Origin of the sequence: Citrobacter sp. wls619 (assembly GCF_005281345.1) — a bacterium.
In the GTDB taxonomy this organism is placed as follows: domain Bacteria; phylum Pseudomonadota; class Gammaproteobacteria; order Enterobacterales; family Enterobacteriaceae; genus Citrobacter.
Map to the genome: position 1 here is coordinate 1 of NZ_SZXJ01000078.1, position 56,818 is coordinate 56,818.

At 50.5% G+C, this 56,818-nt stretch carries 60 protein-coding genes, 2 tRNA genes and 1 pseudogene (1 of these 63 cut by a window edge); 27 read left to right on the plus strand and 36 right to left on the minus strand.

Features of this window, described 5'->3' with window-relative positions; genetic code table 11:
* Positions 1–172: 172 nt before the first annotated feature.
* The gene (locus tag FDX19_RS14640) at positions 173–625 is read right to left on the minus strand and encodes an Lrp/AsnC family transcriptional regulator (RefSeq protein ID WP_137383262.1); all 453 of its coding nucleotides are present in this window, start codon (positions 623–625) and stop codon (positions 173–175) included.
* A 180-nt stretch (positions 626–805) separates the two neighbouring features.
* Here FDX19_RS14640 and FDX19_RS14645 point away from each other — a divergent pair, with 180 nt between their 5' ends.
* The 4 genes from FDX19_RS14645 to panB all read left to right on the plus strand — a co-directional run bounded on the left by FDX19_RS14645 (position 806) and on the right by panB (position 3,975).
* Positions 806–1,420, plus strand: coding sequence for a LysE family translocator (locus FDX19_RS14645; RefSeq protein WP_137383263.1), 615 nt, complete (start codon positions 806–808; stop codon positions 1,418–1,420).
* A 48-nt stretch (positions 1,421–1,468) separates the two neighbouring features.
* Positions 1,469–2,779: a branched-chain amino acid transport system II carrier protein gene (gene brnQ / locus FDX19_RS14650; protein ID WP_137383264.1), complete on the plus strand. Its 1,311-nt coding sequence runs from the start codon at positions 1,469–1,471 to the stop codon at positions 2,777–2,779.
* Positions 2,780–2,826: 47 nt separating this feature from the next.
* Entirely contained in the window at positions 2,827–3,105 is a 279-nt protein-coding gene (locus tag FDX19_RS14655; RefSeq protein WP_137383265.1) for a hypothetical protein, read from the plus strand.
* Positions 3,106–3,174: 69 nt separating this feature from the next.
* The gene (panB, locus tag FDX19_RS14660; RefSeq protein ID WP_137383266.1) at positions 3,175–3,975 is read left to right on the plus strand and encodes a 3-methyl-2-oxobutanoate hydroxymethyltransferase; all 801 of its coding nucleotides are present in this window, start codon (positions 3,175–3,177) and stop codon (positions 3,973–3,975) included.
* 288 nt (positions 3,976–4,263) lie between these two features.
* On the opposite strand, the gene FDX19_RS14665 is transcribed toward panB, so the two are convergent.
* On the minus strand, positions 4,264–5,133 hold the full coding sequence (locus FDX19_RS14665) for a LysR family transcriptional regulator (RefSeq protein ID WP_137383267.1): 870 nt from the start codon (positions 5,131–5,133) through the stop codon (positions 4,264–4,266).
* A gap of 174 nt (positions 5,134–5,307) precedes the next feature.
* Between FDX19_RS14665 and FDX19_RS14670 the strand changes: the two genes are divergently transcribed.
* Positions 5,308–5,997: an aspartate/glutamate racemase family protein gene (locus FDX19_RS14670; protein WP_137383268.1), complete on the plus strand. Its 690-nt coding sequence runs from the start codon at positions 5,308–5,310 to the stop codon at positions 5,995–5,997.
* A gap of 330 nt (positions 5,998–6,327) precedes the next feature.
* Here FDX19_RS14670 and FDX19_RS14675 read toward each other — a convergent pair whose 3' ends face one another.
* The 7 genes from FDX19_RS14675 to FDX19_RS14705 form a co-directional block, all read right to left on the minus strand.
* Entirely contained in the window at positions 6,328–6,954 is a 627-nt protein-coding gene (locus FDX19_RS14675; protein ID WP_249357557.1) for a GNAT family N-acetyltransferase, read from the minus strand.
* A gap of 288 nt (positions 6,955–7,242) precedes the next feature.
* Positions 7,243–7,839 (minus strand): hypothetical protein, encoded by a 597-nt coding sequence (locus FDX19_RS14680; RefSeq protein ID WP_137383269.1) that lies wholly within the window; start codon positions 7,837–7,839, stop codon positions 7,243–7,245.
* Between the two features lie 53 nt (positions 7,840–7,892).
* Positions 7,893–9,047, minus strand: a complete 1,155-nt coding sequence (locus FDX19_RS14685; protein WP_137383270.1) for a cytochrome P450 — start codon at positions 9,045–9,047, stop codon at positions 7,893–7,895.
* Positions 9,048–9,084: 37 nt separating this feature from the next.
* Positions 9,085–10,029 carry a cupin domain-containing protein gene (locus FDX19_RS14690; protein WP_137383271.1) on the minus strand — a complete coding sequence of 315 codons (945 nt, stop codon included), beginning with the start codon at positions 10,027–10,029 and terminating at the stop codon, positions 9,085–9,087.
* A 117-nt stretch (positions 10,030–10,146) separates the two neighbouring features.
* The gene (locus FDX19_RS14695) at positions 10,147–10,392 is read right to left on the minus strand and encodes a hypothetical protein (RefSeq protein ID WP_137383272.1); all 246 of its coding nucleotides are present in this window, start codon (positions 10,390–10,392) and stop codon (positions 10,147–10,149) included.
* A gap of 86 nt (positions 10,393–10,478) precedes the next feature.
* Positions 10,479–11,243, minus strand: coding sequence for a hypothetical protein (locus FDX19_RS14700; RefSeq protein ID WP_137383273.1), 765 nt, complete (start codon positions 11,241–11,243; stop codon positions 10,479–10,481).
* Positions 11,244–11,968: 725 nt separating this feature from the next.
* Positions 11,969–12,451 carry a GNAT family N-acetyltransferase gene (locus tag FDX19_RS14705; protein ID WP_137383274.1) on the minus strand — a complete coding sequence of 161 codons (483 nt, stop codon included), beginning with the start codon at positions 12,449–12,451 and terminating at the stop codon, positions 11,969–11,971.
* A 199-nt stretch (positions 12,452–12,650) separates the two neighbouring features.
* Between FDX19_RS14705 and FDX19_RS14710 the strand changes: the two genes are divergently transcribed.
* Together FDX19_RS14710 and FDX19_RS14715 are read left to right on the plus strand one after the other, a co-directional pair.
* Positions 12,651–12,995, plus strand: a complete 345-nt coding sequence (locus tag FDX19_RS14710) for a DUF1294 domain-containing protein (RefSeq protein WP_137383275.1) — start codon at positions 12,651–12,653, stop codon at positions 12,993–12,995.
* A gap of 133 nt (positions 12,996–13,128) precedes the next feature.
* Complete coding sequence (locus FDX19_RS14715) at positions 13,129–13,983, plus strand: DMT family transporter (RefSeq protein WP_137383276.1); 855 nt, start codon at positions 13,129–13,131, stop codon at positions 13,981–13,983.
* A gap of 630 nt (positions 13,984–14,613) precedes the next feature.
* On the opposite strand, the gene dsbG is transcribed toward FDX19_RS14715, so the two are convergent.
* The 9 genes from dsbG to FDX19_RS14760 all read right to left on the minus strand — a co-directional run bounded on the left by dsbG (position 14,614) and on the right by FDX19_RS14760 (position 23,219).
* Positions 14,614–15,372: a thiol:disulfide interchange protein DsbG gene (gene dsbG, locus FDX19_RS14720; protein ID WP_137383449.1), complete on the minus strand. Its 759-nt coding sequence runs from the start codon at positions 15,370–15,372 to the stop codon at positions 14,614–14,616.
* A 44-nt stretch (positions 15,373–15,416) separates the two neighbouring features.
* Complete coding sequence (locus tag FDX19_RS14725) at positions 15,417–16,139, minus strand: DsbA family protein (RefSeq protein ID WP_137383277.1); 723 nt, start codon at positions 16,137–16,139, stop codon at positions 15,417–15,419.
* A gap of 5 nt (positions 16,140–16,144) precedes the next feature.
* The gene (locus FDX19_RS14730; protein WP_137383278.1) at positions 16,145–18,196 is read right to left on the minus strand and encodes a protein-disulfide reductase DsbD; all 2,052 of its coding nucleotides are present in this window, start codon (positions 18,194–18,196) and stop codon (positions 16,145–16,147) included.
* A 46-nt stretch (positions 18,197–18,242) separates the two neighbouring features.
* Positions 18,243–18,623, minus strand: a complete 381-nt coding sequence (locus tag FDX19_RS25490; RefSeq protein ID WP_137383279.1) for a hypothetical protein — start codon at positions 18,621–18,623, stop codon at positions 18,243–18,245.
* Positions 18,624–19,104: 481 nt separating this feature from the next.
* Positions 19,105–20,304, minus strand: a complete 1,200-nt coding sequence (locus FDX19_RS14740; RefSeq protein ID WP_137383280.1) for an MFS transporter — start codon at positions 20,302–20,304, stop codon at positions 19,105–19,107.
* A gap of 4 nt (positions 20,305–20,308) precedes the next feature.
* Positions 20,309–21,337, minus strand: coding sequence for an alcohol dehydrogenase catalytic domain-containing protein (locus tag FDX19_RS14745; RefSeq protein ID WP_137383281.1), 1,029 nt, complete (start codon positions 21,335–21,337; stop codon positions 20,309–20,311).
* A 22-nt stretch (positions 21,338–21,359) separates the two neighbouring features.
* On the minus strand, positions 21,360–21,878 hold the full coding sequence (locus tag FDX19_RS14750) for a carboxymuconolactone decarboxylase family protein (protein ID WP_137383282.1): 519 nt from the start codon (positions 21,876–21,878) through the stop codon (positions 21,360–21,362).
* A gap of 36 nt (positions 21,879–21,914) precedes the next feature.
* On the minus strand, positions 21,915–22,346 hold the full coding sequence (locus FDX19_RS14755) for an OsmC family protein (protein WP_249357558.1): 432 nt from the start codon (positions 22,344–22,346) through the stop codon (positions 21,915–21,917).
* Positions 22,347–22,442: 96 nt separating this feature from the next.
* Positions 22,443–23,219 carry an SDR family NAD(P)-dependent oxidoreductase gene (locus tag FDX19_RS14760; protein WP_137383284.1) on the minus strand — a complete coding sequence of 259 codons (777 nt, stop codon included), beginning with the start codon at positions 23,217–23,219 and terminating at the stop codon, positions 22,443–22,445.
* Positions 23,220–23,393: 174 nt separating this feature from the next.
* On the opposite strand from FDX19_RS14760, the gene FDX19_RS14765 reads away from it, so the two are divergent.
* The 11 genes and pseudogenes from FDX19_RS14765 to FDX19_RS14815 all read left to right on the plus strand — a co-directional run bounded on the left by FDX19_RS14765 (position 23,394) and on the right by FDX19_RS14815 (position 29,178).
* Complete coding sequence (locus FDX19_RS14765; protein ID WP_137383285.1) at positions 23,394–24,308, plus strand: LysR substrate-binding domain-containing protein; 915 nt, start codon at positions 23,394–23,396, stop codon at positions 24,306–24,308.
* Between the two features lie 206 nt (positions 24,309–24,514).
* Complete coding sequence (locus FDX19_RS14770; RefSeq protein WP_137383286.1) at positions 24,515–24,796, plus strand: hypothetical protein; 282 nt, start codon at positions 24,515–24,517, stop codon at positions 24,794–24,796.
* Positions 24,797–24,840: 44 nt separating this feature from the next.
* Positions 24,841–25,185 carry a carboxymuconolactone decarboxylase family protein gene (locus FDX19_RS14775; protein ID WP_137383287.1) on the plus strand — a complete coding sequence of 115 codons (345 nt, stop codon included), beginning with the start codon at positions 24,841–24,843 and terminating at the stop codon, positions 25,183–25,185.
* Between the two features lie 44 nt (positions 25,186–25,229).
* Entirely contained in the window at positions 25,230–25,910 is a 681-nt protein-coding gene (locus tag FDX19_RS14780) for a cupin domain-containing protein (RefSeq protein ID WP_137383288.1), read from the plus strand.
* Complete coding sequence (locus FDX19_RS14785; RefSeq protein WP_137383289.1) at positions 25,907–26,992, plus strand: FAD-dependent oxidoreductase; 1,086 nt, start codon at positions 25,907–25,909, stop codon at positions 26,990–26,992. Before FDX19_RS14780 ends, FDX19_RS14785 begins: the two co-directional genes overlap by 4 nt.
* A 245-nt stretch (positions 26,993–27,237) precedes the next feature.
* Entirely contained in the window at positions 27,238–27,405 is a 168-nt protein-coding gene (locus FDX19_RS14790; protein ID WP_137383450.1) for a GNAT family N-acetyltransferase, read from the plus strand.
* Between the two features lie 256 nt (positions 27,406–27,661).
* Complete coding sequence (locus FDX19_RS14795; RefSeq protein ID WP_063941528.1) at positions 27,662–27,994, plus strand: EmrE family multidrug efflux SMR transporter; 333 nt, start codon at positions 27,662–27,664, stop codon at positions 27,992–27,994.
* Between the two features lie 33 nt (positions 27,995–28,027).
* Entirely contained in the window at positions 28,028–28,582 is a 555-nt protein-coding gene (locus FDX19_RS14800) for a GNAT family N-acetyltransferase (RefSeq protein ID WP_137383290.1), read from the plus strand.
* Positions 28,579–28,822 (plus strand): annotated as a pseudogene (locus tag FDX19_RS14805) (glutathione peroxidase); the annotation flags it as partial. The gene FDX19_RS14800 and the pseudogene FDX19_RS14805, both read left to right, overlap by 4 nt.
* Positions 28,823–29,021: 199 nt before the next feature.
* A tRNA-Val gene (locus FDX19_RS14810) sits at positions 29,022–29,098 on the plus strand.
* A 3-nt stretch (positions 29,099–29,101) separates the two neighbouring features.
* Positions 29,102–29,178, plus strand: a tRNA-Val gene (locus FDX19_RS14815).
* 67 nt (positions 29,179–29,245) lie between these two features.
* Here FDX19_RS14815 and FDX19_RS14820 read toward each other — a convergent pair.
* Positions 29,246–30,043 carry an MBL fold metallo-hydrolase gene (locus FDX19_RS14820; protein ID WP_137383291.1) on the minus strand — a complete coding sequence of 266 codons (798 nt, stop codon included), beginning with the start codon at positions 30,041–30,043 and terminating at the stop codon, positions 29,246–29,248.
* Between the two features lie 247 nt (positions 30,044–30,290).
* Between FDX19_RS14820 and FDX19_RS14825 the strand changes: the two genes are divergently transcribed.
* Positions 30,291–31,031 carry a substrate-binding domain-containing protein gene (locus tag FDX19_RS14825; protein WP_137383292.1) on the plus strand — a complete coding sequence of 247 codons (741 nt, stop codon included), beginning with the start codon at positions 30,291–30,293 and terminating at the stop codon, positions 31,029–31,031.
* Here FDX19_RS14825 and FDX19_RS14830 read toward each other — a convergent pair.
* The 6 genes from FDX19_RS14830 to puuE form a co-directional block, all read right to left on the minus strand.
* The gene (locus FDX19_RS14830; RefSeq protein WP_137383293.1) at positions 31,000–31,752 is read right to left on the minus strand and encodes an ABC transporter ATP-binding protein; all 753 of its coding nucleotides are present in this window, start codon (positions 31,750–31,752) and stop codon (positions 31,000–31,002) included. The two genes, FDX19_RS14825 and FDX19_RS14830, sit on opposite strands and share 32 nt — an antisense overlap.
* Complete coding sequence (locus FDX19_RS14835; RefSeq protein WP_137383294.1) at positions 31,749–32,753, minus strand: iron ABC transporter permease; 1,005 nt, start codon at positions 32,751–32,753, stop codon at positions 31,749–31,751. Before FDX19_RS14835 ends, FDX19_RS14830 begins: the two co-directional genes overlap by 4 nt.
* Complete coding sequence (locus tag FDX19_RS14840; RefSeq protein ID WP_137383295.1) at positions 32,740–33,795, minus strand: ABC transporter substrate-binding protein; 1,056 nt, start codon at positions 33,793–33,795, stop codon at positions 32,740–32,742. Before FDX19_RS14840 ends, FDX19_RS14835 begins: the two co-directional genes overlap by 14 nt.
* A 164-nt stretch (positions 33,796–33,959) precedes the next feature.
* A complete protein-coding gene (locus FDX19_RS14845; protein WP_137383296.1) occupies positions 33,960–34,970 on the minus strand; it encodes an ABC transporter substrate-binding protein in 1,011 nt (336 codons plus the stop codon).
* A gap of 9 nt (positions 34,971–34,979) precedes the next feature.
* The gene (locus FDX19_RS14850) at positions 34,980–37,112 is read right to left on the minus strand and encodes a TonB-dependent siderophore receptor (protein WP_137383297.1); all 2,133 of its coding nucleotides are present in this window, start codon (positions 37,110–37,112) and stop codon (positions 34,980–34,982) included.
* A gap of 215 nt (positions 37,113–37,327) precedes the next feature.
* A complete protein-coding gene (gene puuE / locus FDX19_RS14855; protein ID WP_137383298.1) occupies positions 37,328–38,590 on the minus strand; it encodes a 4-aminobutyrate transaminase in 1,263 nt (420 codons plus the stop codon).
* Between the two features lie 105 nt (positions 38,591–38,695).
* Here puuE and FDX19_RS14860 point away from each other — a divergent pair, with 105 nt between their 5' ends.
* Complete coding sequence (locus tag FDX19_RS14860; RefSeq protein WP_137383299.1) at positions 38,696–40,174, plus strand: PLP-dependent aminotransferase family protein; 1,479 nt, start codon at positions 38,696–38,698, stop codon at positions 40,172–40,174.
* Positions 40,175–40,272: 98 nt separating this feature from the next.
* On the opposite strand, the gene FDX19_RS14865 is transcribed toward FDX19_RS14860, so the two are convergent.
* From FDX19_RS14865 to FDX19_RS14880, 4 genes are all read right to left on the minus strand, one after another.
* A complete protein-coding gene (locus FDX19_RS14865; protein ID WP_137383300.1) occupies positions 40,273–41,481 on the minus strand; it encodes a cytochrome c in 1,209 nt (402 codons plus the stop codon).
* 3 nt (positions 41,482–41,484) lie between these two features.
* Complete coding sequence (locus FDX19_RS14870; protein WP_137383301.1) at positions 41,485–43,377, minus strand: FAD/NAD(P)-binding protein; 1,893 nt, start codon at positions 43,375–43,377, stop codon at positions 41,485–41,487.
* Positions 43,378–43,466: 89 nt separating this feature from the next.
* Positions 43,467–43,940 (minus strand): ester cyclase, encoded by a 474-nt coding sequence (locus FDX19_RS14875; protein ID WP_137383302.1) that lies wholly within the window; start codon positions 43,938–43,940, stop codon positions 43,467–43,469.
* 11 nt (positions 43,941–43,951) lie between these two features.
* Positions 43,952–45,379 (minus strand): aminobutyraldehyde dehydrogenase, encoded by a 1,428-nt coding sequence (locus FDX19_RS14880; protein ID WP_137383303.1) that lies wholly within the window; start codon positions 45,377–45,379, stop codon positions 43,952–43,954.
* Between the two features lie 304 nt (positions 45,380–45,683).
* Between FDX19_RS14880 and FDX19_RS14885 the strand changes: the two genes are divergently transcribed.
* Both FDX19_RS14885 and FDX19_RS14890 read left to right on the plus strand, forming a co-directional pair.
* Entirely contained in the window at positions 45,684–46,409 is a 726-nt protein-coding gene (locus FDX19_RS14885) for a FadR/GntR family transcriptional regulator (RefSeq protein ID WP_040233767.1), read from the plus strand.
* 24 nt (positions 46,410–46,433) lie between these two features.
* Positions 46,434–47,135, plus strand: a complete 702-nt coding sequence (locus tag FDX19_RS14890) for a cache domain-containing protein (RefSeq protein ID WP_137383304.1) — start codon at positions 46,434–46,436, stop codon at positions 47,133–47,135.
* 77 nt (positions 47,136–47,212) lie between these two features.
* Here the strand turns inward: FDX19_RS14890 and FDX19_RS14895 are convergent, their stop codons facing one another.
* On the minus strand, positions 47,213–48,694 hold the full coding sequence (locus FDX19_RS14895) for an APC family permease (RefSeq protein ID WP_137383305.1): 1,482 nt from the start codon (positions 48,692–48,694) through the stop codon (positions 47,213–47,215).
* Positions 48,695–49,111: 417 nt separating this feature from the next.
* Here FDX19_RS14895 and FDX19_RS14905 point away from each other — a divergent pair, with 417 nt between their 5' ends.
* Positions 49,112–49,252, plus strand: a complete 141-nt coding sequence (locus FDX19_RS14905; protein ID WP_003832695.1) for a hypothetical protein — start codon at positions 49,112–49,114, stop codon at positions 49,250–49,252.
* A 47-nt stretch (positions 49,253–49,299) separates the two neighbouring features.
* On the opposite strand, the gene FDX19_RS14910 is transcribed toward FDX19_RS14905, so the two are convergent.
* Both FDX19_RS14910 and FDX19_RS14915 read right to left on the minus strand, forming a co-directional pair.
* A complete protein-coding gene (locus tag FDX19_RS14910; RefSeq protein ID WP_137383306.1) occupies positions 49,300–50,193 on the minus strand; it encodes a LysR family transcriptional regulator in 894 nt (297 codons plus the stop codon).
* Between the two features lie 117 nt (positions 50,194–50,310).
* Positions 50,311–50,490: a hypothetical protein gene (locus tag FDX19_RS14915; protein WP_137383307.1), complete on the minus strand. Its 180-nt coding sequence runs from the start codon at positions 50,488–50,490 to the stop codon at positions 50,311–50,313.
* Positions 50,491–50,738: 248 nt separating this feature from the next.
* On the opposite strand from FDX19_RS14915, the gene FDX19_RS14920 reads away from it, so the two are divergent.
* The 4 genes from FDX19_RS14920 to FDX19_RS14935 are packed head-to-tail and all read left to right on the plus strand — an operon-like array spanning position 50,739 to position 53,844.
* Entirely contained in the window at positions 50,739–51,572 is an 834-nt protein-coding gene (locus FDX19_RS14920) for an ABC transporter substrate-binding protein (protein ID WP_137383308.1), read from the plus strand.
* A gap of 1 nt (position 51,573) precedes the next feature.
* On the plus strand, positions 51,574–52,392 hold the full coding sequence (locus FDX19_RS14925) for an amino acid ABC transporter ATP-binding protein (RefSeq protein WP_137383309.1): 819 nt from the start codon (positions 51,574–51,576) through the stop codon (positions 52,390–52,392).
* A complete protein-coding gene (locus tag FDX19_RS14930; RefSeq protein ID WP_137383310.1) occupies positions 52,392–53,177 on the plus strand; it encodes an amino acid ABC transporter permease in 786 nt (261 codons plus the stop codon). The genes FDX19_RS14925 and FDX19_RS14930 overlap by 1 nt, the downstream gene beginning before the upstream one ends.
* A complete protein-coding gene (locus FDX19_RS14935; RefSeq protein WP_137383311.1) occupies positions 53,167–53,844 on the plus strand; it encodes an ABC transporter permease subunit in 678 nt (225 codons plus the stop codon). Before FDX19_RS14930 ends, FDX19_RS14935 begins: the two co-directional genes overlap by 11 nt.
* Positions 53,845–53,853: 9 nt before the next feature.
* Here the strand turns inward: FDX19_RS14935 and ydhT are convergent, their stop codons facing one another.
* The 4 genes from ydhT to FDX19_RS14955 form a co-directional block, all read right to left on the minus strand.
* The gene (ydhT, locus tag FDX19_RS14940) at positions 53,854–54,666 is read right to left on the minus strand and encodes a protein YdhT (protein ID WP_137383312.1); all 813 of its coding nucleotides are present in this window, start codon (positions 54,664–54,666) and stop codon (positions 53,854–53,856) included.
* 3 nt (positions 54,667–54,669) lie between these two features.
* A complete protein-coding gene (phsC, locus tag FDX19_RS14945) occupies positions 54,670–55,455 on the minus strand; it encodes a thiosulfate reductase cytochrome B subunit (RefSeq protein WP_137383313.1) in 786 nt (261 codons plus the stop codon).
* On the minus strand, positions 55,452–56,120 hold the full coding sequence (locus FDX19_RS14950) for a 4Fe-4S dicluster domain-containing protein (RefSeq protein ID WP_137383451.1): 669 nt from the start codon (positions 56,118–56,120) through the stop codon (positions 55,452–55,454). The genes phsC and FDX19_RS14950 overlap by 4 nt, the downstream gene beginning before the upstream one ends.
* A 64-nt stretch (positions 56,121–56,184) precedes the next feature.
* A protein-coding gene (locus tag FDX19_RS14955) for a YdhW family putative oxidoreductase system protein (RefSeq protein ID WP_137383314.1) crosses the window boundary here: on the minus strand, positions 56,185–56,818 show its 3' portion. The gene runs 35 nt beyond the window's last position; 634 of the gene's 669 nt are visible here — the last part of the coding sequence; its start codon lies beyond the right edge, outside the window; the stop codon is at positions 56,185–56,187.

The window sequence follows — 56,818 nt, forward strand, 5'->3', positions numbered from 1 at the left end:
GTTGCGTCCATCAGTTGAACTCACAGCCAAAAGCAGACCTTCAGGTCAGTCAGCAATGTCCGCTGCGTGCCAGAAGCGGAAGTTCGTCCGTTGTACTGAATCTCAGTACAACGTTTTCTTCTCCTCCAAAATAATTTTGAAAATAGTTAATGTCTGAGGCCCTGCAGAGGCCTCAGACAGGCAGCGCGCGATCTTTCACAACCGTTTTCATCACCAGGGTTGAGGTAAGCCGCTGCACCCCTGACAAACCGGAGAGTTTTTCATCATAAAGCTTCTGAAAAGCCGGTAGGTCCTGGGCAATAACGTGAAGCATATAATCCGGGTCCCCAAACAGTCGCTGCGCCTGGATAATTTGCGGTATATCTTTGACTTCCTCCTCAAAGGTGTAGACCGACTGCCGGTCACCCTCGCGCAGAGTGACGAAGACGATAGCTGAAAAGTTCAGCCCGAATCTGGCCGGGTCAATATACGCCCGGTAGCCGCTGATAATACCTTCCTGTTCCAGAGACCTGACCCGTCGCTGGCAGGATGACAGGCTAATCCCCACCCGTTCTGCAAGGTCAGTCAGTGAAATTCGACCGTCCCGCTGAAGCTCTGCAAGAATATTGCAATCTGTGTCGTCCATTTTCAAAAATCTCCCGGAAATTGTATTTTTTAATCCTTTAAATGAAAGCACATTTCGCATTCAATGCGATATCCTTTCTTCAACTTTAAATGTATTGATCAGATCAAGGTTTAAACGCATGCAGTTTTCAGCGGCAGATAAATGGCCGAGATGCAATGATTCTCATGAGGATTATCCCGTATGTCACTGAGTATGTTTGCTTCATTTTGGGCAGTGTCCATGCTTTTAATTATCACGCCAGGGGCCGACTGGGCTTACGCTATTTCAGCCGGAATCCGGGGACGTCGTGTTATACCTGCTGTTGCCGGCATGCTGAGTGGGCATATTGTAGCTGCAATTGTAGTGACCGCGGGCGTCGGTTCGCTTATTGCGGGTGCGCCTGGGGTGCTCTCCAGTCTGACCGTTGCCGGAGCTGGCTATCTTCTCTGGCTCGGCATTGGTGTTCTCCGTCACCCTCCAGTGCCAGTAGCCGGTCAGGATGAAAACGCCGGTTCGCGACTGAAGTGGATGCTTAAGGGGTTCTGCGTCAGCGGGCTTAATCCAAAGCTTTTCCTGCTGTTTTTAGCTCTGTTGCCTCAGTTTACCGATGTCCACGCCGCATGGCCACTTCCACTGCAAATGGCCGCGCTAGGGATGATACATGTGGTTAGCTGCGCTACGGTCTATCTGCTCGTGGGATACGGTGCAGGAATAGCGCTTCGGTCTCGCCCGCGCGCGGCGCTGAATGTCAGCCGCATTTCGGGCGGCCTGATGATCATTATCGCGATCCTACTGCTGGCAGAGCAGTTTCTCTGATTCGCGGCCATTCAGGCTAATAACGACACACTATTCAGCAGGTACACTATGAATACACTCAGCGTCAGGGAAACATTCTCCCTGGGCTTTATGGCGTTTGCGCTGTTTCTGGGTGCAGGCAACATCATTTTCCCACCCTTTATCGGACTTCAGGCTGGTAGCCACGTCTGGACTGCAGCAGCAGGGTTCCTGGTAACCGGCGTAGGGCTACCAGTGCTCTCTGTCATCGCGCTGGCAAAAGCGGGCGGTGAAATGAGCAACATCATCAGCCCTGTAGGAAAAATCGCCGGCAACGTACTGATTGTGGCCTGCTACCTATTTATCGGCCCACTGTTTGCCTCACCGCGCACGGCAACCGTTTCATATGAGCTTGGCATGGCAGCATATATTAACAATGGGGGAAATGCGCTGTATTACTACAGCTTCGTTTATTTTGCGCTTGCGGCGCTGGTTTCTCTATTTCCGGGGAGGCTACTTGAGTCTGTCGGACAGGTCCTTGCGCCACTGAAAATCGTCTCACTTATCGTGCTGGGTGGTGCAGTCCTGCTGCTTCCGGCCGTTTCAGTGCAGGAACCAGTGGCGGATTACATTGCTGCACCGCTTTCCAGCGGCATTGTTAATGGATACCTGACGATGGATACGCTGGCCGGGCTGGCCTTCGGTCTGGTTGTGGTAAACGCAGTTCGCGCCAGAGGTATAACATCTCAGGCACACGTTACGCGCTATACCATTAGAGCGGGCATCATTGCCGGTGTGGGTCTGACACTGGTATACCTGAGTCTGTTCATGCTGGGCATGAAAAGCACCGCGCTTGCGCCTGACGCCACAAACGGAGCTGATGTGCTGCGCGCGTTCGTACAGCATGCCTTTGGCGCCAGAGGCTCGTTGTTTCTCGGCGTGCTGATCACGCTGGCGTGTCTGGTCACAGCAATCGGTCTGACCTGCTCTTGCGCCGCCTACTTTAGCACCGTCACACCTTTCGGCTACAGGCCGCTGGTGCTGTTTTTCGCCGCGCTTGCCTTTTCCATTTCCTGCGCCGGGCTGGACACGCTTATCCGGATTTCCATCCCCGTGCTGATTGCGGTTTATCCGCCCTTTATCATGCTTATCGTGATGAGCTTTGTGCATCACCGACTGAGTCAGCCCGTGCGCGTTATTGCTCCCGCCACGGCGGTGGCTTTTCTCTGCGGCCTGTTTGACGGGCTCGACGCGGCGGGACTGAAGCAGTTTGTGCCAGCGGTCTACACCTCGCTCCCCCTGCACGGCCAGCAGATGGCCTGGCTGCTTCCTGGCGGTGTTGTGCTGCTGTTGAGCTTCTGCGCATCCCGGTTCAGCCGCGCGGTGCAGGCGGCATCATGAGCCGCCTTTCATCAGATATGGCATCGCCATGTGCGCTGAGGTAAAAATTGGTAAAGGTCGTTCTGCTCCCCTGCATTGCGTGCGCGCAGCTCATTATATTCGTGAGCGCGGAAAACCTGCTCTGGCGCACTACCGACTATTATCCTGAGGTGTTCACCCGCGTGAGGTACGTCAGCGACACGTCGCTCCTGACGCCTGCCGCCGTCAGGGAAATATGCCATACACCGCTGACGAAGCCGGAACTCCGGAAAAAAAGCGGTTCGCTTTATCTGCGATGCGGGACGCCGGGGCTCGAAGGCGTCTGGCGGATCGAAAAATACAATTAAGGGTTGCGAAAACTGGCATTCTCGCCCCCCAACATCCTTTATCAACGCAATGAGTTAGCAGGGAACACCATGCCATCAGTCACTCTGACATACCTGAAAAACCTCAAGCAGAGCGGTGAAAAGATCACCATGCTCACCTGCTACGACGCAACATTTGCACATGCACTGAGCACGGCGGGCGTTGAGATGCTCCTCATCGGCGATACGCTGGGGATGATCCTGCAGGGCCATGACAGCACCCTGCCGGTCAGGCTGGAAGATATGGTTTATCACACTACCTGCGTAAAGCGCGGAAACAACGGCGCCTTTATCATCGCCGATCTTTCGTTCATGACCTGCTCCTCCCCTGAGCAGGCCCTGCACAGCGCGGCGCAGCTGATGCAGGCGGGTGCGCAGATGGTCAAGATTGAGGGCGGGGAATGGTTGTGTGATACGGTGCGCCAGCTGACGCGCAATGGTATACCGGTCTGCGCCCACATAGGACTCACCCCCCAGTCGGTTAACGTCTTTGGTGGCTTTAAGGTACAGGGGCGTGACAGCCAGCAGGCGGCCGTCCTGATCGACACCGCGACAAAGCTTGAAGTAGCCGGCGCGGCAATGGTACTGGTTGAAGCCGTCCCCGCCGCGCTGGGAAGTGCGCTGAGCAGGGCCGTATCCGTACCGGTCATCGGTATCGGCGCCGGCCCGGACACTGACGGGCAGGTGCTGGTGCTGCATGACATGCTTGGCCTGAGCGTCACCGGCAGGACTCCAAAATTTGTCAAAAACTTCATGAAAGGGCAGGACGACATTCAGGATGCGGTAAAAAGCTACATTACCGCCGTGAAAAACGGCAATTTCCCCGCGGCGGAGCACTGCTACTCAGATTAAGTTACAAATATAAGCCACTTATGTCAGCCGCCCTGTCTGTAATCTGACTAAAACTATTAATTGCTGATGTCCGCTTTTCGCTCACAGCGGACCTCCAGCTCAATTACCTGGTCCGCTTAGTGCCAGAAGCGGATGTTGATAGTTTTAGCTTAACAAACGGGGAGCGGATTAAAGCCGGGCATTGGCGTATGGCAGGGTGGAAAAAGTTAGTAGTATCATTTCACTCAGTAGGGATCTCAACTTTGCAGACACTGTCAGGCGGTCATAATCCAAAACTAGTTGCAGTTGTCAGGCAATTCCAATGTTTGAAGACAAGATATCAATCAGGGCACAGGTATTAGCCGTGAGCCCTCCCTTACGCCATATCAGTTCCGTTGTTATTTGGCTGTTTTCACTTTCAAAGGGATGGATTGTGATGAGTTCCTGTGTCGGAAACGTATCGAGGATTGGTGTTGGTATCACGCCCGCCCCCATTCCTGCACTGACACCACCCAGAATGGCATGGTAGGAAGACATTTCTGCCAGCCTGTAAGGTCTGATCCCTGCATCTCTGAACCAGGTTGTTAGCCGGTCGCGATAGGAGCAGCCGTCACTGAATACCAGCAACGTTGTGTGAGTTAAATCGGCAGCAGAACGTATTGGCGGGAAATTTGCTGCGGCGATAATAACCAGTTCTTCCTTGTAAACAGCCATACGTTCCAGTCTGTCATCAACCGGTGCGTCAGCAATGAAGGCTGCATCAAGTTCGTGACTAAGCACGGCATCGAGCAGTGTGCGGCTTATCCCGGTAACCAGCTCCACCTTTACTGATTGATGTTGCTGGTAGAGGCGCGCCAGCGGCTCAGGCAACCTTGTTGCGGCCATACTATCGAGCGCACCCAGTCGGAACCGACCGCCAGGCACCGGCTTTACCATCTGCTGTTCTGCTAAGGTAACCAGCTCGATAATCTTCAGTGCATTGTCATAAAGCACTTGGCCTTCATTTGTCGGAAGAAACCTACGGCCAGATTTTACAAACAGTGTTGTTCCGAGCTGGCTCTCCAGGTTCTGAACTCGAGTGGTTATTGCGGAGGGGACTCGGCAGAGCAAATTTGCTGCTGCAGTAATAGTACCTGTTTCTACCAGTGCTATGATGGTTCGGAAGTCAGCTATATCCATATTTTCACCATAATTGAAAATTGGATTCTATTTTATTCAATTGAAATGAATCTACATGTTTTTTAATTTATTTACTCTATTTAAACAGCTACCAGCCTCCCAGCTAGTCTCAAGCGCTTGTTGATCATCGCAAAATGGTCACGTTTGATTAATACGGGAGCTATTGAGGGTAAAATGAAAAAACTTGGATTAATCGGCGGCACCGGACCAGAATCAACATTGCTCTACTATCGCAAATTTGTTTATGAAGCTAACAAAAGAATTGGCGATACATTCTTCCCGTCTCTAACTATTGAAAGTATCAATGTATATGACGTCCTGACCATGTGTGGACGGAAAGATTATGAAGCGCTGACGAAGTACCTGGCCAAGGCTGTCGGGAATCTGGTGGCCGCCGGGGCTGAAGTCGTCGCCTTGACCGGTAACACACCACACATCGTCTTCAATGAACTCCAGTCGTGTACAAAAGTTCCTCTTGTCAGCATTATCGAGTCCACTTGTGCAGAAGTTCAGACTCTGGGCCTGAAAAAAGTAGGTCTCGTGGGAACACGATTTACAATGGAGGGTGACTTCTTCAAACGGCCTTTCACTGAAGTAGGCATCCAGGTGGTCATCCCGCATGCTGACGAGGTTGATTACATTGCAGAAAAAATCCACGATGAACTCGAAAGAGGCATTATTAAGTCACAGACGCGAGACACGTTTACCGCGATCATTGGGCGGATGTATCAGGATGAAGGCATTGAAGCCATCATTCTGGGATGCACAGAGCTTCCCCTTTTGTTTGCGGGTACAGAGTTACCTGTTAAAGCACTGGACACGGTTGATATTCATATTGAGACGTTGTTTAAAGCTCTTCAATAGTATTTTACATCAATTTGCGGAAAGAACCGGGGGCGAACTGCCCCCTTTGTTTAACATGCTACGATTTAAGTAATGCCTTCATAAAACTTCGAACTTCCGCTGTTCGCTCACAGCGGACCCGACAACCGACTGGTTGGCCCGCTTCACACCATGAGCAGGCGTTAGTAACGCCCGCCCTACATCAATTGGAAGAGCGCAGATCAATCTCTTCCCGCCAGCAAAAGAGTGACCGTGGTGTTCCGTTTGAGGCCTGGCGTTCAAAGGCGTCGATTGAGAGGTAAAACAAATAATATCCCTTATCTCCTGTCGGCAATTCTTCGAAAATTTTTCTTATCGGTGACCGGAAAGGCGGCGCTCAAGGTTGGCCTGAACCTGAGGCCACTCATCATCAATTATGCTGTACCGTATGGAAGTACGCTTTCGACCATCAGGCATAATTCGTTCATTTCTGATGATACCTTCCTGGACCGCACCAATACGGAGAATGGCAGCCTGAGAGCGCTCATTCAATACATCAGTCGTAAACTGAACGCGAACACACTTAAGTTGCTCAAAGGCGTAGCGCAGCAGTAACAGTTTACTCTCGGTATTTGCAGCTGTTTTTTGCCAGCTTTGTGAATACCAGGTGTGACCAATTTCGAGTTTTCGGTTTTCGCGATCAATCTTCCAGAAACGCGTTGATCCAATGACACGTTGGTCGGATGAGAGCGTTACAGCAAACGGCATGACAGTGCCTTCGGCCTGCCCCTTCAGGGCTTTCTGAATGTACGAATCAGCGGTGTCAGCAGACGGAACTACCGTAAATGGCAGAGACCAAAGTTCCCCATCTTCAGCTGCATCAATCAGTAGCTGAGCATCCGTCTTAAGCAGAGGGCGGAGCGTTACAAGAGCCCCTTGCAAAGTAGGCGTCATATTTGTGGCCTCACAGTTCTTTTGTGTAGATGGATTGGGCTGCATAATCCTGTACCGAATGACTTACTATGCTCCGTTTGCATTTAATAATCGACTCATTCAGGGGCTATTGTCTGTTCACCGTTTATACTACATGGCAATATAAGTAATTCCCCCATGCATTGATAACAATTACTCACTTCCACTACTCGTTCAAAGCTGCCTGTCGATGTCTGGTACACAGTTACTGCATAACAGGCAGCTTCGTGCCAGCAGCGGTAATTGCTAATGCCCATGGTGTATCAATCAATGGGAGTAGATATATTTCGGGGTTAAGATAGCGAAGCAGCTAATCTATTTTTCTATTGACCTCTTGAATAGTGCTAGAGCACACGTATTTCTCCCATCATATGCCAAAGGGTTTTGATTATTATCCTGACGAATGTAGTGAAGAAACATCTGGTATTGCACCCCCCCTTTGAATTTATTTCTCCAATGTGGAACTTTGTTACCCAGATAAATCACACAGTCTCCTGGGCGCAGGCTGAGTGATTTATTTTTTCGATCTATACCACGAACCCACAAACGCCAATCTGTATTTCGTGGCTCCGCAGCAATAGTAACTGACACACTTATCTCACATGAGTCACGGTCCACATGTTCTCGAAGTACAGCCCCATGCTCATAAATTCGCCAAAATGAATAAGTTGGAAGCAAAGCATATCCAACTACTGACTCGATATTCGGTTGGAAAAATAATAATAAACTTTCACTAAGCATCGCGGCATATTGTTCAGGCTGACCAGCAATCACACTATTGTCAGATATTACCATGTGGCCTGAAAAAAGAGATAAGTCCATGTATTTCCTGGTAAGGGAGATTATTTCTTGTGATAAAAAATCACTTATCTTAACATAACCATACTCACGAAAATGCTCTGAACTATTCATCTGAATACGCCTCATGAATTACATATATTAGAATAAAAAATATTCCTATGTTACTATCGTCGATATATTGATAAAGCAAAATTCCTATCAGGTCGTAAGGCTACCAGAGGTTTTTCTCGTGGAAATTTTTTCGTGCTAAATGAGAATCTTTCAATAAAATATCCTACCGCTTTTACTAAAATTATTTCATTCCATTGCGCCGCCGGACAAATTCTCCCTCCAGCACCAAACGGAATAAATGAAGTCTGCTTTAAGCAATTGGATTCAAATCGTGATGAAAGAAAATGGCCAGGTTTATCCCAGTATGAACGCATGCGATGTAACGCATAAGGTGAAATTATAACGGCATCCCCCGGATTAATTACATGCCCCCCCAAAGTTTTAACATTAGTGCATGTTCTACCTAAAGCCCAAGCAGGAGGGTATAAGCGAAGAGTTTCTTTGATCGCTGCAATGCAGGGTCCTCTAAGTAAGCTAGCACGAGAGAAGTTAGTGACGGTTCTTTGTTGCAAGATTTTATATTGCGTATGTTCATCGCGACCTAGCAACAGTATCGCCCAGATAAAGGTATATGCCAATGGTACTACCGCATTCAAAATTGTTTCTTGAATTGCATGCGTTATAGCGTCTGATGGTTTTTTACCGCAATGTGTTTGAATGTCTTTCGCAAGTTTGTTGAGTATTCTTTTTGCGACCCTCTCTTGCGAAATAAAATATTTATATTTATCAGGAGGAGAGGCAAATCCAAATCTGGCCCTTAACTCCTCTATGACACATGATGCTTGAGAAATTTCAGTAGCATTCTCTTTTAAATCAAAGTCGAACAGTAGCTTTAAACTAAAAATTAAAAACATAGCTTTAACTTCAAGATAAAAACCCTCTGAAATAGGGATTCCAGAATTAATTGATTGTTCACATAATGCGAGATTACCACTATGCGTTTTGAAAAAATCATGTATTTTCTGAATAAATACTCTCGAATCAATCGTTGGAGAGGTAATTCCCAGCCATTTGCACCCTGCAGGGGACAATAATCCATAAAGACATCTATAAGGGTGTGAGGGACAAGAAAAATCAGAATGTTGTTCTAACACCATCCTGACTTCATCTAGTCCGCTAACTAAATAGGCATGTCCTTGCTCACTTTCATAGTGTGAAACTGAATTGGGTAAACTTGCTAAGTTTAAAAAAAAACGCGCTGTATTCATACAATTGTTATCCGATATAACCCAGAGTATTACACTCTCAATTTAGGTCAGATATCAATCTCAACCATGTGCGAATGATTTCTGTTCTGTCTTTAAGATTTTTGTCAACCAGATCACGTAGTGCATTTAAGCGGTCGATAAAAAAGTTGTCTATTGCGTCCAAAGATTCAATCCTGCTATGCAAGGGGGTCATCGGAACTGCTCCACGCCAATCTGGATCTGACAGCGCTTGTTGAAGTAGAGTCAAAAATATCAAGTCGTGTGCACTTCCTGAACCTACATGATTTAAGGTAATAGCAAGCGACAATGAATGTTCTTTAGCACATGCTGAATGCCATACACCAGACGGTACGATAAGAATATCTCCAGGTTTTAAATTATAAGAAGATGCTTGAGAAAATTGGGGCTGTTCAAATTTTTCCCATATCTCCATAAACGGTTTGTCTCGAAAATACCGGTATACACCATCGGGAAAACGACCTGCGTTTTCTAAAGGGTTACGGATGGCTGGAGTATTACTAACCATCCATTGCTTACAGCCTTCAAGTTGCAATGTTATAACAGATTTATCATCAAAATGAGGTGTATATCCTGCACCATTATTGGAGATATAGGAGCGGCAATCGACGGTCCCTGACCAGCCCAAACTAGCCTTACATGTTTTTGCCAATTGATTTAGTACAGGAAAAGCTATATTCATGCGAGTGATGCATATAGTTCCACCTGCATCATAGTGTGTCTCGATTTCTCCTGCTTCAATCGGGGTCAGTGGACTCATACTTTCACGCCCGGGGCTAGCATACGTAACATTTAAATCAGTATCTTTGAGGCAATCATCCTGAGATTTTATCGCTTCACACAAGCTTCGGAATCTCTCCGCACTTCCTTCTTGATATAATGGAGTTCCAGCATTGTAACTACTTATAATATCAGCGACGGTTAGTGGAAATATCAAGCTCTCGAAACTTATTGCCTCATTCATTTTCTACCCCATGTTCCGATTTTCATGAGTGCTTTCCTCACACACGGACGGTAAGCTGCTGACAAATCAGCATAAATACCATGCTGCGGTTGGAATTAACAATTTATTTATGATTTTTTATTTTCCTTTCTTTAAAGGATCCCCCCCCGCTTTTCCTGAGGTTTTGCTTTTCTTTACCACTTTTGGCTTAGCATTATTCCCAACATACGACCAACCATCATGTGGGCCACGCTGTGCATCAAATACTGGCTCGAGGCATAATTTTTCAGGCCGGCTATCATTTTCTACGATTACAACTAAATATTTTTTCAACTCAGCATCAGGAATATTATAGATATTCCCTTTTTCATCACGAATTATCATTTTGTGGACTCCAAAGTAAACGTGCCGAAACATTTAACCTTTAAACAACTGATTGTTTTCAAATGGTATTATCGCCCTCATGATTTTCAATTTTTTTCTTGTGCTTTTTGATGAAATGATGAATCAAGTTTATTTTCTACGGAAAAACAGCCGTGCTTGTGATTGTGCTTACTGAGTTCCTTGTACTTATTATCAAATGATGGATATCCATTGTCATTGTTAGTAATTCGAGTGCTAAATTCTTTTCCATATTTAGCTAATAACTGTGATCTCCTATTTCTTAATAAAGCAGTTGCCGCGTCCATTTCTTGTATTTCATATTGTTCATTTAATGGTAAAACCAATAACTGTGCAATTGGATCACCATAATCAAAACTAATGAAATTCCGTTCTAAAGGTGCTTTAAAGACTAAAAAAAAAGGGCGTGGCCACCAACTTGTTTCAACTAATCCTGGAATCGCTATTGGGGCCGTACCACTAGTATCCAATAAGCATCGAGCATGCGGTAAAATAAACAGCCCCATGCCCTCTGGAACTTGAATGTCTAGCAGAGGACTTAGCCCAAAATAACCGGGAGCAAAAGTACTGAATGGATGCCAGTTGGGCGGAGCTTCCGGAGGTAATTCTGCAGAAATATCCCCTAACCAAACAGGGCACCCCTGCTTCAGATATACTTTGCACGGAGTTTTCCAACTGAAACGTATCTCTAAACCATACATACAAGCATCCTGAAAAGGCTTGCAATGCCATGGTTGTGGAATATCTCTTTTTGAATTACTCCTATTTTGCACGTGAAGTCTGGATTTACGTGGTTCAAGGGCATAATGAATTTTACGATATTGTATTTTCATATAATACCTACCATAAACAGCATCTAAAATAGGAAGCATTTATAAAGATAAACTTTCCTTGCATGAAATGCACTTGAGCAATTTCCAGCATTAGAGTTATTCAATATAACGAACATTCTTAATGTGATTATTTTGTAACAATTGACCAACTGAGTGATAAACCAGATTGATAAAATCATAGGATGCACATCAGAAAATTTCCATAATTACATTGTACTTTTTGTCTCCTTTAGATCTGTTGGTGCGATGTAAAAAGTAACAACCTTTTGAGTAGGCTGAATTTTTGCGAAAAAAGATGACGTATATTTCTGGCGGGTGCACTAGCATATTGTTCGTTGGTCAAAGTATTTGTGGCTCATTCTCAATCTTTTCGCCACATGTTTGCATAGGATAATGCTAGTAATGCGCTGTCCTGATAACAATTACAAACTTCCGCTTCACGCTCAACACAGTCCAAGGATCATCACTCTGGAGGATAAACAGGGCCTCCGTTTCACAAACAGAGCCCTTAAATCTTTCTCGGCACCCTTGAAGCTCAGGTCTGCCCCGCTGACTCCGACAGGATAAACAAGCGAAGGGTGCAAACCTAACAAACCGCGAAAGAGTTAAGCGCTACCCCGTCTCGTAGTACGTAACTGGCGCTGAGTGAACAGCCAGGCACTATTCGCGGAGAAGTGTGATTGTCAGGGTCTGGTGCGATACTCACATAATCAGCTCGGCGGTCTTCAGTCAGCGTTCTGTTGTTTCGTCAAATATTTTCGCATCAGCGCATTTTGTAGTGTCACGCCACGACACACAGGGAAACCTCGTTCCACGACATGAAAGCCGTGTCGTAGGTAGAATGCTTCCGCAGCCTTACTGACATTTGAAGTAAGTTCACCCATTCCACGTTCTCTGGCTTCTTCATGAATGCGGTCCATCAGTAGCGTCCCTACGCCCTGTCTCGGGTAGGCTCCCGAGACATAGAAATGGTCAATGTATCCATTTGGCTGAACATCCGCATATCCAGCTATTTCACCATCCACTTCAACAACAAAGGGACGTAGTGCCCTCATGCGATTGGTCCAGTGGTCCGGGTCGATATCTGATGGGGCCCATGCAGCTATTTGTTCATGTGTGTAGTAGTGTGATGCGAGGGTATGTACAGAAGATAAAAATACGCTGAATAACGAAATTTCATCTCCATTTCTGAACCTTCTGATCTTCATAAAACCTCGTTATGAGCGTGGCTAGTAGAACAATATCATTACTTTTCATAATGTTCTATTTTATAGACTGACCATGCGATCCCGACATTTTCTGCATCGAAATCTGGATAACCCTGGCTTCTGCGAATCTCATCTCCCTTTATCAGTGTCGGTTTTGGGTTAAGATAATCGCCTCTCCGTTCTGGCTGTGGTTAATGATATGAATCTCAATCGCTGTTGTTATTTGCTACTGGTCTGCGCTGCAATCGGTAGCCTTTTTGCCCCACATCCGTTGCTGATATGGGGCCTGCTCGCCAACATATTGACGCTGGCGATTTACGGCGTGGATAAAATGGCAGCGCGTAAGGCCTGGCGCAGAGTGCCGGAATCCACGTTGCTGGTATTTGGCGTTGTGGGCGGATGGGCTGGCGCCATTGTCGGCCAACAACTCTTTCGCCATAAAACACAAAAGCAGCCCTTCAAAACTTACTTCATCATCAGTGTGATATTAAGTACCTCCGCTATGGTAGCCGTGTATCAATTCTTTCCATTCTCACTTTCCTGAACATCATTTAGGCATAGAGCCAGCCCCTGCACTACGTTAGCGTGTTGGATTATCACCAAAAGTATCGTTAGCCTGTCTGTCCTGATGTACTCACTCTATACTCTGCAACAGATCGTCAACATTAAGGATGGGTATGAAAAAGCTGTTGCTGGTTATCCTGGTGTTAACTGCATTTGCTGCCAATTCTATCCTCTGTCGTATCGCCTTAAAGAATGGGTATTCGGACCCTGAGACATTCAGCGTGCTGAGATTACTCGGTGGTGCCGTAATGCTGTTTTTCTGGCATATAGCCCGGGGGAAACTGAAAGAAATACGCTGGAAAATCATCGATGCCCTGTTGCTGTGCGCCTATGTATTATTCTTCTCAATCGCGTATGTTCAGCTCAATACCGCAACAGGCGCATTACTGCTGTTTGGCGCGGTGCAGATCTGCATGATTAGCTGGGGATTAATTAAAGGTGAAAAACTTAGCGGATACAAAGCCACCGGGATCGTCATTGCCATTGGCGGGATCATTATGCTGCTGCTCCCCGGCGCAACCGCTCCCCCTTTTATACCAGCCCTGACGATGGTTGCTTCAGGCCTGGCATGGGGAGTTTACTCTGTGCGTGGAAAAAATATCCTCTCTCCTGCCGGGACGACTGCGGGAAATTTCATTCTGAGCCTTCCGGTTATTCTCATCCTGAGTCTTGTACGACAAGAGCCCGTGCATACTGACGCAAACGGCGTCATCCTTGCCCTGCTCTCCGGCGGACTGGCCTCTGGTGTGGCTTACGTACTTTGGTATCAACTTGTTGCCACCATGTCTTCCGCAACCGCCAGCACACTGCAGTTGAGCGTGCCTTGTATTGCTGCAGTAGGTGGGGTGCTATTTCTTGGCGAATTACCTGATTTGAGAATTCTGGTATGCACACTGATCGTTCTGGCTGGCATAGCCATTGTTATTTCATCCGATCGAACACAGAGCAAGAAATCAGCACAGGGATAACGTCGAGGAGCCGCAGTACTGTGCTTCGGTGTTTTGACTTACCGCCCACATGCACCCTGCCACGCCCTTTGCGCGATAATCAACTTGCTTAATTACTCTGCAATTACACAGGAAAAATCAATCAGCTTAAAGCTCAAATACAACATATAAATCAGTAAGATAAAAAAATTGCAGGGACGGTGAATAGCAGGGTATAGCAGCTATAAATGTGACCATTTTATGTTCCTGCCCCTAAAAATCCCCCCAAAATCAGGCCCTCAAGTGTGGTAAGACCGCTGCGTAACCGCACAGGTCATTCAGCCCTCTCATGTACATATTCCCATAGCTCATTTCGAGCCATCGCACATAGTTCAGTCTTCAAGCTGTTGTATGCCTGCCTTTTGCACATCACATTCACATCACCGACTTGATCATCCGTACTTATGACCTTCAACTAATCAAATCTCACGTGAAAAACAGAGCCCCCTCATACGACTGTTTCGTGCCAAGAACAGACGTTGGCACTTATACGCAAGCTTAAAAAATGGTTACTGAAGTTGTGGCAATTAAACGAGTGTAAAAAATAGCGCCAGATCCGTACCAAAGGGAATCGGTCCCTGAACACGCCTACTGGCGCTACCAGTGATTTATTTAGGGTTTTGGACCGAACATGTCGACCAGTTGCCCTGCGTCAGGCATGCCGATAACCTGCTGTAGCTCATTACTATCATTCATGTAGTAGATTGCCGGAGTCGCACTAGCCCCTAAGTCATCCATCAGTTTTTGGTGGTACTGAAGAAGACTAAACGTTTCTCGGGGAGTGACACCGTCAAAGCGAGGTAATTTTTTACCACCAGAAAGCTCATACTCTTTCCATGCGGTTACCGGATCGCTGGCATTCAGGATCGCTGTCGCATTTCTGCCGCTTTTGGGGTTTAGAAAAGCGACCAGGAGTGTATTCAGCTGTACCTTACCTGTTTTTACCCATGGCTGTGCTTCGGACCAGAACTCTTTGCAATAGGGGCAGAATGGATCGGCAAAGACAATGACTTTCCTGGGAGCAGAATCAACACCTTCCTTGAGGGGATGGGCACTATTCAGCGTTTTCCACATTTCGCGGCCTAAAGGGACATAAATCTCTTTTTTGAAATACTCTTCACTCAGATTTTTACCTTTTTCATCATAAAGATACCCCGAGATAACGTGTTTGCCATCAGGAGTTAAAAACAAGGTTACCCCCATATCCTGATACTTGCCTACCCAACCTTTAACACCTCCGGGCGAATCTATCTCTTTGATGATAGTTATCCCTTGCTGCTCTCCGAAATTTTTGACTATCTGAGGGACGGAAACCTCGGAAAAGGCCAGCCCTGGAATCATCCAGGCCGCCATTAACATAATATATTTCATCATATCGTCTCGATGTTCTGGGGGATCGCTCCCCCAGATGTTTATTACTGTTTTTTCAGCGCATCGCTGACCATGGCATCGAATTGTTCAAAAGGGATCCAGCCAGATAGCATTTCATCGCCAATCAGCGTTGCCGGTGTTCCCTGGATGCCTAACTTCTCGGCGATAGAAAGGCTTTTCTTAATTGTCTCCAGGCTTTGTTCGTCAGGTGTTCCCACAATGACACCCGCTTTCTTTTTCGCTTCCTCAATGCTGGCTGTATCGTGATATCCCTTTTTCGCCATCAGAATATCGTTAAATTTCATAAACTGCTCAGGGTGCGCACGCCATACGGTTAATGCGTCCCTTGCCGAGGTGACCGAACTTTCGGAACGATATGGCAAGAATTTGAATACCACAGCAACATCTGGATATTTTTCAACGATCTTCTCCAGGTAAGGATCGAACTTTTTGCAGTAAGGGCAGTTGTAATCCGTAAAAACGACCAGCGTCAGCTTCGGATTTTGAGCGCCAATGTGCGGTGAATTGGGGTCATGAAAAATAAAATCGCTGTATTGTGAAATAACTTTCTTCATCTGCTCCTGCCCGGCTTGCATATTTTGCTGATCGAGCTTTTCAGCGGCCGCGGCAAGTATCTCCGGATGGCTAAGCAGCGTCTCCTGAACAAGTTCCTGTACACGAGCCTCCTGGGCTGCGGTAAGCGGAGAAGAGGCCGATGCCTGCATAGATGCGGAGAGGAGAATGAGAGTGAGTAGTGTTTTTTTCATAGCAATTAACCTTTGGCCTGGGTGAGGACAGTAAGAACGGTTGGTTTATCAAGCAGCGGAGGAAGGACCTCGCCTTGAGGTGTCCCAGGGCCATAGACTTCGTTAAAAGGAATGGCGTAACTGTTTCTTTTCTGCAGAAAGCGGGTGATGAGTTCGGAGGGTTTACTCCAGTCACCGCGCAGCGCCACTACGTCGGGTTGGTTAAGCGCACTGATGATTTCCGGTTGATTTAAAACCCGATGCTCATTGACTTTACATGTGACACACCAGTCAGCCGAGATATCGACAAAGACTCGTTTGCCCTCTGCAAGTGCATTTTGTATGGCTTCCTCGCTCAGAGGTTGCCAGTTAATCTGCTGAGAAGATGCATCAGACGCAGAGGTCATTGATTCCCCCTCAATGAGACCTCTAATCTGATACCCGCCAAAGGCGGCCAGCGCGATGACAACCAGCCAGAAGACTGGCGTCGTTTTCTTGTCGGTAATCAAGAATGCGATAAGCGCCACCACAGTCAATAACAGGGCAATAAGACTGCTGGCAGTGCCGCCCAGATGAAGGCTCAAAAGCGTTGCCAGCCAGAAGCTGGAGGCCAGCATCATTAAACCGAGCACCACTTTTAATGTATTCATCCAGCGCCCAGGTCGAGGAAGCAGCATTGCCGTTTTCGGGATTAAGGCAACGAATAACCAGGGTAAAGCCATTCCCAACCCAAGGACCAGGAAGATTAACCAGAGTTCCTGAATAGGGGCTGCAAGGGCAAAAGCAACGGCGGTTCCGAGGAAAGGGGCGGAACAAGGTGTTGCCAGCAGGGTGGCAAAAACCCCTTCACAGAAGCTTCCCACTATTCCGGATCCACCAGCAGTCGCCATCCGGCCGACAGCGGATGAAGGTAGCAGCATCTCGAATACCCCGAAGAGATTCATCGAGAAAATAAAGGTAACAGCGACCATTAAGCCAATAAACCAGGGATTCTGAAACTGAATTCCCCAGCCAAGAGAGGAACCTGTTAACTTCAGAATGGTGACCATCGTGGCCAAAAGGGCAAAGGAGGTCAGGATACCTGCACTGGTGGCAAGGAATCGCAATCTGACTTTACTCTTATCCGATCCTGAGTGAAGCACGGAGCTGAGCTTCATCCCCATGACTGGTAATACGCAGGGCATGAGGTTGAGGATTAATCCCCCCAGTAGTGCGAAAAAGAGTATTTTCCCTAGCTGAAGCGCTGGTTCCCCCTGCGATTGCTGCGTTGAGTCTGCCGATTGTTCATCTGCCCCAACAGCGAGGGTGGTCTGCTGGGCTTTCCCGTCATTTGTCAGGACAAACGACAGATTTTTTCCGGCCAATGTTACCGGTTTTTCCCCCCATTCATCGGTGACCGGAACCGTGATCCTGATGCTGGAACCCTCACTGTGAATATCGGGATCGCCAGGAATGATTCCCCCATCCAGTGGATCAAAGTAAATACCAGGCGTTTTCCAGTCGCCCGTAGCTGTACCGGTGATCACCAGATTCCCACCGACAAGATGCGCGGAGAGATCATCCGACAGTCCTTTATCTGCCGGGATAGTTCTCATTGCATGCTCAAAGGCATCCTGAAAACCTTCGTCAACAGGCTGATTAAAGTCCAGATGAAGCTTATAGTCGGTTAAAAGACACACGTTGCTGCAGGTGGATAACGTGAGCGTACCATCAAGCACGTCATCCGGGTCCCCGGTGATAATCATGGGGATGATGACGTGCTTGTGATAACCCTGCGTTGTCAGGCCTGAAATCTCGAAACGCGAGGGTACTGGCCAGTACCACTGAGCCTGCTCACCATTTTTCCAGGTGATTTGAGGGGCGACGCCACCCTCCCCCGGCGAACGCCAGTAGGTCTTCCAGCCAGGGGCTAGATCGACATAAAGCAGGCCATAGATATGATCTTTACTTCTCTCAGCCTGGAAGCGAATTCGGGCATGGTCATTTTGTGGGGATGTCAGCCATCCTGTGTCTGCTGCATGCGCGACGCCCATGCAGGTCAGCAACAGGAAGACAATCCTCCTGAAGATATTCAACATTTTTTTCTCCGTAAATTAAAAAATTAATCGTGTTTAAAACGATTATTCATTCACGGAAAACACAGTTTACGAGATGGATTCGAAGTGTTGGGGGCCGGACTGGTTCATCCCTGAATACGTAAGTACGAACCTCTGCGAAAAGCTGAAGCAGAGCCAGGAATATGATGACGGCAGGCAAGGCACCGTCAAAGAAAACGGGTTGCGTGCAGAGCAGAGAGCATCCGCTAATCTGACAGGGGGAAGGGCCATGCTGACTTTCATCAGCATCTTGCCCAGCTGAGACAGCAGGCGTTGTTAACGGCTGGACCTGATGGGTAGCGTCCTGTAAAAAATGGTGGAGATAGACCGCCCGCTGGGCAAGGCAGATAGCCATGGCCACGCAGGTCAATATCAAAAACCATTTACCAAGAAGCTGACGATTACGCATAGGATACCAGGATATTCATAGCCCACGAATCATAAACAATCTTTATAAATGTACAAGGGATAGCAGTGTAAGGTTTTGTCTGGAGTGTTGTCATCGTGCAACGATTTGTCTGGCGCCCGGGAGTATCTTAAGTTTTAGAACCGCTCTCATCATTAAACTTGTAGTTTTGCTAGCAGCATCCATTAAACAGAGTTCAGTCGATACTCCCCGAGGTGTCTCCTTCATAAGGCAACAGCGAGTCGCTTATTCAACCGGACTGTACCTGTAGTAACCCGCGAATGTCGCTGTCAGTATTCGCTCGCATGATGAATGCAAGCATGCTGATTAGGAAATTGAGATTGAGGCAGCGTCCGCTCCTCGCTCACAGCGGACCTTCAACTCAGTCAACAATGTCCGCTCCGTGCCAGGAGCTGATGTTGCGGGCACTACGACACATTCAGTCAAAATATCTAAAATCACATGGCGCGGTTATACGGGATGTTTACAGTTTTCGATTACCCCCGTCTTTCAGCTCTTTAAAGATCCCAAGAAATGCTAACCCTACAGGCACAAGCGAGCCCCATAACACGGCATTCCAGCCATAAAAATTGAGTAGCGCGCCAGAAGAAAATGATCCCACGATCATCACACCAAACACGACAAAGTCATTCAGTGACTGAACCTGCGTCTTTTCCTCTGGCCGGTGATAGTCAATAATTTTCGCCGATGCACCTATGAAACCAAAGTTCCAGCCAAGCCCCAGCAGGATAAGCGACGCCCAGTAATGGAAAACGTCCGTTCCACTGAGGCCAGCCAGTATTGACCCTGCAGTAATCACTAAACCAGTCGCAGCAATCCTCATGGCACCAAACCGGTTAATCAGCCTGCCGGTAAAGAATCCTGGCCCATACATGGCAATCACATGCCACTGTATCCCTAAATTAGACGCCTGCTGAGAAATTCCATGCATATGCATTGATAATGGCGCCGCTGTCATCAGGAAATTCATGGTCATATAGGTCACCGCGCCGCTGAATACGGTTCGGATAAACCCCGGTTGCTTAACGATGTCACGAAGAGCTCTCCCACCGGAGTGTATTGCCGCGGTGGGTTCTACTGGTGTGACGCCCTTCAGTATTAAAGCGGAGATTAGGGCCACACCGGCCTGAGCAATGAAAGTGACCACGAAGGTGTGAGGAGCCCAGAGATCCATTGTGCCCGTCACCAGCATTGGTCCAATTACGCCAGCAATAACGCCTCCCCCCATAACCAGGGAAAGGGCCCGTGCACGCCGTTCTGGCGCCACGCCATCCGTTGCTGCAAAACGAAAACTGAGCGCAACCGCTGCATATGCGCCACCCAGTAATGCCGCAATACAAAACATAATGAAAGAGCCAATAAACATGGCCAGTGCCGCCGTCAGTCCGGTAACAACCCCTGCACCGGTGCCGACCATAAACGCAGCCTTACGGCCATGCTTTTTCGCCAGCGCTCCTAAAGGCAGGATACACGCCGCCATACCCAAAACAAACATCGTAATGGGCAATGTAGCCAGGGAACTATCCGGAGCCAGTGCGTTACCTACAATAGCTCCGGTTGCATAGAAAACTACGGAGTTAGCACCAGCCAGAGCCTGCGCTGCCGACAGCCGGATTACATTATTATTTTGTTCTGCAACAGACAGTAAGTATTCTGTGGACATCTGATCAATTATCCTGGTTCATTGTGAGTACAATCCGGTAACGAGCCTGGCCTTCCCTTAGTCGTGTGAGGGCCTCATTTGCTTTCTCAAACGGCATCAACTCAGTCACCGGTAACGCCTGAAAGAGATGGCTGAAACGTAGTGCCTGCTCTGTTTGCACCGGTGTACTGACAAATGAACCCGTCAGGGTTCGCTCCGCGCCTATCATCATGCCCGGCATGATCTGTAACGGTGATGGCCCGGTACCCAAAAGGATAGCTTTGCCCTGTGCAGATAAAGCCGGCAATAACGCCGAAATAGCATCAGAATCGGGGGCGGTTGCCAGAATAAAATTGACCCCTCCACTACTTTTCAGTTGTTCTGATGCATTTTCCTGTCTGGCGTCAATATATCGATGCGCCCCTAACGCCAGGGCTGAGTTTCTTTTTTCGCTGCCATGAGCAATTGCAATGACTTCAAACCCCATCTTACGGGCGTACTGAATTGCCAGATGACCTAAGCCACCAATACCGACAATAGCTACTTTATCACCGGCCCTGGCACCGGAATGGCGCAACGCGTTAAAGGTCGCGGTTCCGGCACAGAGAACGGGTGCGGCCTGAGCGGAGGACAATTCGGAAGGTATGGCAATAAGTGCGGTATGGCGCATAACCACATATTCAGCATATCCCCCGTCACAGTTAAGCCCCGGCGTCAGCTGATTCTCACACAAATGAAAAAGTCCGTTCCGGCAGGGTGGACAATGCTGACAGTAGCCACCTAAACGCCCAACCCCTACTCGCTGACCAGTTTTCCAGATATCGGGTACTGCACTTCCTCTCTGAACAATGCAACCAACAATTTCATGGCCGGGAATACGGGCGGGATAACCAGCCCGTACAGGTTTCTCCGTGTCACGGAGATCGGCACCACACACACCACAGACTTCAACCTGAAGTAATACTTCATCCGGCCCTGGGTCAGGGATAGCTCTTTCCGTTAGTTCAAGTACCCCTGGAGAAATCACCTGCATAGCGCGAAATGTCTTTTTCATGAAGTCCACCTGCCGGGAGTTTTTATATTGCGAGAGCGACAAGGAAGCGAGACACCATGTTGTAAGCTGCAACGGTTGCAACGGCCTCCACGGTTTCCTTTTCACCTAATCGAATTTTGAGCTCTTCGATGACATTTTCATCCACCAGGACGCCATGAGTGGACTGATCGGTAAGTCTGATAAGCAGGGTCTCAGTCTCATCGAATTGCGGTGAAATGATAGACTCCTCAAGTGCAGCTGCTTTTTCAGCCGTTCCACCTGCATCAAGGTAGGCCGGATAATGCACATCCCATTCGAATGCGGCTTTATTAAGCCAGGCGACGCGCAGCATGATCAATTCCCGGTACTCAAGGCTGAGAGAAAACTCTTTTCGAACCCGTACCATCAGCTCGTTCCAGCCGGTAGCCAGAGGAAAACTTTTCAGCAGCACACGATCGATACCGATAAGTTCACCACCTGGTCGACGGGCCTGGATGGATTTAAGCAGAGCGGGGTCAACCGGGTCGCTGTCCTGCCAGGGTGTTACTCTTGGTTTGGCCATTATATTCTCCATGCTGTGTATATAATGCAGACAGATTCAGTTCAGAATTAAGTCACCCTCTATCGTCATGTTTTGCGCCAGTAACCATCGGTTGAAGGACGCACTGATGACCCGGCGGTGGATCTGTTCGAACTGATGCATTGTTCCCTGACCACTGACGTGAATGACGTACTGTAGCTGGCCGGGAATATCCCCAACGTTTTTTTCACAGGACGAGGAAATTCCCGTCATGAGTTGCCCATGGGTCTGGATTTCGAGGTGTGTAAGTGTGACTCCCTCACTTCTGGCTTCCTGTACAAAGGCCGCGGTCATACAGGCATTAAGTGCCGCCAGCATCAACGCCTGGGGATTAGGCGCAAACCCTTCCCCCCCGAGTGCTTCAGGCTCATCTGAGTCGATAACATGCGTCTGATGGACCGGCTGACGGTTATCAATGCTAAAGGACTGACAGCATGTCCTGCAGGCCATACCTCCGCGCCAGGTAGTGAGAAGGTCATAGTTTGCTGTATGAATTTGCATAATTACTCCGATGCCGCACATGGAAACCCATGTACGGCATGGTCATCAGGCGTTACGGCCCGCCATCACACCGCCATCGATATCCCAGATGGCACCGGTGACCCAACCGGTCTTGTCAGACAACAGGAAGGCGACAGTTTCTGCAATATCCCCCGGTGTGCCTACACGTCCAATCGGGTGGAAGTTGTCAAAGCTGTCCATCACATCTTTCACGTCATCTTTAGGAATAAAGCCTTCGTAAATCGGGGTATGAACAACCGCTGGCGAAACGGCATTCACACGAATACCATTGCCACCCAGTTCAATAGCCAGGTTTTTAGTCAGTGCGTGCAGACCGGCTTTTGCCATGGAATAAGCGGAAGACGGTGTTGCACCGATGGCCTGCTGCGCCCACATAGAACCGATGTTGACAATCGAACCTTTAATACCGGCTGCCACCATATTGCGAACCACGTCGCGGGTGATAAAGAACGTCGCGCGGTTAATATTCATGTACATGTCATAGTCAGACCCTTCATGCTCGGTGAAGGGTTTCGGGAAGAATACACCGGCAGCATTCACCAGCAGGCTGATGTCTTTATGTTCGGCATTGATGGTATTAACCACATGCTGCATACCGTCTTCTTTCATCAGATCGGCCACGATAATGGAGACCTGACCGTCAGCAGCCAATGCCTGGCGAGCCTGCTCAGCTTTGTCCTGGCGGTTACCAACAAGTACTACGCTGCCACCATTTTTCAGGACCAGTTTCGCTGTTTCGAAACCCATTCCGCTTGTACCGCCTACCACTAACAGTTTTTTACCGGCAAAAGATGCGTTCATCACTAACCTCTTCAGAATCATTTATGGATGTTGACAAGAGACCACTGCTCTCATCGTGTGGCAGCAGAATGACATGATGAACAGTCACTGACTACTGAGAAGAAATTGCGATACAGAAAAGAAAATCTTTCTCGGTGGCGTATACTGACGGATACGAAAATGAAGGAGTCTGGAATGCGCTCACTTAATCGATTGAAATGGCTACATGCTTTTGAGGCGACAGCCCGACACGGCAGCTTTACCGGGGCAGCTCAGGAGCTCGGTGTGACTCCGGCGGCAGTAGGCCAACTGGTCCGGGCACTGGAAGACTGGGTTGGGCACCCACTGTTACACCGTGTACGGACGGGCAAAGAGCGGCTGACGCTGGTTGATGAGGCTCAGGATGCCTTACAGGACATAACCCTGGGACTCGATAAGCTCGAGGCTGGCCTGAATAAATTACGTGGTCGTAGCGCTCGCTCTGTTGTGGTTGTCACAGCTTCTCAGGTACTGGTGATGAACTGGTTGATGGAACGCCTGAATCGCTTTGCAGAAACCCATGAGAATATAGACTTACGCTTAAATGTGACGGAGAAACTCATTGATGTTTCACATGGCGAGGCAGATATTGGCGTCCGGTGTGGACTGGGGGACTGGCCGGGAATAAATAAAACCTGGCTGATGGATGAAGAGGCGGTTCTGGTTTGTAGCCCCCGTCTGGTTCCGCCTGAAAAAGTATCTTGCGGGGAATGGCTCGCTACACAAAAACTTATCCATGATGATACACCCCATCCTGGGGCCAATTTTCCGTTGTGGGATGATGTGCTGGATGCTGTTAACTCCCCGGTGGCACATATAAGTGGGCTGCATATTAACTCAACATCCGCCGTTATCCTGTCCGCACTCGGGGGCCGGGGGGTGGCGATTGTTCGCTACGCCCTCGTAAAAAAATTGATTGAAACTGGCCAGCTTGTGCAGTTGCATCCCGACCATCGCTGGCCGTTGAAATGGTCATATTATGTGGTGACCCCACAACACATTAAGGTCCGCCACGAAGTAAATGTTTTTCTGGACTGGCTTGTCCAGGATGTCCTTTCAGAAACCCAGTAATCCAGTCTCCACGGCATAAGACTCTGCTGTCGCTAAGTCAGCAGTTTTATGTCGGCATCTTAACAACGTAGAATTTCTTCCTCGCCAGACAAGAATATCTGATTTGTTGAACCCGCCCTGCATTCTGATAATCCTCCCCAGCGAACGACAAACGCTCCGGTTCTACGCTGGAGTATTTGTCATCATTATCAATGAAGGAGAAAACGATGGCTTATCTGCAAATCACCCTTGATATCAGCAATGAAAATCGTGCAGCCGCAGCAGGCGTATATCAGCAATACAAAGCGCCATTCCTGAGCACTATTGACGGTGCGACATCCAAAGAGCTGCTTGTTCGCCCTGAAGATGTTCAGGTTTTACATGGCTTCAGGACCGTAAAACAGGCTGAGGCCTATCTCACCAGCGCGCTGTTCACTCAGGATGTGGTCGTTGCCCTGAAGCCTTATCTGAACAGTGCTCCGGATGTGCGGATTTACGACGTTATTTAACCCTTTATCGACTAACTAAATTGTCTGGTTTTACGGAGCTCATAATGTTTACTAACTGGAATGAATATCGCAGTACGTTGCTGGCGTCCATCGGCAAATTTGCCAAATTACAGCCTGAATTTATGAAAGGCTTTCAGCAAATGGATAAAGGGACGTTAGAAAAAGGGCATCTGGACGAGAAGACGCAGGAACTGATTAGCCTTGCCGTTGCTGTCACCACGCGTTGTGATGGTTGTCTGGCCGTGCATGTTGATGCCGCCGTCAAACATGGTGCAACACGTGAGGAGATTGCTGAAGCGCTGTCTGTAGCAATAAAAATGAATACAGGTGCTGCGCTCACTTACACCGCTCGTGCACTGGATGTCTACGACAACCTGCCGAATAAATAAGCCTGAATACGGCATCCTCAGGATGCCGTTAACCTAGAAAAATAATGCTACTTAACGCTGACTTTACAAAGCACGCCGTTGTCATTCCTGACAACGCGCAATGGACTTGTTCCCCTCAACCCGGCGTGGAACGGATAATGCTGGATCGTATCGGTCATGAGCAGGCCAGAGCAACAAGCCTTGTCCGCTATGCTCCGCACTCTGAGTTCCCTATGCATAGCCACCCTGGGGGCGAAGAAATACTGGTCCTGAGCGGTACTTTTACTGAAAACGGCACCGATTATCCATCCGGGTGGTACCTGCGTAATCCGGATGGCTCTTCGCATCAACCTTCCAGCCATGAGGGGACAACCATCTTTGTCAAGCTCAGGCAAATGGTGAAAAACGAAAACCAGTTTATCAGAATAGATACTAATGACAGCTCTAACTGGCACAGGATGACTCAAAGAGATATCTGCCCTTTGTATAGCGACAATATGGAATCTGTTGCTCTCATCAAACTGGCTGCCGGGGAGCGTCTTTTTTGTTCACCGGTATCGGGGGGGGCTGAAATTTTGCTTCTTGAAGGCGAAATGACCGACCCTAACGGTATTTATCCAAAAGGCAGCTGGCTGAGATTTCCGCCCGGAGACATGCCTGCACTGATTGCTTATGCCGGAGGGGTAACATTATACCTGAAAACAGGGCATCTGAACCCAGCCACCTTAACCGGAGTCTTCCCGTGAATCAAAATACAGTCATAATAATTGGAGCGGGTATCAGCGGGCTTTATGCCGCCACTCTTCTTGAAAACGCGGGGGTTGATTATCTGCTCCTGGAGGCGCGAGACAGAACTGGTGGGCGTGTACTGTCGAGCAGCACTGCAGATGGTATACATATTGATATGGGGGCCACGTGGTACTGGCCTGATATCCAGCCTGCATTAACACAACTTATCCAGCAACTGGGTATGACATCAGTTCCGCAGACCCGACCGGGTGATATGCTCTTTGAACGTCAGCGCAATTCTGCACCAGAACGTTATCCCGCTTATGAAACATCACCTGAATCCTTCAGGCTGAAAGGCGGAATGCAAGCTTTGACGACGGCATTGAAACATCAGATCCCGGTGCAAAAAATCAAGCAAGACCATCAGGTTATTGCTGTCTCTCATGCAGCCGGCGGTCTCCAGGTACAAACAAAATCGACAGGGAATGAAACGTCTACATTCAACTGTAAGCATGTCTTCCTGGCATTACCTCCTGCGCTGGCCGCAAAAATAGAATTTATGCCAGCGCTGCCTGACGGGGTATTGACCAACTGGCGTAAAACCCCTACATGGATGGCACCACATGCAAAATACGTCGCTCTGTATCAGACGAATTTTTTACAGGCACAGAATCTGTCCGGGGATGCAAGCAGCCGGGTTGGTCCAATGGTTGAAATACATGATGTGTCTGAGCCTGATTCGTCTGTGACAGCAATTTTTGGTTTTATTGGTATACCGGCAAAATCGAGATGGACGGTAGCCGAATACGTGCTCAAACAACTATGCCGGGAACAGTTGATACGTATGTTTGGTCTGGAAGCCGCTGTTCCTGTGGCTGAATTCATAAAAGACTGGGCGGCAGATCCATTTACTGCAACGGAATTTGACCTGCTGCAGGAAGTTGGCCATGCCTTACCCGAACAGATTCCGATGCTGGGCGAATGGGCCGGGAAAATGACAGGGATTGCAAGTGAGTGGTCGCCGCAATTTTCGGGTTACCTGGCAGGGGCAATCGACGCTGCCTCAGAGGGTTTTAACCAGTGGTTACGTAAAAAATAAACCAGTGAAAGACTTATCTAACTCCCTGAAGATCATGGGCTGATGATAAAGGAAAATATTCTTGTCATAAAATCGCCAGCTTATAAAGGATACTGCCAGGAAACGGAAAACATCCCATACTCGCTCTTTTTTAAGCAGGCATGACGGACTGCTTTGAGCTGAGAGTTCAACCGATGGATACAACGCTTCCCCGTAGGGGACGAAATCCACGGTAAAGCGCTTCAACCTGGTGAACAACGGTAAGGCTGGGATTAGCTGATGAACTCATCAAGCATCTAACTAAAGAAGCCAAATCATATAAGGAACTGGAACTTCGCTTATATGTGAATGGAGACAATGGGCGCGCGATTCGTGCTTATGAGCGCGGTGGTTTCACTGAATCTCCGTACACCATTATGAGAGTGGGTTTATAACTGCCCAAATACAGCACTCTAATGCTCCACCTGAAAGCATAAAACAATGCCGCGCAAGCGGCATTTTTCATTACCATGATGCTCTTGAAGACTCCGTACGCCTAACGCCAACTTCCGTTTTCGCTCAAAGCGGACCTTGCAGTGCTTCGCCAGATGCCATGAAACGGACATTTCAGCAGTAGTTTGGGCTGTGTTCAAACTCACCCAACCCTTTGTGCTACGATATTTGCTTTAGATTGTCACATAGGATCAGATTTTGAATTCATACATTTTCCTTGCCGGGGCCATCGTAGCTGAAGTCATAGGTACAACCCTGATGAAGTTCTCTGACGGCTTCACGCGCCTATGGCCATCTGTAGCAACTATTGTGTGCTACTGCACAGCCTTTTATCTTCTCTCCCAGACTCTGTCGACCATTCCGACGGGTATTGCGTACGCAATTTGGTCAGGTGCTGGAATCGTATTAATCAGCCTTTTGGGCTGGTTGGTCAGTGGGCAAAAACTTGATTTTCCGGCGATCGCAGGCATGCTTCTTATTTGTGCTGGGGTTCTGGTTATTAATATTTTTTCAAAATCCTCCCCACATTGATTCTCTTATCTTGCTCGAGCAGGAAAAGCGCATATGAAAATACCAAAACTCCATACGGAACGCTTGCTGTTAAAACCATTAGAAGCCGAAGATGCCCCGCAGATTCAGGTGCTTTATCCACGCTGGGAGATAGTTCGCTATATGGTTTCCTCTGTACCCTGGCCCTATCCTGATAACGGTGCGGAGAATTACGTCAATAACGTTGCCCTGCCTGATATGGAAAAAGGGATTGCGTGGGTCTGGACTATCAGACTCCGTGATGCCCCTGACGCTCTCATAGGTTTAATTTGCCTTTATGACGTTGAGGATAATAACCGTGGATTTTGGTTAGCTCCGGAATATCAGGGTCAGGGTTTTATGCGTGAGGCCAGTAATGTCGCTACGGATTACTGGTTTAATACGTTAAATAAGACGGTATTGCGTGCGCCGAAAGCATCTCTCAATATCCGTTCCAAACGTATATCAGACAGTAGCGGCATGCGGCTTATCAAGACGGAAAAGAAAGAGTATGTCAGCGGGTTACTGGATTCTGAACTTTGGGAAATCACGCGCGACGAATGGAACGCTCGTCAGCGTCGGTTAATATAAATTATGGAATGTCCCGTGTAGGCTTCCCGACTTTTGAGAAAGTGGAAGTCAACGGTGCCGCTACACACTCGGTATTTCGTTACCTGAAAGACGAATTATCCGGCGTGCTGGGTGGGCGGAACAAGTGGAATTTTGCTACGTTCCTGATCGGGCGTGACGACAAGCCGCTCAAGCGTTTTACCCCCCTTCACTACCCCAGAGAAAATAGAAACCACTATCCTTACCGCGCTTAAAGTCTGAGCGTCCCTGTAATTCAAACCAACCCCGGTATGCTCCAGTTCGCTGTCTGAATAAAAAACATGCTGCAATATCAACAAAATATAATCAACTTGCTTAATTACTCTGCAATCGCGTGAAAACATGCAGAAAAATGCTAATTCCCTCTTGCCTCATTCGGTCTGTGCCGCTAATATTCGTCCCCGTTGTCACCTACAACGTTGCGTTCATAGCTCAGTTGGTTAGAGCACCACCTTGACATGGTGGGGGTCGTTGGTTCGAGTCCAATTGAACGCACCATTTGCGTCCGTAGCTCAGTTGGTTAGAGCACCACCTTGACATGGTGGGGGTCGGTGGTTCGAGTCCACTCGGACGCACCAAATCATATCCCTTTGATTTGGTGCTTTTTTACTTCGAAAATTCTCAAACGTTCTCCTGAAACACACCTTATTCTTTGCGCAAACAAGCAAGATACTTCTGCACCGATCGCACCACAATCTGTCTGGCATTGGATTTAATATCCTGACCTTCAAACGCGCCATAGAGTCGGTCGAATCTGACATCCTGCAACGCGTGCATAATGTGGATAACCGCGCTTGCCGGCAATGGCAGCATATTGGGGTAGCTCCACATAAACGACACGGCATCCGCACCGGGAGTGACCTGCAGAATATCGCCCGCGAGGATTATCCCTTCCCCATCATCAATATGCATAATACTCCCCCCCGCAAAATGTCCGCCCAGGCGTAACAACGTCACGGTAGGGAGCAATTTATGCACATCGCCTTCCCATAGCCGAATAGAGGGACTGTCACGCATAATCCACTGGCGATCGTCAGCATGCAGATAGATTGGTGCATCGAATGCTGCCGCCCAATCCTGCATCGTGGAGTAGTAGTGAGGATGCGAAATGGCAATAGCGCTCAACCCACCCAGCGCGGTGACGAGCGTCTGCGTGGCCGGGTCCAGATTCGCAATACAATCCCAGAGCACATTCCCCTGCGGGGTGCGTAGCAAAAATGCCCGCTGGTTAATGGCAAACCGTGGCACAGTCTGAATACTCAGTAGCCAACGCTCATGCTGCTGCCATTTATTCGTATACGTCGCGTGAAGCACAGCTGGATCGATCCATGATTGCCCGGTAACGGGAACATACTGGCGCTCATCTTCGCAGATTTTGCAATGCGCTATAGCCCCTTGCGCATCGTCATAAGACGTTCCGCAGGTCTTACACAAGATTGTCATTTGTCTTCCCCCTGCACGTTTGCCCTCTTCCGTTCCCGTTCAGGATCTTTTATTACGGTCAAAGCATAGAACAAAAAAAGACAGCGTCAGCATCCCACCGCACGCTGGGTCAAATACCCCTTTGAAAGTGAGTACAACACCAAATGATGCCAGCGGAACCGCGTCACCAGATGCCTTCAAAATTCCTGGTGCGGAGCGTATCATTCACCTTCTTCGCATAACCGCCATAGCCCAGAGATCAGATTTCATGCCCTCTTCAATCACCCTCCTTGCTGCGGGAAGTTTACGACTGGCATTTACCCCATTGCTCAATCAGTTCACCCGCCTTAGCGGCATTGAGGTCAACGTTGGCTACGGCCCGGCAGGGTTGCTACGCGAGCGTATTGAAGCCGGGGAACCGTGCGCACTGTTCGCCAGTGCAAATCGGGCACATCCGCAACGGCTACTGGACACACGCCAGGCCATTTCCACGCATACACTGTGCTGGAATCAACTGGGTCTGGTCACCAACCAGCGCGGCGGCTGGCTGGATTTACTACGCGACCCGGCGCTACGTATTGGCACATCCACACCGGGCTGCGACCCTTCCGGTGATTATACCTGGGCATTTTTCGACAATATGGATGCACTGGAACCGGGCCTTGGACGACAGCTTCGTGCACGCGCCCTGCCACTGGTTGGCGGCCGCGATACGCTCAGCATCCCGCCTGGTGAGTTGGCAAGCAGTTGGATTCTTCGCCAGGGGTTGGCCGATCTGTTTATTGGTTACGCGCATTATGCAAAAGCACTGGGTTCACAGTCCGATGTTCGCTACGTTGCTATTCCTGCTGAACAGAACATCTTGTGTGAATACCAACTGGCGGTGCTCGATGCGTCTGAAGAAGTGATGAGACTGGTTAAATTTATGCTTGCCCACGACGGTCAGGCGTTGCTGACCGCCGCCGGTTTCTTGCCCGTTAGCGCTGGATCGCAAACAGCGGCGCAATAAACGGGGTCTGATAGTTTTCCACACTGAATTTTCGCAATGGCAGGCCATAGGCCTGGAACAGATTGTCTTCTGTCACCACGCCGTCCGTCAGCCCTGCCAGCCATTTGCCCTCGGGAAGCAACAGCAGCGTATGGGTTGCAATCTGTAAGGCGTGCAACGGATCGTGCGTCGAGAAAAGCACGCTACAGCCCTGCCGGTGTGCCAAATCGCTGATGAGCTGTAGCACGACCTGCTGATTGGCAAGATCCAGCGCTGAACATGGCTCATCAAGCAACAACGTCTGGCATTCCGTAACCAGAGCGCGGGCAATCATCACCAGTTGCTGCTGACCACCAGAAAGAGAGCTAAACGATATGGCGGCGAGATGCGCAATGTTTAGCTGTTCCAGCGCCTGCTCCGCCCGTTGTTGATCCTGACGGCTGGGTTGTGCAAACAATTTTACGTGCTGTGCCCGCCCCATCAACACCACATCGCTCACCGTATAGGGAAACGGCAGATGGCAATGCTGGGCCACAATGCCTATCCCCCCATGAACCTCAATACTCCCGCCCAGTGCGGGTCGCGTGCCCGTGAGCGTATCCAGCAGCGTGCTCTTGCCCAGACCGTTTCGCCCAAGCACCGCCCAGATCTGGCCTTGCTCACACTGAAAAGTGAGGGGGGCAAACAATGGAGAGCGATAGCCATAGCTAAGCTGATTCACACTGAGCGCAACAGATGTCATTGTTTCCCCCGACGACTGGTACGAATAAGTAAGAAGGCAAACAGCGGTGCGCCGAGCAACGCGGTGATGATCCCCAGCGGTATTTCCGCATGCATCAGGGTGCGGGCGATATCATCGACCGCAATCATAAAACCGCCCCCCATCCAGAATGCACACGGGAGCAAGCGACGATGATCAACCCCCACCAGCAGCCGCGCAAGATGGGGAATAACCAGCCCGACCCAGGCAATGCTGCCGCTGACCGCCACCTGTGCGGCAACTAAAAACGCGCAGCACACCAGCACGCTACGCCGCAGCGGAACCACCGCCACGCCCAGCGCTTTAGCATCTTTATCATTGAGCGATAACAGATTTATCCGCCAGCGCAACTGGTACAACATCGTCGCCGCAATGGATACCGGGATCGCCAGCAGCAGGACTTTATGCCAGTTAGCCGTGGCAAAACTGCCCAGCAGCCAGAATACGATGTTGGGCAAGGTTTCTTCCGTATCGGCCTGGTATTGAATCAGGCTCACCAGCGCGGCAAAAAAACCACTTAAAATGATGCCAGACAAGATCAGCACCAGCGTATTTTCCAGCCCCTGTAAGGCCGCAATGGCATACACCAGAATCAGCGCCGCCAGACCGAAGAAGAAGGTTGACCCCATCATCAGCCACGGTTCAAGGCCCAGCAGAATAGCCAGTGTCCCACCGAAGGCCGCCCCCGAGGTTACGCCTATGATGTGCGGGTCGACCAATGGGTTGTGAAACACCCCTTGCAAGGTAGCGCCGCACAATCCCAACGCACCACCCGCCAGCAACGCCATCAGAATACGCGGTAGTCTGACCGTCCATATCACCTGACTGGCAATACCCTGCGCATCGCCAAAATGGGTGAGTTGATAAAACACTTCACGTAGCGACAACGGATATTGTCCGAGACACAGCGAACTGACCCCCAGTACCAACACCCCTGCTATCAGTAATGATTGCAGGGGGAAACCCCGTTTACTTAGCAGCATCAGACTGCCAGTTCACACGATAAAAACGTTGATAGTAATCCTGCGCCTGCGCATCCACGTCGACATTTTTATAGGCATCCGGGTAAAGTTTTTTGGCCATCCACAGCTCGCCTATCGCCAACGCTTCCGGCATCGGATAGCCCCAGGCTTTGGCATATTCAGGCATCAACCAGACACGATGATTTTTCACCGCATCAATGCCCTGCCAGTTAGGATCGTTTTGGATCTCAGTGACCACCTGTGGATATCGGTCCTGAACAAAAATCACCTGCGGGTTCCACGCCAGCACCTGCTCAAGCGCCACCTGACGTGCGCCTTTCACGCTGGCCGCCGCCACATTTAACCCTCCCGCATGTTGCATCATCAGGCCGGTGTATTTCCCGGAACCGTAGGTCATAAGGTCAGGGTTAGCCATATAAATGCGAACCTTTTGCGCTTCCGGTATGGCCGCCACTGGCGCATTGAATTTTGCTCGCGCCGTAAAGACGTAATTGATCAGCGTTTCCGCCTGCGTTTTACGCCCAACCACATCCGCAATCAGGCGGATCCCCTGCTTTAAACCGTCGTTGTAGACCTGCTCTTCATCAGCCATCGTCGGGTTCATTTTATTCTGTTGCCCGGCAATATCCTGACGTAACGAGATAGCCACCACCGGGATACCGGCATTCTGAATCTGCTGGATCATCTCGGCGGGCGCATAGTTGGCGACAAACACTACCTGCGGATGAATTGCCAGCAGACTTTCGATATTCACGCTGGTGAGATCGCCAGGCGTAGGCAGCGTAGTTATTGTCGGCATAAAACGGGCAAACTCAGGCCCAAGCTGTTTTTTCCAGCTCGACATCACGCCGACAATATCCTGCGCAGCATCCAGTTGCACCAGAATATTCAGCGTCTGGTGTTGCAGCACAACCACCTTATCGACATGGTCAGGGATCGTAACCTGACGCCCAAGCTGATCGGTGATAGTACGATCCGCCTGCGCGGAAAAGGCAAAAAACATGCTGGCGCAAACCAGCACAAAAGAGCGAAGCGTTAACATAGATACCATCTGGACTGGGAAAAATTCGATATGCATTAAATTATATAACGTGATAGCTGGCAACCCATTATCACCAGACACGGTATACCTCCACGCGGTTCGTCACGGCAAATACAGCGTGTAACCCTGAACTGGCCTGCATTTGCCCGTCTGCGCTTCCCGTTTTACCCCTGTGGGGGTAGCCCGGCTAAAATCCGCATCGCCTGCGCCTCGCTAAGCGAATAATCAAAAAACTGGCGGTAAAAATCGCGGGTTACGTTCACCATATCCAGACCGCTAAACAGTGTTGGATGCAGTTTTGACGCGGCCCACAGCAACTGCAACGCGCTTTCGGTTCCATAGCGATCCCAGGGGAAGACGCCCGCCGGATTGCGCCAGACTTTGCCCTGTTTCACCGCGTTAAGTTCTTTGAACAACGCGGCATAAGGTGAACGGGCAATATCGCCACATCCCGCCCCGAGAATAATCACCTCCGGCTGCCAATACAGCACCCGCTCGGGTGAGACTTCTTTCATGTTACCGTCCACTTCCCCGGCGACGTTCCGCCCACCAGAGAGCGCAATCCAGGTATCAATCAACGTGTTTCTACCGTCGACTTTCAGTGGGTTTAGCGACTGAATGTGCAGAACCCGCGGGCGCTGATTTTCCGCTAACGTCGCCGTTTTAGCGTGAACATCCGCAATAGTGCGGGTTAAAAATTGATTATATGCCACCGCCCTGGCGCGCGCCTGGTCCGTACCCAACACGTCCGCCGTGGTCGTGACTGACTTTTCCATCGACGGATAATCAGTAAATGCCATTTCCAGCGTCGGGATGCCCGCCTGGTTGTAACTCTGCGCATCCCCCTTGCCCTTTGCGACAAACAGTACGTCGGTATGCAGAGCCAGCAGGGCCTCGCTATTGAATGACGTCCCGTGAATTTGTAAGGCCTGATTAAGCGATGGGTTTATTTTGAACATCCACGGCTGGCTCTGTGGGTGGTTGACGGTGGCGACAATCTGACGTCCCGCCCCCAGCGTCATCAGCACCGAGTGATGGGCAAACCAGCTATCCGCAATACGTTGAACCGGTGTGGGGACGGTGACAGTGTGACCGGCATCATCCACAACCTGACGCGTGGCCAGGGCGGGAAACGCCAGCCACACACAGAGCAACCATGTGTGGCACGTTTTCATCAGCAATCCTTAAAAATCAACCTGAACAGAAATCTGCGCCTGACGAGGGGCGCCAAGTTGCGCACTGGCCGCCCCGGCCCCCGTATAACCCGTCAACGCGCCAGGGACAATGTTGGTCCAGTAGCGGCGGTCGGTCAGGTTAGTGATATCAAACCGGAAAGTCGTGGGCGTGTTCCACAGTCTGGTGGCATAACGGCTACCAATATCCACCGTGGTATAACTGCCTACCCAGGTATCATTCGCGTTATCGGTAGCCCGACGTCCGACGTAATGCACGTTGGCATCCACATCCAGTCCCTGAACCTGTTCAATGCTATAGACTGCCAGCACATTCGAGGTAAAGCGTGGCAAGCCGACAACCTGCTTGCCATCTGCATTGCTGGCGGCAGTGTTGTGCAGCATGGGGTCCAACCAGGCGGCTCCCCCTAACACCCGTAAATTCTCCGTGATATGCCCATCAGCCATCAGTTCCAGCCCGCGGTTTTTCTGCGTCCCGTCCTGGGCAAATTCGCCATTGTCGTTGGTATAAGCGAAGGGACGTTTTGCTTCAAATAGCGCAGCGGTGAGCAGCAGATCTTTGACCGGCGCATATTTTGCCCCCACCTCCACCTGATGGCTGCGATACGGTTCCAGTACGTGTCCCGCGTTGCTGGCCCCGGCCGGTGCGGTATCCCCCTGCTGCAAACTGTCAGCCCAGGTGGTGTACAGCGTGACGTTCTCAACCGGTTTATACATCAGGCTGGTGGAGCCGCTCATACCGTTATCCTTTTGGCGACTGGTTTCATGACCGGATTTGTTATAATTGCTGACGGTAAACAGGTTTTCGCTGCCAGACAGCAACAAACTCCATTGCGGAGTGAAATGCAGCGTATCGCTTAACAGAAATGCATGCTGCGTAGTGGTCGCCGAATGATAGCGATTAGTAAAGTCAGGATAAGGCGGGCGTGGATAGTCGGGGTGTTGATCAAGTGAAGAATGCCCCAGCGTAAAGGTTCCCCCATTTCTCGGGTTATAGTTTTTCCATACAAATCCGCGCATTCCGGTCGCGATATCCTGCGTCAACCAGCCGGAATCAATGCTGCCGGTCAGGTTCGCCAAATAGCTGTTGATCGTAAAGCGACTGGCCGCTGAATTCGAGGTCGTGGTGGTGTAGTGACCCCGATTATCCGTCAGGGTATTGGTTACCGCCGTCGATTCACGGTCAGCAACCTGGTGTAAGGCTCCCAGATCCAGCATCCAGTTACCGTCAAAATCATGCTTGATGTGCATGTCCGCGGTGGTCGTTTCATCATCATGACCCGCATACGACTGACCATATTTACTGTTAGTCGGATCGAATGCCGAAGGAAACTGCACGCCTTTTGCCAGCGCAAAGCTGCCCGGCATGCCTTTTTCGTAATAATGGTAATAGCTGAAATTACTCTCCAGTACGGTTTTATCGGTCAACTGAAAATCCAGGCCCAATCCCGCGTACTGCCGACGAACATGGCTATCGGTGGTGTAACTGTGCCCTTCATCATTCATCAGATTGAGGCGGTACTTCACCCTGTCTCCCGCGTCGACAGGCCCGCTGAAATCCATTGATGCCAGCGTTCCTGATCCTGTACCTTGCCCTACGGTAACCCGATGCAGTGGCGTATCCAGAGGGCGTTTCGAGACCAGATTAAACATCCCCGCCGGGTTAGCGGGTCCGTACAGTGAACCTGCTATACCGCTCAGTACGTCTATATTCTGGAACTGCTCTGTCGGATATTCGGTGGTGGAAACGGCATTCAGCCCATCAATCATATGGTTTTGCACCACGCTCCCTTGCATGCCACGGGTTTGTGGTCGAACACCCTCTCCCTGAACGGACGGTATGTAGCGATAAACATCCTTAACATCTTTGATTTGTTGCTGATCAATCACCTTTTTCGACAGTGTTTGTACCGACCACGGAACATCGATTAACTCTCGCTGGCCCAGGCTACCGATCGTCGCCTTTTTTTCAGCCGCCGCAGGCTCCTGCTCGGGGAACGAAGATTGAGCAGGCGCGGAGGCAGTCACGGTAATGGTGTCATCAGCATGGGCCGACAGGGGGGCGGCAAGACAAGAAAACGTCAGCAACCCGGAGGCAATTGGGGTGATTTTGCAATTTAACATGTGTTGATTCAATTCGTTAGATAGAAAGACTGGCGGTCGCTAACACAAGCGCCTTCTCTTGCGGGGCACGTTTATTATATTTGTATGATGAATAGGATAGGCTTAATCGATATATATGTAAATATATAACGAAAGGGATTGGCGAATTGGCGACAACAAAAAAGCCGACGGTAATGGCTACTGTCGGCTTTACACACGATCTGTGCTGAACGAGATTACTTCATCGACGTTTTGATTATCTCTAACGCTTGTGCAAACTGATCCTGCGGGATAGTCAGTGGGTAAAGGAAGCGGATCACGTTGCCATACTGACCGCACGTTAACAGCAACAGCCCCTGTTCAAGCGCTTTTTTCTGCACGCGCTGTGCGGCGGTGGCACTGGGTTCACCCGTGGCCGCATCGCAGAATTCAGCGGCAATCATCGAGCCTAATCCCCGCACTTCAGCAAGTTCAGGACATGCTGCACGCGCATCGGTCAGCACAGCACGCAGCTGCTCGCCAAGCGCTGCTGCACGCTGGCACAGCTTTTCATCACGGATGATATCCAGTACCGCATGAGCTGCCGCAATCGATAGCGGGTTCCCGGCGTAAGTCCCCCCCAGCCCACCCGGCGCAGGCGCATCCATAATATCGGCTTTGCCTACCACACCCGATAACGGCATCCCACCCGCAAGGCTTTTCGCCATGGTCATCAGATCTGCTTTATCCGCATAGTGATCCATCGCAAACAACTCCCCGGTACGGGCAAAACCACTTTGCACCTCATCGGCAATCATCACGATGCCATGCTCATCGCAGATACGGCGAATTGCCGCGACAAACTCCGCTGGTGCGACAACAAAGCCGCCTTCACCCTGGACGGGTTCGAAGATAATCGCCGCGACCTGGCTCGGATCGATATCCGCTTTAAACAAACGCTCTATCGCTTTAACCGAGTCTGCAGTTGAAATCCCCTGCAGCGCAGAAGGATACGGCGCATGGTAAACGGACCCCGGGAACGGGCCGAAGCCTTTTTTGTATGGCGCCACTTTGCCGGTTAACGCCATCGTCATGTATGTCCGCCCGTGGAAACCACCGCCAAAGGCGATAATGCCAGGGCGACCGGTGTGAGCGCGGGCAATTTTAACCGCATTTTCCACGGCCTCAGCCCCGGTGGTAAAGAATGTCGTTTTACGCTTACCGTCAATTGGCGCCACCGCGTTGATTTTCTCCGCCAGCGACACATAGCTTTCGTAGGGAACAATCTGATAAGCCGTATGGGTAAAGGCTTGCAGTTGTGCTTCAACGGCCTGCACCAGACGCGGATGGCGGTGGCCGGTGTTCAGCACGGCAATCCCGGCGGCGAAATCGATATACTGATTGCCTTCAATATCGGTAATCGTGCTGTTTTCAGCCGACTGGGCATAAAAATCACACATCACGCCCACGCCACGTGGGGTGGCATCCAGACGACGTTGTTGCAGGTTTTTATTGTTCATTCTCTACACCTTGTCCATAAACACAATTGGTTGAATTACCCTTTAAATTTAGACGCCATCTGGTACTTTAATCGAGAGCCAAATCGTTTTATTTTAAGGATCCAAATGCGTTCACTTGCCGGAGATGTGATCAAGCATGCATTTAGCCAGCAGACTGACGAGAAGCTGCATCGTCGCCTGTATGCCGCCATCTGTAGCTGCATCCTTGAGGGGAACCTGAAACCCGCTACCCGCATGCCCCCTTCACGCGATCTGGCGAGTGAGCTGGCGTTATCACGGAATACTGTCCTGCGGGTTTACGAGCAGTTGCAGGCCGAAGGCTATATCTCCGCGCGCACCAGCAGCGGCACGTTTGTGACCGACAGCGTGCTGGACAATCTCGGCCAGGCCCCTAATAAACAACTGGTTTCACCTGCGACACATGAAGATCACACCAGTTTGTCCGCCCGTAGCCTTGAACTGCTAGGGCATGCCAGCGCCAGTCCCCGCCAGTGGGGGGCTTTTATTCCTGGTGTGCCGGATGTGCATTCTTTCCCGCATCGCACACTGAAAAAAATTCAGGATCGGTTGGCAAGGCGGCTACGCCCGGAGTTTCTCACCTACGATGCCACTGGTGGTTTGATTGAACTGAAAGAAGCGCTGGCGGACTATCTGCGCACCGCCCGCGGCGTACGCTGTACGCCCGATCAAATATTGATTACCGAAGGCATTCACCAGGCGTTAGATCTGGTAACCCGCTCGTTGTGTAATCCTGGCGATAATACGTGGATTGAAGAACCCGGTTACTGGGGAATAAAAAACATTCTGCGCATCAATGCTGTCAACTTTTCTGCCATCCCGGTGGATGAGCAAGGCATGGTTCCGCCTGCTTGCGTCGAACCGGCGCCGAAACTCATTTTTGTGACACCGTCACATCAATATCCGCTTGGCCCGGTAATGAGCCTTGGTCGACGGCGACAGCTACTCTATCAGGCACGTGAAACGCATAGCTGGATTGTGGAAGATGACTACGACAGCGAGTTTCGTTTTTCCGGCCAACCCATCCCGTCATTGCAGGGACTGGAAGAAGATGCTCCGGTTATCTATATCGGCACTTTCAGCAAGACCCTCTATCCGGCACTGCGGCTCGGGTACGTTGTGATACCCAAACCGCTTGCCGCCCCACTGATGAAGGTTCATAACGATCTCTATCGTGGTGGGCATCTCCTGATTCAGGCGGCGCTGGCTGAGTTTATTCGTGAGGGTTACTATGCGGCGCACATCCGTAAAATGCGCCAGTTATATAGCCGCCGACGCCATACGTTGGTAGAGCTCATCATCAGCCAGCTTGGTGAGGATTATCTGGGACCTTACAGCAGCAACGCCGGACTACATCTGATTTTACAGCTACCTGCGGGTACTGATGATAGCGCCATTGCCCAACAGGCCAACGCACAAGGTCTTCTGGTTCGCCCACTTTCGCGGTACTACGTGAAAGATGAAAAACGCAGCGGTCTGCTGCTGGGCTTTGCCAGTATTGAAGAACATGAGATGGCTGCGGCGTTTACCCGACTGGCGGGTATTATCAGGATAAACACCGAGTAAGCACTGCCGGATGGCGGTGCAAGCACCTTATCCGGCCTACGAATTACGCATTTTTGTAGGCCGGATAAGCGCAGCGCCATCCGGTATCATCGCACAGATTAATGTGAGGCTTTTTTAATCCCGGACAGATCTTCCTGGCTTATCTCACCATTACCCTCACCCCAGCTTTTACGCACGTAATTGATCACGTCGCGCATTTCGCTGTCGCTGAGCAACCCACTATAGGCTGGCATCTTAAAGGAGACATTCCCGCGTGTCGTCGGTGTTTCTGCGCCGTGGGCAATCACCCTGAACAACGGCGTTGGGTCGTCTACCATCACTAACGGGTTGTGAATGAGCGAAGGTGCATTATCATCGGTTCCTTTCCCTTCCAGACCATGACAGGTCGAGCAGTAGCGGTTGTAAGTCACTTTACCCGCTTCAGGCGAATTCGACCAGGAGGCCGTGACAGCTACTGTACGTGCCGGTTCCGTCTTCGCACTTTTCAGGCTCAACAGATATTGTGCAATCGCCGTGGCATCTTCGTGCGTCAAATACTGAGTGCTCTGGCTGACGACTTCAGACATCGATCCCGATACTGCAGCATGTTTGCTTTTCCCCGTCAGCAGCAATGACGTTAACGCCTGCTCAGACATCCCGGTTCCCCGTAGCGATGGCGCATACCAGCCGTCGATCATCGCCCCGCTCAGGTACTCAGCATCGGCATTGGTATAGGCTTTTTCGTTCATCGCCATCCCTCTCGGGGTATGGCATGACCCGCAGTGACCCGGACCTTCCACCAGATAAGCACCCCGTTTTACCCGCGCTGCCGCATCATCCGTTTTGTTGTCTTCAACAGCGGCAGTCGGCGCATCGGTAAACAACCAATTCCAGATATGCAGCGGCCAGCGGGCCGAGACAAGCCAGGGAATTGCGTTCTCTTTATTGGGCTCTGCTGACGGCTTAACATCATGCATGAAGTAGCTATACAGCGCCTGAACATCTGCGTCGGACAGTTTCGAGTAAGAAGGATAAGGCATCGCCGGGTACAGCGGATGACCGTCTTTGGCAATCCCCTGACGCACGGCTTTCTCAAAATCGTCGTAAGAATAGTTGCCGATACCGTGAGTCTTATCCGGGGTAATATTCGTCGAATAGATATCACCAACCGGCGTGGGGAACTTCTTGCCTCCTGCCATCGCCGCTCCGCCTTCCGCGGTATGGCATGCCACGCAGTCGGAGATCCTCGCGATGTACTCACCGTTAGATTCAGCGGCAGAGACAGAAGCAGTAAACAGGCAGGCGATTAGAACGGTTACATTACGCATAGATCACCCCATATCCTTGAGTTCATTGACCGCGCGCCATGCCTGATCGATAGCAGCATGAGCATAAGCGCTCCAGTCAGCATCAGAGTTAGCGATGGCAATACGTCCGATAGGTTTACGCGCCCGCTCAATAATCTCCGGCATTTTTTCCATATCGTCGAACAGTGAATTAGCGTAATACGCATAACCATGCGCCCAACGGTTAACGGTAATGGCCGCAATATCCCGTTGGTTGTCAAAACCGGTTGAGCCAAACATTTCCTGCAACTGAGAACGGATCATCTCTTCATGTGCGGCAAACGTGGTCCCCAGCAGATAAGCACGCCCCAAACGGAACTGCTCCCTCGCGGACAGATTACTGCCAGGATACGTGGGCACATAGACCATATGAATCACCATGGGCTCGTCCGGCGAGGCCGGGTGTTGATATCCGCCGATACTGACCGGATAGTCGAGCTTGATTCGGCTGTAAGGCGCGGCCGGTGAATAAAACTCATGCACACCCAGTTGCTTAAACGCTTGCCAGTTTTTGACCACCACATTGGTGTACACCAGCGGCGCCTTCACGTTCAGTTTGAGATCGGCCTGCTGCTGCTCCGGCGTTTCCGGTACCAGATACGGGATCATCATGTTATAGCCCGCCATAATGGCGTTCTTACCGCGCACGCGATGCAGTTTGCCGTCGCAAAGATACGTGACGGCAACGCCCCCCTCCACGTTCGCCGCATTTATCACCGTGCTGTTCAGGCGCAAACGCGTGGCGTTTTCCGGCAGGTCGAGCTTTTCATAATGCAGTCTGGCGAGGACAGAATCTTCCATGGTATTGCCCGGCAGCGCGTCCGGCACCATGTGTCTGACCAGCAACCGTGCCAGACCCGCATTGCCATCCGGGAAATGATAGACATAGGGTTCTTCGAGGTCGGCCAGCGATTCACCGTCCAGCGGCGGCAGCCCTAACGCTTCCATTCCCGGCAATGCGCACGCACGAGCATCACTACCGGATATGCCTTCAATACCGATGGCAAAGAAATCATTGGAACGCTGCTGAAAATAGAGCAGCGCCATTTTGCTTAAGCCAACCCTGGTGGAAAGAAACTCACTATAGCTGTGGGTATCCAGCCATTCCGTTTTCTCATCAACCGTCATCCCTGGAAGATAATCAACCGGACGCACGTGCAGATCGATCAGCGCTTTACGATCTTCCTCACTCAAGGGGAAGTCGTTGATAAAGTCTTCGATATTACGGCCATTGAGCCGATCTGGCGGAATATCATCGGATACCGCACGCCCCGGATCGCCGCTGACTATTTTCGTCTCACCAAAATTCTTTTTATCGAAGAAGACGCCGCGACTAAGCTGCCAGTCGGGGTAGAAATTAACGTCAAAACTCTTTTTCAACCGCGTGACGCTTACGCCGACGGTTTCCATTAGCTTATTCACTTCGGGGCTGAAATTATGCGCGGGTGACTGAAAGGCTTCACTCCCGCCATATCCGATCAGTTTTTTGCCTGCTGAGGAGAATTCGTTGCGTTTGGCGTGACCACCAAAATCATCATGGTTATCGAGGATCAGCACCTTGCTGTTTTTTCCGGCCAGTTCATGCCAGAAACAACCTGCGGCCAGTCCGCTGATACCGCCGCCCACAATCACCAGATCGTACTCTTCCTCTACGGGCAGAGCGCTTAAATCAAAGTGTTTATGTTCACGGCCTAACGCATGAGCCATTTCAAACGAACCCGGATGGTTACCGCGTAGCCCCGTTAACGCCGGCGGATAATAACTTCCATCAATAAATTCGTGCCCCTTTCCAGCCGCTCTGACCAGATCCAGAGGGGTCAGTCCCGCAGCGATAGTCACCGCCACGCCGTTGAGAAAATCACGTCGGGTAATTGCCATTACTTTGTCCTTTTGCCACTGACACATTGTCCTAAAAAACACTACAAATGAGAGGTTCCCCCTCGCAGATACAAGGAGGATACCGCCGACTACTTCACTGGCTTTAGCTCTTCATCCAGTTTTTTAGCGTCATAATAATCACCCTGCCAGGTGATTTTTCCTGCCTTAACATGAATATAGCTGACACCTTCAAATTTGATCGGATTATTTGTCGGCGGGCTTCCCGCCCATTCGCCGCTATTTTTACCCGAGAATTCCCAACGAAATGCCACGGTATCTTCATCAGCGACAGGTTTACCGACCATTTTCCAGGTCAGATCCGGAACCGCCTTAATAAATGCACCGATCACGTCTTTTTCAGCTTTTTCCCGGCCGGTTACCGGCTCCCCTGCGGCGGCATCGTAATAAACGGCATCGTCCGCCAGGTACTGCGCTGCCAGCGGCGCATTATGCGCATTCCATGCTGCCATATACGCTTTTACCGTGTTCAGCGGTGAGCTTTCTGCCAGGCTGAACCCTGAGAACATCACCAATGAAAGTACGGCTATTTTTAATGTTTTCATCGCATTACCTGTTATTCGGAAATATCACACATGATATGTTTCACCCGGGTATACTCATCGAGCGAATAAGAGGAGAGATCTTTTCCGTAGCCGGATTTTTTGAATCCACCGTGCGGCATTTCGGCGCACAGCGGAATATGACTGTTAATCCATACGGTGCCGAAATCGAGATCAATGCTGAAACGCTGCGCGCGACGGTGATTGCAGGTCCAGACGCTCGCGGCCAGGCCATATTCCACATCGTTCGCCTTGTGCAACGCATCTTCATCACCAGAAAACGACTGAATGGTCATTACCGGACCAAACACTTCGTGTTGAATGGCTTCATCGTGTTGATGCAGGCCGGAAATTATCGTCGGCTCAAAGTAGAAACCCGGCCCAGGCCCCGCACGACCACCGGTTTCAATTTTCGCATGTGCAGGTAAACGCTCAATAAACCCCTTCACCTGCTCAAGCTGATTTTTGCTATTCAACGCGCCATATAACGCATCCTGATCCTGCGGAGGACCAAACTTGATACTTTTCGTTTTTTGGATCAGTTTTTCCAGGAACGTCGCATAGACAGAATCTTCCACCAGGATGCGCGTGGCGGCAGTACAATCCTGTCCGCCATTGAAAAATCCTGCGGTAGTGATGGCAGTAATCGCCTTGTCCATATCGGCATCAGCGAATACGACGGCGGGCGCTTTGCCACCCAGTTCAAGATGGGCCTTTGTCAGGTTAGCTGCGGCTGATGCCGCAACCTGCAGACCCGCGCGTACCGAACCGGTAATCGACACCAATGAAGCCGTCGGGTTAGAAACCACCAGTGAGCCAGTACTGGCCTTGCCCAACACGACGTTAAACGCCCCTCGCGGAAATAAAGGTGCCGCCAGTTCAGCCAGGAGCAGCGTACTTACCGGGGTAGTATCGCTTGGTTTTAAAACCACCGTATTGCCAGCGGCAAGCGCCGGTGCAATCTTCCATACCGCCATCATAAACGGGTAGTTCCACGGTGTGACTTGTCCCACTATGCCCAACGGCTCACGACGAATCGTTGAGGTGAACCCGGCGGAATATTCTCCGGCGGCCTTCCCTTCCAGACAACGCGCTGCACCGGCAAAAAAACGAATCGCATCGCACGACGCTGCTATCTCTTCTTTTTCGATAAAATGACGCAATTGACCGGTTTCCTGGCTTTGCGCGTTGACCAGTCGTTCAACATTTTTTTCTATCTCATCCGCCAGTTGCAGCAGTGCTTTTTGCCGCTGGGCAGGTGTCGATTTTTTCCACATGTTAAATGCCGCCTCGGCCGCCGAGTAGGCAAGCGCCACCTCAGTCGCACCGGCATTAGGCGATAACGCGTACGTTTCACCGTCAACCGGACTCACCAGCTCAAACGTGTCTTCTGTGTTACCCGCTACATATTGCCCGTTTATAAAATGCTTCAGGGTTCTCATGCCTGTCTCCCGCCAATTAATACATAAAGAAGCTTATGTAATATATATATTGTAAAAATTTTTCAAATGCGCAACATTGACACTATGATAAGCCTCGCACTTTTAACTTAAATTTTACATTTTCAGGGTAAGGTTTTTCATCGTCAGCGCGCAGCGCGTTTTGACGCTATCGGGACACACATCCGCCTGTGCAGCGATGTTGCGCGTGGGCAGGTAAAATAACGCGGCCATTCTGACCTTTCGTGCCCCGCGGGCATGTGTTAAAAATGGTCGTTGTTTCAGGGAATTGAGTGCAGAAAAGATTATGATTACTCATGCGGTCATATTTGCGCCTATCGGGCAGGTCAGTCGTTCAGACCAGATAGTGCAGCGCCTTTCAAACGCCATTATTACCGGGTTGCTGGAGCCAAAAGAACAGTTGCCCAATGAAACCGATTTGGCAAAGATGATGGGTGTCTCACATATCACTATCAGAGAAGCGCTCAACACGCTTCGGGCTAATAATCTTATCCATACGGTTCGTGGCCGTAATGGCGGGAGCTTCGTTTGCGAGAATATTGATGGCAAAAATAGCGCCCTGCATCCGTTTAAATCGATCAGTACCGATTACCTTTCGGATTTAGGCGAAATGCATTGCGCCATTATCAGCCACAGCGCCAGGTTAGCCTCCAGACGCATGACCGCGGCGGATATTGCCAAATTTCGCGAGTTTGTAGACGTGCTGAGGAAAGCCGACTCACCGGAACTGATGACTCAGGCCGATATGCGTTGTTTGCTGGCAATTGCAGCCAGCTCTCATTCGGCACGGCTGGCCAACCAGGAGCTTCAGGTCCAGGCCGAGTGGGCATCACTGGTGGCAATACTCTATCGCGCTGACAATATTCATGCAGAAATTATTGCGCTTTATTCGGCGCTGGCCGACGCGCTCGCCGCCCATAACGAGACCGGGTCAGTCCAGTACGCCACGCAGATCATCGACACGTTTACCTATTACCTTATTGAAAAAAAGCTGAAATATAACTCGAACTGACAATCAGTGAAGGCAGGACAGACCATGAGCTCTTCGACAACCTTAAGCGCATTAATCCGTAAAATTGATGATATTACCGCCTCTACCGTAGAGTCTACCGTTGCGCTGGCGAGGAGCATTCACGAGGCCATTGCCGGTGTGCAAAAAGCTTCAGCCGAAGTTGTCCTCGACCCCGCTGTCAGATCAACGGTTCAGCAACACATCAAGAGCACACTGAACAACAATCACTACTGTTCAGGCGCAGGTTTCGCCAGCCATATTGCGAGTACAGCAACCACCAAAGAATATTGGCTGCTGGAATGGTGGTATAAGAAAGATAATGGATTGAGTCAGGCACATCTGGATTTGGATCAGGCGACGCAACAGCGGCTGGATTTCAGAACCTTTGAGTGGTTTAAGCATTCGCCTCCGGCAGGTGAAGCGTATATTCATGGCCCGTATGTCGACTATATCTGTAACATCTCCTATACCCTGACCTCAGCGGTGCCGGTTTACTATCATGATCAGTTCCTCGGCGTGGCCGCCGTCGATCTGCTGGTCAGTCAGATAGAAGCCGAACTGCTCTCCTGCCCTCACCCTGATTATGTCATTCTGACCAATCTGGAAAACCGGATCATCTTTTCCAGTTGGCCGCGCTTTCGCGTCGGTGAATTATTGTCACCGGCGCACAGCACGGTGGTGTATCAAAGCGACTACTTTATCCTTTATCACTACCAGAAAGGCTGAGCGTTACCTGATAAAGATGCCAGCGTCATATCCGGCGCGCAAAACGTTCGAAACTAAGGGCCCGAAGGCCCTTAGTTTTAGTTATCCTGCCCCATATTGAGCTTCGTGGCGTAGGCAATAGCATCGTTTTCCGGTGCAGCCGAGCGGCCAAACGGTCGGGTAAGGAACATGTAGATCAATCCTGAACCGACCACAATCGCCAGACCAAACAGGACTGTCCAACGGTCGATGAAATCACTGCTGTCAGCAGGCTGTGCCAGTAACCAGATCCCACACAGGCCGTAAGCTAGTGCCAGCACGTTGACAATCACGCCCCAACCGCCAATCGTCCACTCTCCGGCGGGTTTCCAGCCTTTCAGGCGTTGACGCAGCGCGGCCAGTACCACCATCTGGAATGAAATATAAATACCGATAACTGCAAATGCGGTGATACGCGATAAGTTATCTGGCTGGAAATAGACCCAGACACAAATGATAACCGGCAACACACAGCTGACGACCATGGCATTATCCGGGACACCATTTTTAGAAATTTTGGCCATCCACTCACTGCCCGGCAGCATTCTGTCACGAGAGAAAGAAAAGATAAGACGACTTAATGCCGCTTGCAGAGACAGAATGCACGACAGCATCGCGATAATCGCGACGATGATAAAGACCGTCGCCCCGGTTTCCCCCAGCGCTTCATTGAGGATTGCCGGGATCGGATCGGCGGTTTTACCATTCACGATACTCACCAGGTTCGGTGACGCCAGCAGATAGCCCATGACGGAGATAATGGCGGAGATCGCGCCAAACACGATACTTAAAATCATGGCTACCGGGATTTTTTTGCTTGGATTTTGCACTTCCTCTGCCACGTTACCGCACGCCTCGAAGCCAAAGAACATGAACAGGCCCATCAGCGCGGCGGACATAAAGGCGGTGGAATAACTTCCGTCATGCGCCAGTACCCCCATCGAATCAAAGATGACGGAGAAAGGCTGTGAGCGGTGGAAAATCAGCAGGTAAATACCCAGCGCAATCACGCTGACGATTTCACACCAGAAACCAATTTTGGCGACCCTGGCCAGATTCCTGGTCCCGGACATATTGACGGCCATCATCAAGAGCAGCAGCAAGACGGAGGTCACCAGCATGGTGGCGGGTGTCTGGCCATAATGAAAGAGTGATTCCACAAATGTTGATGTGTATTCCGCGATCGAGGTAATCGTCACCACCAGCGCCCACAGGTAGATCCAGGCGGCGATCCACGCATATTTCTTCCCCCACAACCTTCTCGCCCAGGGATACAGTCCCCCGGTGATCGGATATTGAGACGCAACCTCACCAAACACCAGGGCGACTAACAACTGCCCGCACGCGACGATCAATATCCACCACACAGCGGGTGGTCCCGCCAGCGTCACTGCCAACGCGAACAGCGAATAAACGGCGGTGAGCGGCGACAGGTAGGTAAAACCCAACGCAAAATTTGAAATAAGCCCGATCGAGCGGTTGAACTGTTCTTTGCCATCTTTTTGAAAATTATCGTTTTTCTTATCAGGTGTCTGTTCCATATTGCTTTCTCTTTTGTGGAATAGTCGCAGGGTTGAACAATTAATGTATAAAAGATATTAAGTTATATGTATAGTGATTTTGTCGCATATTTGTTAAAACAAATCGCACATCACGTTCCTGAATAAACAAGGGTTCGACTCGATTTAATAACATTCAATTAACATAACGAGTGAATGACGAGAGGTTTTCAGCGTTGGAGGCCTGGACGCTGATGTCGCGCGGGGCACGGGAAAACGCGCACGCCGTTGAGCAGCACCGTCTGCTGCTGGAAGCGAACCGCCATCTGTGGGATACGCTGCCGGAAAAATACGCTGACCTGGTATAAGAACGTGCTTAGTAGCAATAATCGCTGCTGTTCAGCAACATTTTTGCAATATAATGGAATGATGTTAAACGCTGAACCTGGCAGGTGAATGATGGAAATTGATCTCGATAATCTGGTCTTTGATGGGCTGGAAGAAGCGCAAGAGCGTAATGCTGAACGTCTGGAAGATGCGGACAAAAAAGCGCAGGAAATTATTGCTGATAACGACTGCGGCGATGCCTGCAAAATCTAATTTCTGAACCGGCGCAATGCCGGTTTTTTTTCTAGTCAGCCTGCGCTTCACGCCGTATAACGTAACGCTTCAATCAACTGTGCAAAGGCCGCGGTATGTTGTCTACGGCTGGGATAGTACAGATAATAACCGGGAAAAGGTTCACACCAGTCTTCCAGCACTTTTTCCAGCGCCCCTTCTGCTACCGCCTGTTCGACGGTATCTTCCGGTACAAATGCCAGGCCCATGCCCGAAATTGCCGCACTGATACGCGGTGGAAGATTGTTAAAAATAAGCTGCCCTTCTACCCGCACCCGGAGATCCTGCCCATTTTTGGCAAACTCCCAGGCATACAGCCCGCCGAGGGTCGGCATGCGCATATTGATGCAGTTATGCGTCTGTAGATCGTGGGGGGTTTGCGGTTTGCCATGGCAGGCAAAATAGGCGGGTGACCCTACCACGACCATGCGCCAGTCGGGACCGATCCTGACAGCAACCATATCTTTGGCCACCTGCTCACCGAGCCTGATACCGGCATCATAGCGTCCCGTCACGATATCCGTCAGGCTATTGTCGATGGTCATTTCCACATTTACATCAGGATATGCCTGCAAAAACGGCTGTAGTGCAGGCCAGACGGTCGATTGCAACGCATGTTCCCCGAGCGTCAGACGGATATTACCCGCCACACGCTGGCGACTATCGGTTAATGCCAGTAGCTCCGTTTCAATGTCATCGAAACGCGGACTGATACTGTTGATAAGCCGTTCACCGGCTTCGGTTGGCGCGACGCTTCGCGTGGTACGGGTCAGCAGCCTGACATCCAGTCGCTCCTCAAGCCCGCGAATGGCATGGCTTAATGCTGACTGCGAGACCCCTAGCTTCGCTGCGGCGCGGGTAAAACTGCGTTCACGGGCGACGACAATGAGATAATAAAGATCGTTAAAATTATCACGCAGCATGCTTGTTCCCAATCCAGACCTGTTTTGTCGTATGTTACAGGTCAGAATGGGGATTCAGTAGTATTTCTGCTTATTTTGCACACTTCATTCCAGTACATTTCGCGCGTCAGGCGAAGTTCAGCGTGTTGTTTTATCACGGAACCACTCCGGATCAATGTTGGCGATATCCACCCCATACAGGCTGGCGACAGGAAGAACAGACTCCACAACACGCTGAAGATTTCGTTCCGCACTATGTTGTGACGTCTGTGGATGTCGATTCTTGATACGCAACCAAAGAAATTTAACTCCGTTCATCTTCTCCGCCGCCTCTGTCTGTTGGACACAACGTATTCCAACGCAGAATGCGTAAAAAATGAAATGCGAATTTTTGCCAACGTTGTGCACTATTTTGCATTTCAGTTTTTCATTATTTTCACCCGTAATTAACACCCCTTTCACTAATATCATTTTGTATATAGATAAGAATTTTTTCTTATTTGGTCACCGCCGCAAGTTATGGGAGCGTAAAAAGCACAAACCAAAACAACAGGGATTCAAAGAAAATGATGGCAACGAAAATTCACAGCACAAAAAAAACATGGCTGGCACTCAGTGTCCTGCTGGCGTCAGGCATTGCCGCGTCAAACGCGCAGGCCGATCAACTGGCCGATATCAAAGCCGCAGGTGTGGTAAAAATCGCCACCTTTGACGCCAATCCACCGTTCGGCTCCATTGATGCAAAAACGCATAAGATTGTCGGCTACGACGTTGATTTCGCTGAAGCGCTGGCTAAATCACTTGGCGTTAAACTGGAACTGGTCGCCACCAACCCGGCTAACCGTATTCCGTTATTGCAATCCGGTAAGGCCGATTTAATCGTAGCGGATATCACTATTACACCTGAGCGTGCACAGGTTATCGATTTCTCCGCCCCTTACTTCGTTACCGGGCAGCAATTCCTCGTTCCGGCAAAATCCCCGGATAAGCTTGATGACTACAGCAAGGCGCGTATCGGCGCGGTGAAAGGGACGACAGGTGAGCAGGCATTGCATCAGCGTTTTCCACAATCACGTGTGCTGGCCTATGACGATATTCCGCTGGCATTAACCGCACTGCGGAATGGTAATGTCCAGGCGATCACCCAGGACAGCACCATTCTGGCCGGGTTGTTGGGCGGTGCGCCTGATAAAGCAGATTTCAAAATTTTGCCCGACCTGTTGAGCAAAGAAGAGATTGGCGTGGGTGTAAAAAAAGGCGAACCTGCGCTGTTGAAGGCCGTGAACGACGAGTTATTAAAGCTCGAGTCTACCGGGCAGGCAGCCAAAATTTATGATGTCTGGTTTGGTCCGCAAACCAAAAACCCGCAGCCCCGCGCCTTCAAAATAGAAGCGAAGTAATATGCTCTCAGGCCTTTTTAATCGTCCCGCAGCTTCGGCTGCGGATTTTACGCATCTGCGCCAGGCGCGTGTTGAACTGCGTAATGTCATAAAACACTATGACAATCATACCGTGCTTAACGGCGTCAGCCTGTCGGTTGAACCGGGCGAAGTCGTCACCATTCTCGGACCTTCTGGCTCAGGAAAGTCGACGCTTATTCGCCTGATCAACCAACTGGAGTCACTGAGCGGCGGCGATATTTTTATTGATGACAAACCCATCGGTCAGCTGCGCGGCCCCGCATTGCGTCAGCTTCGTAGCCGAATTGGCTTTGTGTTCCAGCAATTCAATCTCTACACCCACCTGACGGCACAGCAGAACATCACGCTGGCGCTGGAATATGTTCACGGTTGGAAAAAAGCGGATGCTGAGCAACGGGCACTTGCACTGCTGGAACAGGTAGGATTGGCCGAGAAAGCCGATGCGTACGCCGCCCAACTTTCCGGCGGACAGCAACAACGTGTTGCCATCGCCCGTGCACTGGCCTCCTCGCCGCAAATCATCCTGTTCGATGAACCCACCTCCGCGCTGGATCCAGAAATGATCGGCGAAGTGTTGCAGGTCATGAAGAGTCTGGCCCATAGCGGCATCACCATGATTGTCGTGACCCATGAAATGCATTTCGCCCGGGAAATTGCCGACCGCGTGGTGTTTATTGATGGCGGCGATATTCTCGAAGTCGCGCCTCCTGAGACATTTTTCACTCGCCCTCAGCACCCCAGGACGCAACGTTTTCTGAAAAAAGTGCTCGACCCGTTACACCAGGAGTCATCGTTATAATGCATGCAATGGACTGGCAGGGGGTGCTGAGCGGGCAACCTCTGCAATGGATAATCTCCGGTTTTCTGACCACGCTTTGGGTCACGCTAGCCGGCGTGGTACTGGCCACGGTATTTGCCATCTTTCTGCTCAGCCTGCGCCTGACAGGACACCGCTTTGCGGCCACCGTGGTCAGCGTGTGGGTCTCAGTTTTTCGCAATACGCCTTTACTCGTTCAACTGATGTTCTGGTACTTCGCTGCATGGAATCTCCTTCCTCGCGACGTGATTACCTTCATTAATGCGGAACACGCCTGGTCCATTCTGCCGGGGGATGTCTGGTGGTTAACGCCGGAGTTTCTCTGCTCCGCATGGGGGCTGGGTGTCTTTACCTCGGCCTTTCTGGTCGAAGAGGTCGCCTCCGGTTTACAGGCTGTGTCTGGCGGGCAGCGCGAGGCAGCCATCGCACAGGGGTTTTCGTCATGGGCGACTTTCCGTCACATCCTGTTCCCTCAGGGGCTGGCAAATGCCTGGCAGCCAATCGTGGGGCAATATCTTAATCTGATGAAGCTGTCTTCATTAGCCAGCGGCATTGGCTTTGCCGAACTGACGTACCAGGTGCGGCAAATAGAAAGCTATAACGCCCATGCGCTGGAAGCCTTTGCCGTCGGCACGGCACTCTACCTGTTGACCGGTATTGTGCTGGGGATGTTGTTAACCCGTCTTGGCCCTGTACCTGCAGCAGGTAAACCGTTGGCGCGTAAAACACGCATTTTTCGTTTCAGGAGCCTACAGCATGATCGCTAATATTTCGGTTATTACCGACAATCTGGACTACCTCCTGTGGGGGCGGGTCGCAGAGGGTCAACCGGGGGGCGTTCTGCTCACGCTGTTGATGGCGATTGGCGCAGCAGCACTGGCTCTTCCGGCCGGGATCGCACTCGCCTGCTGCGCCTGGCGTTTTCCTGGAGCGATACGCAAGGGGCTGTTTATCTGGGCAGAGTTTATTCGTGGTATTCCGTTAATCTTCGTGATTTTCTGGATGTGGTATCTGTTGCCCATGCTCACAGGCAGTGATTTACCAGGAGCGATAACCGTCACGCTGGCATTGGCCTGGTTTACCGCCGCCTCAGTGATGCATTCCGTGTACGCCGGCATGACTGCGCTGCCAGGCGGTCAGTATGATGCGGCAGTCGTTCAGGGATTTAGCCCACTCCAGGCGCTCGGGTTCATTCTGTTGCCGCAGGTTCTGCGCAACGTACTCCCCTCGCTAACGGGGATTTTTATCGGGCTACTCAAGGATACGTCGCTGGCGTTTATCGTCAACGTGCCTGAGCTCACGACGGTGGCGGGTCAGGTTAACAGCCGGGTACAAATTTACCCGGCGGCCATTTTTGTCTTTACCGGACTGGTCTATTACCTGCTGTGCTTTAGCCTGGAGAAGATCACTCAGCGTCGGTTCGCGTTGAAATAGCACCACGGCTCAACATGCCACAAACTGATGGTCTTCGTTGAGCCGATACTTCACCCCTGCGCGAATGTTATTTTCCCCCTCAATAGCCACCGCAAAGCGCATTCTCTTACCGTCGTGATAGGCAAGCGCCGCGCACCCGCCGGGGCCGAGGATTATCGAATCGACCACGCCAGTACTGGCAATAACCGTGTTTTCTCCGTTGGCCATGATCTGCACGTTGTCCGCGCAGTTGGCGATTTTCGACTCTGCGCCAAAACTGGCTATCTGGGTTAAATCACCGCTGCTGGCGATACGACTTCTGTCACCCAGCGAACTGATGCGCACCCGCATCCCCGTGCTGGCCATTCGTGTACCGTCTCCCACACTACTGACACGGGTGGAATTTCCCGCGATGGCAATACGACCACGCTCACCGGAGCTGGCAACATGAGCGTTATAACCCACGCAGCCAATACGTGCGCTGTAACCTGCGCTGGCAATCTGCGCAGCATACCCGGCGCTGACGATTTTAATGTTATCGCCCGCGCTACCGAGACTGTCACCATCAGCCGCGCTCGCCAATTGTTTACCGTTGTCGTCTGCCGTCTGCGGACAGACAACACGGCCCATCGCACAGATATCCTGCTGGACAAAATTCTCTTCATCCTGCCATCTTGACCAACCGTATTCTACGAGGCTATCTGCCCAGTCACTATACCCTTCCTGCTGGAGTGCACGGTGCACCTCCGCGTAGCTGCCTCCCTCAGGAAACGCACGCAGAAACCAGCGATACATCACGGGCCCGACGCGCCAGGCCCGTAAGTCACCACGAGTAATCATCATCTCTTAATGCCGGTGATAGCCATCCACCATGCACTTAAAGGTTTCGCCCGGTGTGCGTCCTGTCGTGCAGAGATAAAGATGTCCAAAAATGAAAAACACGCTCACGATCGCCAGCGCAAAGTGCGCCTGCAGCAACCAGTAACGTACGCCAGGGAACAGATCGCCCACAGCCTGTGGGTACAGGGATAGCAACCCGGAGATCAGCAGTAGCGGCAGCAAACCGTACATCACGCCGACATACGCTGCCTGCTGTAACGGATTGAATTTCGAACGCGTTGATGCCGGGAATGGATGCGCTTCGCCCTGCATAATGCCAAACAGATAGAATCGCGTCTGCCTCTGCGCCCGGCTGATCCAGCCCTGACGCTGAATAATATAATGATGACCGTTCCCCCCAATCAGGTTAATCAGGACAAAACCAATCCAGCAGGCAAGCAGCAAAAAGCCACATACCTCATGCACAGTCAGCAGGCTTTTCATCACTGGGGCACTGACCGCGGTGAAATGGTTTAGCAGGCCGCTGGCCAGCAGCAGCAGAAATAACAGCGCATTCGACCAGTGCCACAAACGGACCGCTTTCGAGTATAAATAGACCTTCTCTCCGTGTCCTGCCGACGCTTTATTCGCTGAACGAAAGCGCAACATTGCGTGGAGCGCCAGCACCAGCCACATCCCCACCAGCATTAACCCGGCGAAAACCAACCAGACGGGCCAGTAATCCGGCGAAAACATCGGGACGTACTGCGCAAGCTGTGCGTGAAACTGTTCGGCATTCTGCGACGCGTTCATACATTATCCTTTTTAATCAAATGTTGACCGAACCGACGATACAGATGGGGCTTCCCGGCGCCTGCAAGTTGATATTCGTAGTACTTGTTTTCCCGCAACCAGGTCTGAATTTCCGGGCTGTCCTCACGGCCAAAAATCAACGCGTGTTCTGGACAAGAATTGACGCAAATTGGCGGGAAACCTTTCGCCAGACGTGATTCTGCGCAGAAGTCGCATTTATCTGCCACTTTGGTTTGTGGGTTGAGATAGCGTACCTGATACGGGCATGCGCCAATGCAGTAACTGCAGCCGATACAACGAGAGGTATCGACGCGCACAATCCCGTTGTCATCTCGCCAGGAAGCACCGGTAGGACACACCTCAATGCAGGGGGCATCGTCACAATGCTGACAGGACTGACGAAAATAGTGATACAACGTTTCGTTATCGTTATCCGTTACCGGGATATGGGCTATCGATAAACGGCTCCCCTGAACAGGAACATGATTCGTTTTCCTGCACGCTCGGGCGCAAATATTACATCCGTTGCACAATGATTCGTCGTGGATCATGACATAACGAACGTCTTTAGTACTCTTCGTACTCGCTAACAGGTTTTGGCCTGGGCCGGTGAAAAAAATCACCGTCCCCATGCCAATGACAAATTTTCGTCGGGTGAAGGACATCGGGTTATCCTCTAATGCTGTGACAGTGATCGTCCACACGTTCCATGACATCAACCTGAAAAATTCAGGGGTTCTGATACTGCTCAACCTCAAGCCATTCGCACAGGCCATACGCTTTGCCGTAACTCATAAAGCGCTCGCTAAACAGATAAGGTTCCGCATTCGACGATTCCACAGCACGTATGTCTGCATAATCAGGATGCGTTTCCATGGCCGTGAGCGCCGCCGTAACCTGCTCAGGTTCAAAATGGTATGGCGGCTGCGCCAGCATGGCGACCTTATAGGGGCGAGGATACGTTTGGCAGTCAAAACGTACCGCTTCTGCAATGGCACGGCAGATATCATTTTCCACCACCTGCACACACATTTCGGCGTAGTTTGCCGTCATGGTTTGCGTCGAGTAGAAGTAGGTATCCTCTGAGCCCTGGATACAGGTAATATCTGCGTCGGATGCGTGCTGACGCATCGCGTCCAGCAGCGTAGCCAGGTCACTTTCAGGAACCGAATAAGGTGGCAACAGAAACACGCTGCGTGCCACCAATTGACCTGAAGCAGAATGCTGGCGGATAAAATCCGCCACTATCGACTCCGGGCTGGTAGGTTCCTGAATGAGTGACGCACTCCGGTGTGCGACAGGCTGGTGTAACGCGTGCAGCCACTGTCTCTTTTGGCTATCCACGTCATCACCAGACGCATCC

Coding starts and splice junctions, on each gene's coding strand:
- FDX19_RS14640 (WP_137383262.1), bottom strand. CDS start 625: ATGGACGACACAGATTGCAATATTCTTGCAGAGCTTCAGCGGGACGGT.
- FDX19_RS14645 (WP_137383263.1), top strand. CDS start 806: ATGTCACTGAGTATGTTTGCTTCATTTTGGGCAGTGTCCATGCTTTTA.
- brnQ (WP_137383264.1), top strand. CDS start 1,469: ATGAATACACTCAGCGTCAGGGAAACATTCTCCCTGGGCTTTATGGCG.
- panB (WP_137383266.1), top strand. CDS start 3,175: ATGCCATCAGTCACTCTGACATACCTGAAAAACCTCAAGCAGAGCGGT.
- FDX19_RS14665 (WP_137383267.1), bottom strand. CDS start 5,133: ATGGATATAGCTGACTTCCGAACCATCATAGCACTGGTAGAAACAGGT.
- FDX19_RS14670 (WP_137383268.1), top strand. CDS start 5,308: ATGAAAAAACTTGGATTAATCGGCGGCACCGGACCAGAATCAACATTG.
- FDX19_RS14675 (WP_249357557.1), bottom strand. CDS start 6,954: ATGCAGCCCAATCCATCTACACAAAAGAACTGTGAGGCCACAAATATG.
- FDX19_RS14680 (WP_137383269.1), bottom strand. CDS start 7,839: ATGAATAGTTCAGAGCATTTTCGTGAGTATGGTTATGTTAAGATAAGT.
- FDX19_RS14685 (WP_137383270.1), bottom strand. CDS start 9,047: ATGAATACAGCGCGTTTTTTTTTAAACTTAGCAAGTTTACCCAATTCA.
- FDX19_RS14690 (WP_137383271.1), bottom strand. CDS start 10,029: ATGAATGAGGCAATAAGTTTCGAGAGCTTGATATTTCCACTAACCGTC.
- FDX19_RS14695 (WP_137383272.1), bottom strand. CDS start 10,392: ATGATAATTCGTGATGAAAAAGGGAATATCTATAATATTCCTGATGCT.
- FDX19_RS14700 (WP_137383273.1), bottom strand. CDS start 11,243: ATGAAAATACAATATCGTAAAATTCATTATGCCCTTGAACCACGTAAA.
- FDX19_RS14705 (WP_137383274.1), bottom strand. CDS start 12,451: ATGAAGATCAGAAGGTTCAGAAATGGAGATGAAATTTCGTTATTCAGC.
- FDX19_RS14710 (WP_137383275.1), top strand. CDS start 12,651: ATGAATCTCAATCGCTGTTGTTATTTGCTACTGGTCTGCGCTGCAATC.
- FDX19_RS14715 (WP_137383276.1), top strand. CDS start 13,129: ATGAAAAAGCTGTTGCTGGTTATCCTGGTGTTAACTGCATTTGCTGCC.
- dsbG (WP_137383449.1), bottom strand. CDS start 15,372: ATGAAATATATTATGTTAATGGCGGCCTGGATGATTCCAGGGCTGGCC.
- FDX19_RS14725 (WP_137383277.1), bottom strand. CDS start 16,139: ATGAAAAAAACACTACTCACTCTCATTCTCCTCTCCGCATCTATGCAG.
- FDX19_RS14730 (WP_137383278.1), bottom strand. CDS start 18,196: ATGTTGAATATCTTCAGGAGGATTGTCTTCCTGTTGCTGACCTGCATG.
- FDX19_RS25490 (WP_137383279.1), bottom strand. CDS start 18,623: ATGCGTAATCGTCAGCTTCTTGGTAAATGGTTTTTGATATTGACCTGC.
- FDX19_RS14740 (WP_137383280.1), bottom strand. CDS start 20,304: ATGTCCACAGAATACTTACTGTCTGTTGCAGAACAAAATAATAATGTA.
- FDX19_RS14745 (WP_137383281.1), bottom strand. CDS start 21,337: ATGAAAAAGACATTTCGCGCTATGCAGGTGATTTCTCCAGGGGTACTT.
- FDX19_RS14750 (WP_137383282.1), bottom strand. CDS start 21,878: ATGGCCAAACCAAGAGTAACACCCTGGCAGGACAGCGACCCGGTTGAC.
- FDX19_RS14755 (WP_249357558.1), bottom strand. CDS start 22,346: ATGGCCTGCAGGACATGCTGTCAGTCCTTTAGCATTGATAACCGTCAG.
- FDX19_RS14760 (WP_137383284.1), bottom strand. CDS start 23,219: ATGAACGCATCTTTTGCCGGTAAAAAACTGTTAGTGGTAGGCGGTACA.
- FDX19_RS14765 (WP_137383285.1), top strand. CDS start 23,394: ATGCGCTCACTTAATCGATTGAAATGGCTACATGCTTTTGAGGCGACA.
- FDX19_RS14770 (WP_137383286.1), top strand. CDS start 24,515: ATGGCTTATCTGCAAATCACCCTTGATATCAGCAATGAAAATCGTGCA.
- FDX19_RS14775 (WP_137383287.1), top strand. CDS start 24,841: ATGTTTACTAACTGGAATGAATATCGCAGTACGTTGCTGGCGTCCATC.
- FDX19_RS14780 (WP_137383288.1), top strand. CDS start 25,230: ATGCTACTTAACGCTGACTTTACAAAGCACGCCGTTGTCATTCCTGAC.
- FDX19_RS14800 (WP_137383290.1), top strand. CDS start 28,028: ATGAAAATACCAAAACTCCATACGGAACGCTTGCTGTTAAAACCATTA.
- FDX19_RS14820 (WP_137383291.1), bottom strand. CDS start 30,043: ATGACAATCTTGTGTAAGACCTGCGGAACGTCTTATGACGATGCGCAA.
- FDX19_RS14825 (WP_137383292.1), top strand. CDS start 30,291: ATGCCCTCTTCAATCACCCTCCTTGCTGCGGGAAGTTTACGACTGGCA.
- FDX19_RS14830 (WP_137383293.1), bottom strand. CDS start 31,752: ATGACATCTGTTGCGCTCAGTGTGAATCAGCTTAGCTATGGCTATCGC.
- FDX19_RS14835 (WP_137383294.1), bottom strand. CDS start 32,753: ATGCTGCTAAGTAAACGGGGTTTCCCCCTGCAATCATTACTGATAGCA.
- FDX19_RS14840 (WP_137383295.1), bottom strand. CDS start 33,795: ATGTTAACGCTTCGCTCTTTTGTGCTGGTTTGCGCCAGCATGTTTTTT.
- FDX19_RS14845 (WP_137383296.1), bottom strand. CDS start 34,970: ATGAAAACGTGCCACACATGGTTGCTCTGTGTGTGGCTGGCGTTTCCC.
- FDX19_RS14850 (WP_137383297.1), bottom strand. CDS start 37,112: ATGTTAAATTGCAAAATCACCCCAATTGCCTCCGGGTTGCTGACGTTT.
- puuE (WP_137383298.1), bottom strand. CDS start 38,590: ATGAACAATAAAAACCTGCAACAACGTCGTCTGGATGCCACCCCACGT.
- FDX19_RS14860 (WP_137383299.1), top strand. CDS start 38,696: ATGCGTTCACTTGCCGGAGATGTGATCAAGCATGCATTTAGCCAGCAG.
- FDX19_RS14865 (WP_137383300.1), bottom strand. CDS start 41,481: ATGCGTAATGTAACCGTTCTAATCGCCTGCCTGTTTACTGCTTCTGTC.
- FDX19_RS14870 (WP_137383301.1), bottom strand. CDS start 43,377: ATGGCAATTACCCGACGTGATTTTCTCAACGGCGTGGCGGTGACTATC.
- FDX19_RS14875 (WP_137383302.1), bottom strand. CDS start 43,940: ATGAAAACATTAAAAATAGCCGTACTTTCATTGGTGATGTTCTCAGGG.
- FDX19_RS14880 (WP_137383303.1), bottom strand. CDS start 45,379: ATGAGAACCCTGAAGCATTTTATAAACGGGCAATATGTAGCGGGTAAC.
- FDX19_RS14885 (WP_040233767.1), top strand. CDS start 45,684: ATGATTACTCATGCGGTCATATTTGCGCCTATCGGGCAGGTCAGTCGT.
- FDX19_RS14890 (WP_137383304.1), top strand. CDS start 46,434: ATGAGCTCTTCGACAACCTTAAGCGCATTAATCCGTAAAATTGATGAT.
- FDX19_RS14895 (WP_137383305.1), bottom strand. CDS start 48,694: ATGGAACAGACACCTGATAAGAAAAACGATAATTTTCAAAAAGATGGC.
- FDX19_RS14905 (WP_003832695.1), top strand. CDS start 49,112: ATGGAAATTGATCTCGATAATCTGGTCTTTGATGGGCTGGAAGAAGCG.
- FDX19_RS14910 (WP_137383306.1), bottom strand. CDS start 50,193: ATGCTGCGTGATAATTTTAACGATCTTTATTATCTCATTGTCGTCGCC.
- FDX19_RS14915 (WP_137383307.1), bottom strand. CDS start 50,490: ATGAACGGAGTTAAATTTCTTTGGTTGCGTATCAAGAATCGACATCCA.
- FDX19_RS14920 (WP_137383308.1), top strand. CDS start 50,739: ATGATGGCAACGAAAATTCACAGCACAAAAAAAACATGGCTGGCACTC.
- FDX19_RS14925 (WP_137383309.1), top strand. CDS start 51,574: ATGCTCTCAGGCCTTTTTAATCGTCCCGCAGCTTCGGCTGCGGATTTT.
- FDX19_RS14930 (WP_137383310.1), top strand. CDS start 52,392: ATGCATGCAATGGACTGGCAGGGGGTGCTGAGCGGGCAACCTCTGCAA.
- FDX19_RS14935 (WP_137383311.1), top strand. CDS start 53,167: ATGATCGCTAATATTTCGGTTATTACCGACAATCTGGACTACCTCCTG.
- ydhT (WP_137383312.1), bottom strand. CDS start 54,666: ATGATGATTACTCGTGGTGACTTACGGGCCTGGCGCGTCGGGCCCGTG.
- phsC (WP_137383313.1), bottom strand. CDS start 55,455: ATGAACGCGTCGCAGAATGCCGAACAGTTTCACGCACAGCTTGCGCAG.
- FDX19_RS14950 (WP_137383451.1), bottom strand. CDS start 56,120: ATGTCCTTCACCCGACGAAAATTTGTCATTGGCATGGGGACGGTGATT.